Below are 57,671 nucleotides of genomic sequence, written 5' to 3'. Positions count from 1 at the left end.
GTATTCCTGTGTCAGGATAACGCAGCCGCAGACATTCTACGATCTGATCCGGATCCTCCACTTTCGCAAGACCTGCTCCTTCCACTTCATTGACCACAAGCCATGACACCTTTTCAAGGGGATACTTGCGAATTTCATCACGATAGGGCGCCGCATTAAAAACTACTCTCAGCCCCTTCGCTGCAGCATTTTCTATGATATACGGAATATGATTGATTTCATTTTGCAAAACAACAATGTCACCCGGCTCAAAATCAGATAATATCTGATCGATAAAATCCATTGTAAATTGCTTATTTGTTCCGCCGAACAAGAGAATACAGTTCTGCCCCTTTTGATCTACTTGTATAATGGCATGTCCGGTTGGACCTTCTCCAACGTGTACAAAGGAAGTATTGACATTTTTACTCTTTAATTTATCGATTAAAAACTTCCCTTCCTCACCAATCAATCCCGCATGGAAGGTTTCAACACCTGACTGTGCCAGGGCAATGGACTGATTTAAACCTTTCCCGCCGGAACCCACAACCAGTTCAATAGATTCATCTGTTTCTCCCGGCCGGATAAAGTGATCTACTTTATAAGTGTAATCGATGTTACATGAGCCAATACATACAGCCTTCATATTAATCCTCCGTTCTTGCCAGTTCCCTCAAATTTGGGCGTGGGCACAAATTTATTGTGTGAATATATTCACCTTTCCTACAATTAAATTCTGAGGGATCTACAAAAGCAGATCCCTCGTCAGACAAACTATTATAAATGATTCTGATTATTTTGTCGAGCCTGTCTGAATAAATGTCTCTTTAACACCTTCATTACTTCTTACAAGACCGGGGCCCACGGTGTCAACACGCTGCTTCGTATTGACTCTTTTTGCTTTGAAAGCCCAGTCGAATTCATCCGGCTGTTCAGGAAGCAGAATGCTGCCGAAATGGTTTACCTCCAGCTGCTCTTTCTTATCCAGCCACTTTCCGGTGCGCGGATCAAAATAAGAAATTTCATAAATGTCATAAGGACGGAGTCCGCGCAGTCTGACTCTCGGACAATCCTTTTCCATATATCCGAATACAAGTTCTCTCTCCTTCGTTGCCGCGGCATATGCCCAGCCGCGCCAGCCAGTAGGCGCACCCGCCTTGCTGGGGAAAAGGAGATCGGGATCAGGAATCAGCTCCTGATAGCGTTTGCCTTCGGAAAGAATAAAGTCACGATAGTACCGGGTCTGATAGCTCGCAGGGAAGGTCATAACATCCCAGATTTTCCACGGTGTCTCCTCAGGTTCCACATTGGCGCTCCAACCAGCCTCAAATCCTGCCAGATTACCGCCGAAGCCGCCGGAAAGAAGACTGCCATACAAAGAAGAACGGAAATTCATATGATCTTCAGGGCTCTCCACATTGCCGAAAATATTCTCTACCAGTTCGCCCAGATTATTCGTCATAATGGCCACATGTCCTGAATAGTAAGGTTCTCCATTGATCGCCGGAACGGGATGTTCATCATTGAAGATATCTTCCATAAGCCAATAGTGCTCATGATCACGGAAGTTACCTGTCTGATCCATTGTTTTCCAGTGCTGCTCACCAAAGCTGCCGTAAGCCGTCTTAGTAGATCCAGGGGCATTCGTGCCCATCAACGTACCGAATGGAGGAGCGCCATACATATCAATCATAAGATCAATCGGTTCATTAAACTCACGCGCATCAATCGTCTCAGCCTTAACGTCAAAATGGATGGGACTGTAAATCGTATTATTCGCCTGATATCTTGCGCTGAGATACTGAATATAACGGGTATAAACCATCGGCCAGTCATAATAATATTTCCATGTTTTTGAGGAATCACGGCGAAGCGCCTCCATAAACACAGTAATACCGTTTTGATTCAGATAGTTGACTTTCTTATCCAGAACCTTAAAGTATTCGGGATTGATTCTGTCATAATCCGGAACCATATCTTCATAGCCCTCAATCTTGCCGGGGAAGAAGAACGGACGACCGCCTTCGTTATGCATATCACGGGCCGTGATAATCCGGTCAACATCTTTATCAAACCAGTCCTCGACTCCACAGAGTGCCCAGGCAGATCTTATACATGTGTTATGTTCATCGGGAATATTGATCCTGTAAGGCTTTCCGTCATTCGCCCATGTGGGATAAGCCACAATCGTACCGATACAGTTATATCCCTGACTGCGGCGGATACGGACCATATCCTTTAATGTCATATCCGGCCCTACAGGACGTTCCCCATCATCGTCCGTCCACGGAAACCGGTATGTAGGCAGCGGCCACCAGGTATCGCCTACCATTACATAAGGCGTGCCATCAGCATATTCCATGGCATGTCCGTTTGCCGTTGCTCTGATAATACCGCGGCGGCAGGGATTTTCTTCTTTCTCCTCCTCTGTCCACTCCAGGGCAAAATATCCGCCGGATATTCCGGATAGCCCCACATCCGGAACAGATGCACCGGTAGTATAAGTCCATGTACCGGGCGCCGTAGCAGTCACACGAATGCGCCATGTGTCATCTCCATCCCAGAAACCGAAAACCCGCTTATCAAAGCCGGGGCCTTTTAACTTGGCCCAGACGGTAACATCTGTATAAGGATTGTCGTATTTATTTTGGGCATGCAGTACAATTTCATGCACGTCCCACATATGAATAGTCGCTTGCTTCATTTTGCCTCCATTTCTGCGAGGTGAACTTTGTTCACATTTGCTTTATTTGCGCATAACAATTTTCAAACTGTTTTTTCAAATATGATTCATTCTTTCGAATCAGCAGGAATATGATATCTCTCAAGGAAACCAAGTCCCATATGATAATTCTTGCCGGTACCGTCCTCATTTAATGCTCTGTCAATCGGAAGATCGGTATTCAGCTTCTTAAGTTTCCATGCCCAGTCCAGATCATCCGGGAAACTGCCAAAAGCAATTTCTCCGAAATCGGAACACTTAAGTTCTTTCTTTTCCTCCAGCCACTTTCCTGTGCGGGGATTAAACCAACTTAACTCGTAAGTATCATAAGGCCGCAGACCACGCACCTTCACTTTGTAAGCGCCCTTCTCCGAGTATCCCATCACGAGGTCACGCTTCTTAGTAGCCGAACACATAGACCACCCTCTCCAACCGGAAGACGGTCCGTTATAGTTGGGTGTTACCAGATTCTGATCTGGTATCAGATCCTGATATCTCTTACCCTCAGAGAACAGGAAATCGCGGACATACTGCACCATATAGGAAGCCGGAAAGGTCATGGTGTCCCAGATCTTATAAGGTTCTTCTTCCGGTTCTACATTACCGCTCCATCCTGCCTCAAAACCGGCAAGCAATCCTCCGTATGCACCCGAAAGTACACTGCCAAAATAGCAGGACCGGCAGTTCAGATGGTCTTCCTCGCTCTCTACATTACCAAACACCAACGTCTTAAATTTTCCGTCATCATCACGGAGAACACTTGTATGTCCGGAATAATAAGGTTCACCATTAATAGCGGGAACAGGATTATCATCATGAAACATATCTGTCAGAAGCCAGTAATATTGATGATCCCGCCAGTTGCCCGTTTGATCAAAGGTCTTCCAATGCTGTTCTTCAGGACCGCCATAAGCAATCTTCGAAGATCCTGGAGAGTTTGTCCCAAGTAAGGTTCCAAAGGGAGGCGCACCGTAGAGGTCAATCATGAGATTAATCGGCTCATTGAACTCCCGACTGTCAATTGTACAGTGTTTACCGTCAAAGTGTATGGGACTGTAGAAAGTATTGTTTGCTTGATAGCGGGCGCTGAGATATTGGATATAGCGAGTATAAACCATCGGCCAGTCGTAATAATATTTCCAGGTCTTGGAGGAATCCCTTCGCAGAGCTTCCAAAAATACTGTGATTCCATGTTCATTAAGCCAGTTTACTTTTTTGTCCAGAACTTTGAAATACTCAGGATTTATTCTGTCATAGTCAGGTACAACATCCTCATATCCCTTAATCTTGCCTGGGAAAAGGAACGGCCGGCCACCCTCATTATGCATATCGCGTGCACTTGCATCTAACTTGGTATACCATTCCTCCACGCTGCACATAGCCCACGCGCCCCGGACAAAGGTTCCATAGGCATCGTCTATTTTGATCGTGGCAGGTTTTCCATCGTTGGCCCACGTAGGATACGCTACTATCGTACCTACACAGTTATACCCCTGTTTCAGACGGTGGCGCGCCATATCCTTCATGGACATTTCCGGGCCAATCGGGCGTTCTTCTTCATCCTCCACCCAGGGAAATCTGTATGTTGCCAATGGCCACCATGTATCGCCTACCATAAAATATGGTGTACCATCTGCGTATTCCATGGCATGACCATTTGCCGTTGCTCTGATGATGCCCCGGCGGCAGGGATTTTCCTGTTTTTCCTCCTCTTTCCATTCGATAGCAAAATATCCGCCGGATATACCTGTAAGGCCTTCATCCTGTACAGACGCACCAGTAATATAAGTCCATGTCCCGGGGACTGTAGCAGTCACACGGATGCGCCATACATTATCTCCATCCCAGAAACCAAAAACTCTCTTGTCAAAGCCGGGACCTTTCAGATCGGCCCAGACAGTAACATCCGTATAAGGATTGTCATAAGTATTTTGGGAATACAGCACGATTTCGTGCACATCCCACATATGGATAACAGATTCTTTCATTAATACAATTACTCTCTTTCATAATTTATTCTTTTTTTCTCTCATCCCGCTCAGACTCACTGGCCTCAGCATCTTCCCCTATATAGGTCCATACAATATCGCTGCTCATAGGATAATCTTTGCCGGCATCACTGTTAAGACGGTATTTATCATTAAGACGAACGGCCTTAAAAGCCCAGTCAAGCTCATCAGGGCGCTCCGGTAACGGAATGCTGCCGTAATAATTAACCTCCAGCTCCATGATCTCGCCCCACCTTCCTGTACGGGGATTGAACCATTGGAATGCGAAGAGATCGCCCGGCCACAAGCCGCGGACACGTGCAGGCAGAGAGTCTTTTTCCAAATATCCCATGACCAGATCACGTTTACTGGTAGCGGAGCAATAAGCCCAGCCCCGCCAGCCGTGTTCTCTTCCGCTAAAGTTTGGCGTGATTAACTGTGCTTCGGGAACAAGCTCCTGATATCGTTTCCCTTCTGAAAGCAGGAAATCACGGGTAAACTTTGCCTGATAGGAAGAAGGAAATGTCATAGTATCCCAGAGCTTAAAAGGAACTTCCTCAGGCTCTACATTGCCGCTCCATCCTGCTTCGAAACCGGCCAGGTTACCGCCATACCCTCCGGAGAGGATGCTTCCGTAGAGAGAAGATCGGAAGTTCATATGATCCTCTTCACTATTCACATCGCCTAATACACGCTCATAGACTTTACCATTCACATCAAGGAAGGAAGTGACATGTCCGGGATAATAGGGCTCCCCATTGATAGCGGGAACGGGATTTTCATTATGAAAAATATCCGTTAACAGCCAATATTGCTCGTGATCCCGACGGTTTCCAATCTGATCCATGGTTTTCCAATGCTGTTCATCAGGACCCCCGAATGCAAATTGTGTGGAACCGGGCGCATTGGTGCCAAGCAGGGTGCCAAAAGGCGGAGCACCATAAAGATCGATCATCAGATTGATCGGCTCATTAAATTCATGAGAATCAATACTTTTTAATTTAGCGTCATAGTGAATAGGGCTAAAAATGGTATTATTGGCCTGATACCTTGCACTTAAATATTGAATATAGCGTGTGTATACCATCGGCCAGTCATAATAATATTTCCAGGTTTTGGAAGAATCCCGGCGCAAAGCTTCCATAAATACGGTGATGCCGTGGTCATTCAGCCACTGTACTTTCTTGTCCAGAACCTTAAAGTATTCCGGATTGATGCGGTCATAATCGGGAACCACGTCCTCGTAACCTTTGATCTTGCCGGGGAAGAAGAAAGGGCGTCCGCCTTCATTGTGCATATCGCGGGCCGAAATTACCCTGTCGTCTTCCTTATTCTCCATCCGTTTAAACATATATTTGACCCCGGCTGCTACCCAGGCGCCACGAATACAGGTCTCATGTTCATCATCCATAATGATAGTCGAAGGTTTCCCGTCTTTCGCCCAGGTGGGAAAAGCAACGATCGTACCTACCGTATTGTAACCCTGGCTAATGCGCTGACGCGCCATATCTTTCATGGACATTCCCGGACCAATAGGCCGCTCCTTCTCATCATCTACCCACGGATAGCGGTAAGAGGCAAGCCCCCACCAGGTATCGCCCACCATGACATAGGGGGTGCCGTCAGCATACTCCATAGCATGTCCATTTTGGGTTGCCCGTACAATACCGCGGCGGCATGCATTGGCTTCCTTTTCCTCCTCAGTCCATTCGATAGCAAAATATCCGCCGGATATGCCTGCAAGGCCTTCATCCTGTACAGGCGCACCGGTAATATAAGTCCATGTCCCGGGAGATGTCGCTGTGACACGGATGCGCCAGATATCCCCGCCATCCCAGAATCCGTACACGCGTTTGTCAAAGCCGGGGCCTTTCAGATCAGCCCAGACAGTAACATCCGTATAAGGATTATCATATGTATTCTCTGCATGCAGGACAATCTCATGAACATCCCACACGTGAATAACTGATTCTTTCATTATTTTTCTCCTTTTTTACTCTTCTTTAGAATTTTGCTTCCAGATGTTCCAGCTTTTCAAGTCTGCGGACAAATTCCTCATCACCCAGAAACTTAGCTTCCAGAAAGGAATCAATCACTTCTTTCGCCGTATAATAGCCAATCACCTCGCCGCCGAGTCCAATCACCTGCACATCATCATGTTCAACACACTGGTGCGCGCAATAAACGTCATGGCAGAGTGCTGCCCGAATACCCTTTATCTTATTGCAGGCGATTACGGCTCCACAGCCTGTACTGCAGAACATAATCCCCCTCTCTGCTTTACCACTTAAGATTGCCCCACAAATCTGCTGCGCTATGTCGGGAAAATCCACCATATCGGTAGAATAACAGCCAAAATCCGTAACTTCATGATGCTCCTGCAAATACGGAAGCATCTTCATTTTCATTGCATAACCACAGTGGTCTGATCCAATTGCCAGTTTCATTTTAATAACCATACCCTTTCCGTAACCTGCAAACTTCTATACATGCTTTGTATGTATTGCGCAGGTACAACATCTGCAAAACGAATACGCTCGTTTGTGAAAAACTTTCAGAGATTTATTTCTGTTTTTACATTATTTTTTCTATTTTTTAATTGTTTAATTGCTAAATAAGGTACATACGCAGTAATGATTCGGCGCAATTTCTTTAAGCGGTATCTCACCGGCCCGACACTTTTCAGAAGCATACGGACATCTGGGTGAGAATCTACATCCCGGTTTAGGCTCAATAGGACTGGAAACCTCACCGGCGAGCAATTCACGATTCTTGCCGCGGCTCGAAAGGTCTGGCTGAGGGATTGCTGCCAGCAATGCCTTTGTATACGGATGCGATGGATGTGCAAAGAGCTCATTCTTCTCTGCCAACTCCACAACCTGACCCATATACATAACCATGATGTTATGGCTGATGTGCTTTACTACAAATAAGTTATGCGTGATGAACATGTATGCCAGCTTCTTTTCCTCCTGAAGATCCATCAAAAGATTCAGTATCTGTGCCTGAATGGATACATCCAGCGCGGAAACCGGTTCATCACAGACAATAAACTTGGGATCCAGTGCAAGCGCTCTCGCCAGTCCTACACGCTGTCTGCGTCCACCATCCAGCTCATGAGGGTATTGGTTGTAGTACCGGGGTGGAAGCCCAACGGTATCCATAAGGGATAAAACCAGCTCATGCAGATCTTTTTTAGACATTCTCTCTCCCATGGTCTCAATAGGATCAGCAATAATATCTCCAAGGGACAATCTTGGGTTCAAAGAAGAATACGGATCCTGAAATATCATCTGTATATCATGATAGATATTCCTTTTGGCAGATCCCTTTAACCCAAGAATCTCTTTACCTTCCAGATATACCTCGCCGGAAGTTGCCTCTTCCAACCTTGTGATAACCCGACCTAATGTGGTCTTGCCGCAGCCGCTTTCACCAACAACTCCGATCGTTTTCCCTTCCTCGATCGTGAGGTTAACAGACTCTACCGCATGCAGCAGACCACGAGGCGTTTTAAAATATTTGGTAAGATTTTTCGTTTTAATCACAGGTTTACTCATATGCTATCCCCCTCTCCCCAACTTTCATACCGGAAACATTTGATCTTGTGCGTGCCGTTTTGATATGCCTTGGGATTTTCACGCCCACATCGATCTGTGACATAAGGACACCGATCGTGGAATTTACAACCCTTTGGCAGGTCGGTTGGGTCCACCATATAACCGGCAATCGGAGTAAGCCGCTTTTCATTAGAATCTAGTTTGGGGATACAGTTGAAAAGACCGGTCGTATAGGGATGATTCTCGATTCGTTGATAAATATCTTCAACGGTTCCAGTCTCAACGATTTCTCCGGCATACATAACCGACACATTATCGCAAAGCTCAGCCACGATACCCAAATCGTGCGTTATCATAATAAGCGCTGTACCAAGTTCCCGCTTCAGCTGCTTCATAAGCTGCAGTATCTGTGCCTGAATCGTAACATCCAGCGCGGTAGTGGGTTCATCGGCAATCAGCAGATCCGGCTGACATACCAGGGCAATGGCGATGCCGATACGCTGCTTCATACCACCGGAAAACTGAAAAGGATATTCATGTTTCCGTTCTGCCGGAATACCCACAAGCTTCAGGATATCATCCACCTTCTGCGCCCGCTGTTCTTTTGTCAGTTCTTTAAAATGGAGCAACAGCATCTCATCAATCTGATTACCTACGGTGATAATTGGGTTTAAACTGGTCATGGGATCCTGAAAAATCATGGATACCTGTTTGCCACGCATGGCCTGTAATTCTTTTTTACTCATATTAAGGACATTTTTTCCATCATATACGATGTCCCCCTCCGTAATCTCACCTACTTGTTCCGGCAGAATATTTAATATACCTAAAGCCGTAGTCGTTTTACCGGCGCCAGTCTCGCCCACAAGTCCCATAGCCTCACCTCTATGAACTATCAGGTCAACTCCATTCACCGCATGTACAACTGCTTCATCGGTGTTGTACTGTACATATAAATTTTTGATATTTAATAATTCTTTCATAAGCAGTACCTCACTTCTTCATTCTTGGATCCAGCGCATCCCTAAGACCGTCACCCATAAAGTTAACGAAAATAACGCTGAGCGCTATCGCAGTACCAGGGATAATACCCAGGTATGGATAGAATCTTATGACATCCTTGACCTCAGAAAGGATCGTCCCCCATTCAGGTGTCGGTGACGCGATACCAATACCCAAAAACCCCATACCTGCAATACCAAGAATGGTCGAGCCCAACATAATCGTAGCGGATATAACCACAGGCCCAATACAGTTAGGCAAGATGTGCTTAACAAGTATTTTGGTTGTGGATGCCCCATAAATATGGGCTGCATCTACGTACTCTGCTGACCTTGTAGTCATAATTGCTGACCGGACTGTACGCGCAAGTGCCGGAAAGCTTGACAGTGCCAGAGCCAGCCACAGGCTGGTGATGCCCTGTCCAAATACCACAATCAATGTCATCGCCATTAACAGGTTGGGAACAGACATAAACACGTCCATGAGTCTCATGATCACGATATCCACCATTCCGCCAAAATAACCGGCTATACTGCCGAAAATAAGTCCCAAAACAAGGGCGCCCATCATAACGATAAAGCCCGAGGATAAGCTGTAGACACCTCCCCTGAGCACTCTGGCGAACAAATCACGGCCAAACTGATCCGTACCGAAAGGGTATTGTACGCTTGGAGGCTGATTGGTAATCAGCAGATCCTGTGTTACAACCCGATCCCAGCTGATATAGAGCGGAGAGGTAAAGCAGATCAGTATCATAATTACAATACCCACAAGCCCGATTACCGCCAGCTTGTTTTTACGGAATCGAAGCCATATCAGTCCCATTTGAGACATGCTCTTTCTTCCGCCGGTGGAACTTCCTTTTTTATCATTCTTTTTCTTTGTCATAATCTCATCCACCTCCTCTTAACGGTACTGCAGTTTGACACGGGGGTCTATCACTGCATAGAGCAGATCCACTACCAGATTCACAACGCACACAAGCAGCGAAATAAATATAATAGGACTCATAACCTGAGGAATATCATTGCTTCGTACCGCATTGACCAGCATGGAACCTACTCCAGGTATGGCGAAGATCGTTTCTACTGTGACGGCTCCTGCTACAATATTGCCTACATTATTACCGATATTGGTGATAACCGGCATCAAACCGTTTCGCAGCGCATGGTAGAATACCACCCTTCTCTTGGAGCAACCCTTGGCGTAAGCAGTACGAACATAATCCTGACCGATGACATCCAGCATACTGGAACGCGTCAGACGAACCTGCCCGGCGATACGGCTCGCTGCCAGCATGATAGACGGCAGTATAAAATGTTTCAGCGAGCCCGCACCGGTTACCGGCAGCCACCGCAACTGTAGGCAAAACACAATTTGACAAATCAGGGACAGAAAAAAGTTCGGCAGACTTATAAGCAGCATTGCAAGGATCATTGTCGTCCTGTCACCTATAGAATTCTGATTTACCGCTGCAAAAACGCCTGCTACTATTCCTACTACCGTAGTCAGCAATAGCGCCAGTGCTGTAAGCAGCAGCGTATTGGGAAGCCTCTCCATAAACTCTTTATATACGCTTGTCTGCATAACCCAGGATACTCCCATATCACCCTTGGTGATCAGGTTCCACATATATGTTCCGTATCTAACCAGCAATGGTCGATCCAGTCCAAGTTCATGATTTATCTCATCGATCTGTTCCTGTGTGGCCGTAGTTCCCAGCCGCATGAAAGCCGGATTCGCAGGCGACAGTGACAAAATAGTGTAAACCATAAGCGTCAGGAGGAAAAAGGTGGGAATAAGAAGCAGTAAGCGTTTTAAAATATATTTGACCACGAAATATCTCCTTTCTTTTCTTTTTTGAAGAACCGACCTGATTCCCCAAACCAGATCGGTTCTTTTCTGATATCAGCTCATCTCATGTGAGCCTATCATATTTGATATATAACACCATTTAATTCCATTTCCACTCGGCAATCCTTACATTGGTGCCGGGAATGGCATCAATGTTTGTAACATCACCATTGAAGCAGAAGGTATTACAATCCTGGTAAAGAGGCAGCATCAATGCTTCTTCATTCATGATATTGATCATCTGGCGGAAAATATCCGTGCGGGCTTCCTCATCCATCTCAGTGAGAGAGGCCAGAGCCAGTCTACCCATTTCTTCTTTCCCCTCAAACTTGGAATTTTCAAAAGATACGGTTCCAGGAGTATAATACTGATAAATCAAGTTACAGTCATAAAGAGACGGTAACGTTGTATAAAGTGAAATATCAAAGTCACCTTCACCAGTTAATGTAGAATAGGTGGAACCATCTATAGCCTTCATTTCAGCGTTGATTCCTATATCCTGAAGATTTCCCTGAATAATCTTGCAGACACCTTCTTCCTTAGAACCTGCTACAACAAGGATCGACAGAACGTCTGTGCTCTCATAGGTAGAGTTTGCCAGGAATTCCTTTGCAGCCTCCACGTCATAAGGTTGAGCCGGAGTATACGTACCGTCCTCAGGGCGACAATGAATTCCCGGGGCAATCATACAGCCCACAGCCTTCGTGTAACCTCTGTTATAGACATTATTAATCGCATCTGGATCCACAGCAGCGGCAATTGCCTTTCTAAGATTCTGATCGGTATCCAGCTTGGAATTACTGCCCCAACGCATATACAGAACTGCATAAGCCGTCTCATAATCAACCGTAAAGCCATCTATGTCCTCAATTCTCTTGCAATTCTCAATGGAAACATTCTGGAGAACATCAACCTCTCCGGTTTCAAGCGACAAGAGCTGAGAATTTGCATCCGGAAGAATTCTTAAGGATACCTTTTTGATATCGGGTTCTCCTTGCCAGTAAAGCTCATTCGCTTCCATATCAACGTAGCTGCCTGTTGCACGATCTGCAAACTTATAAGGACCGGTTCCAATGGGATGATCCAGATATCCATCCCAGCCAACTTCTTCCTGATAGCTTTTATCCAGTATTACCATGTGGTAAGAAGCGAAGAAGTTCTCTGCAGCTGCAAAGGGTGTATCCATATAAACCGTAATATGCGTATCATCTACCACTTCAGCATGCCCAAAACCAGGAATATTCGCATCCGTAACTACGGGATTCTCAGGAATCAGATTCAGAGACCATGCCACGTCTTCTGCAGTCATCTTATCTCCATTATGGAAATAAACATCATCACGAAGTGTGAAATACCACTCACTACCATCATCATTATGACTCCACTCGGTAGCGATCCAGGGGCTGAGGGTATTTGTTACAGTGTCATACCAGATCAGGGGATCATACAGTGCAAATACAATCAGACCGTCTCTATTTGCTACTGCGACATTGTTGGACATCGGAACGATATTGGAAATTTCGGAAGAAATACCAATATTTAATGTTCTGTCCGCATTTGCGCTGCTGGATTCTGAACTGCCGGCTCCAGAAGCATCTGATCCGGAATCATCGGTCTTAGAACCGCCATTTTCAGAACTTGCAGTACCGGAACTGCCAGAATCATTATTGCTGCCGCCGCATCCTGTGAGACACGCTGCAAGCATTGTTACTGTAAGAAACAGTGCTAAGAATTTTTTCATTTACTTTCTTCTCCTTTTCTAACTTGATTGCTTTTATTGTTACCGGCTAGAAATGTAATCGTTTTCATCTCGGTAGTTATCATATTACGATTATGGGTGGATTTTGTCAATATATTGTTTCATTTTCAATACAATAGACAAATTTTATTTTTATTTTTTGTGCAATATAGCCATTGCATTTTATGGTCTGAAATGTAACAATAATGTAATCGTTTACTTTATTATATAGTTTTCGGTTGGAAAATAACTTTTATTTACCACAAGAAATCCCCCATATGCCTTATTAAATTTAAATGGTAAAGAATGTAGTATATTACTGTTATTTGTCATTTTTTACCATTAGTACATTGACCTTTTCAAAATTGAATCGTATTATAATTATGAAAATATGCAGGTTTCGGATTTTTAGCATATTTATGCGGATTCTGAACCCTCTGACTTCTTCTCAATTATAATTCTCCATATTTTAAGTCATATATATAGAAGGTAGGTGCATTACATTGGAAGCAACTATTAAAGATGTTGCAAGACAGGCCGGCGTCTCTACCGCTACCGTCTCCAGAGTCATAAATAATACCGGAGGAGTACGCTCCGATACCGTCAAGCGTGTCATGGACGCCGTTAAATATGTCAATTATGTGCCCAATATCATGGCGCGAAATTTAAAAACTGAATCCAGCACTATCATCGGTTTTGTAATTTCTAATATTTCCAATACACATTTCACGAAGATGGCCAACAAGATCGAATCCATTCTAAGGGAACAAGGGTTAAATCTTATTGTCTGTAACACAGCTGATGATCCTAATCTGGAGCTGGATCATTTACAGAGGATGATTGCCATGCACGCAGATGGCATCATACTAAATACGACCTGTAAAAATAATGATTGGATCTGTGAACTCAGCCATAAAATTCCCATGGTTTTGGTAGACCGTAACATTACTGATCCCGTTTTTCTTGGTGATTTCGTTGGTTCTAACGGCTATGGCGGTGTAATGGATCTTACGAAACATCTGATCGAAAAAGGCCACCGGGATATTGCGATTATCACCTCTGATCTAAGTACAAGTACGGGCCGCGAACGTCTCAACGGATTCTCTGCCGCAATGCGGACTATTGGTATCGTAGTGGATGATTATTATATTTACAGATATGACTCTCAGCATTTCAGTGAGGAAGATGGTGTGGCTGGCTGCCAATATTTGATGGGTTTAGAAAAGCGGCCTACGGCTATTGTTGTGATCAACAATGAAATGACCATCGGTGTTTATAAATATTTGCACAACAACGATATATCTGTTCCGGACGATATCTCTGTTGTTTCTTATGGCAATATTAACAACAGCGATCTGTTTCGTGTAGAGCCTACTTTTGCAACACTTAACCCTAACTTTATCGGTGAAAAGGCCGCCAATCTGCTGCTTTCCCGAATAGAGGCGCCTGGCAGAGGCAATCGCGAGATCATATTCGAACCTCTGCTTGTTGTCAATGAAAGTACAAAAACCCTTTAATAAATATTAGCAAATTGCTGTATCATTTCGTAACAATTCAGCCCAGGACTTTGCATTTACCGTAAAGTCCGTAAGAAAGCATATATTCTGCCACGGGTGAATCCAGCCCTTCGCCGAAGGCGGACTTTTAGCGGCTGAATAGTTGCATAATTTCTATAATATCTATGATTTGTCTTGACTTTTCTCTTAAAAAGTGGTATTGATAGAATGTAATCGTTTTCATTTCATACTATTCTACGAAACAACTTAATTATTGTAAAGGAGAATACTATGAAAGAGTCAATTATCCATATGTGGGATGTGCATGAAATCGTCCTGCATGCAAAAAACACTTATGACAATCCCTATACCGATGTCACAGTCTGGGCTGAACTGAAAGGTCCTGGTTTTGATAAGCGTGTATATGGATTCTGGGATGGTGAAGACACCTGGCGTATCCGCGTAACAGCCACGGCTCCCGGTGCATGGACCTATACCACCGGTTCCTCTGTTCCTGATGCAGGTCTAGCCGGTATATCTGGCGGATGCTTCGCATTAGAGTGGACGGAAGATGAAAAGAACGCCAATGTTTGTCGCCGCGGTATCATAAGAGCGACCGAAAATGGACATGCCATGGAATACGCGGACGGCACCCCCTACATCATGGTAGGAGATACTTGGTGGGCACTCGCTTCTTATCGCTATCCCTGGGTAGAAGATGAAGAAGAACGCCCTGTTGGTCCTGATATGTCTGTAAAGGATATGGCACGTCATCGTATCAGCCAGGGCTATAATACTGTAGGTACAATTGTCGCTTTCCCTACTTGGGCGAATGATGGAAAACCTGCAACCATCTGGTTAAATGACGAACACAATACCTATGTCCGCGGCGCTTGGGCGAGCTGCAGCGTGGAAGATTGGATTAACAATGGTGACGCTCCCTGCCGTGACATGCATAATGAGGGTGGACGTCCTTTCTTCTTCCCTGGTAAGATCAAAGGATATGAAGATGTAGTTCCTGACTATGACCGTATCAATCCTGAATATTTCAAAGTTCTAGACAAGAAGGTACAATGGCTGAATGACCACGGTATTACCGTATTTATGGAAGCTTTACGCCGTGATTCTTCGAAGACCTGGAAATATTATTATAATTGGCCAATGGTTTATACCCGCTATATTCAGTACCTGTTTGCCCGTTATCAGGCAAGCAACATTCTATTCAGCCCGATTCATTTTGACGGTAAGCTTCAGACAATAGACAGTCGCGAGTTCAATGAACCCATTAATCTGATGGTTGATCTTTATGGCCAGCCACCTTTCGGCACCCTGTTCGGCACCAATGCCCCCGGCTCCACTAAGACGGCCTATGGCGGTCCTGAGGAACAGCATTGGAAAACCTTTGACCAGACAGGTAACTGGCGCGATCACCAATACCACTGGCTTTTGACAGATATTTTCAATGATGAAAATCCTGTTCCTGCCATCAATGGCGAGCCTTATTATTCCGGGCATATCTCCATACTTAGAAACGGCGATGGCCAGAATACCGACCGCACATTGCTCTTTGGTAATGTGGAAAGCGTTGAAGATCATCTGAATTGCCGTTCTTCTTATTGGGGCAGTGTATTAAATGGAGCTTTCGCAGGACTTTTGGCTGGTTTTGAAGCAGGATGGAGCGGCAATGTTGAACCCGAAGAAACGCCTTGGAAGATCTGGGACACTATGACCTTCCCGGCTTCCTACATGGTACAGTATGTTCGTGATTTCCTCTTATCCGAGGGTAAACGTTATCAGGAACTGATTCCCGATGACGAACTGGTTTCCCCCAACTTCCAGGGACCTGCCTCCGGTTGGCGTGGATGGATTTCCTGTGCGGCAACTAAAAAGCGCGATCTTATTATGGGCTATTCGGAGAAAGATTCACCCAGAGTTCATGTGCGCGGCCTGCGGCCTTATGACACATATGAGCTGAGCTGGTATGATCCGGCTGTCGGGAAATGGCTGGAGGAGAAAAAAGAAATTGAATCCGATGCATTCGGTGAAGTTTACTGTGGGGATTATCCCAGCAAATTTGACTGGGCATGGAAACTCAAGAAACTGAACACTGACCTTCCAATCGACAAGAATCTCGATCAGATTGCAGCCGGCAATGACAAGAACGAGAAAAATGTTCAGGGTGGTCTCAGCCAGTTAAAACATGTCTATATCCAGACGGACTCTATGGATTAATACAAATTAGAAAATCATAATTTCAAAGGTGTTCACGGGAAGAAAGGATTTATTGCAGTCTGTCTGCACAAGATTTTGAACAAATAGTAATATGGCGGTAAGGAGAGTCATTCTTCATGCCGCCATAATTTTCAAACATTGCTTGAGCATCGTCAATGGTAAACGTTCGTAGTATGAGTCTTTTTATCTTTTCTTTCTGAAGCGGGCGGATGCACTCGCAATTCAGCAGTTCGTATATTTATGTGCATTTTCCCTATTCCTTTCTGAATGTATCAAGTGTGTGATGAGATTGTGTAACCTTGCCGGTCATTTGGCTGCAAGGTTCTTCATTAGTTGTTCTTATCCACAAGATCCTGCATCTGCTCACAGTAGCTGTCCAAATCCAGTTCATCCAGCATATATTTTTGAAACAGCTCGCCCACTGTTTCCAGATAATCCATGGAATTCGATGGAATAGGCCGAACCTGCACATCCACAGTTTGTAAAAACTCCTGTAGCTCCTTATATCCATTTATACTTAAATCTTCCTCAAGCAAATCTTTTCTGGCCGGAATCCGATCTGTCATTTCTGCATAAAGCTTGTTTCCATCTTTACTGACAGCATAGCTTATAAATCGTTTTGCTGCTTCTTTGTTTTTAGATGCCTTATTCAGTGCATATTGCCAAGTTCCAATATAGGTGACTTGATTGCCCCCTAAATCCGGTAAAGGTGTCATATGAATCTTATCTTCGCCATACACTCCTGCATTAACATAGGTTTTTACACCGCCATTATACATACAAACCATCCCATATTTTCCATCAATAAATTTTTGGAGCATCTGGTCATACTGATCTATCATTTGTTCTTTTGGCGTATAGCCCTGGTCAATGCATTCCTTAAAAAACTGAACCGCCTCCCTTGTTTTTTCGTCCTTCCAGTCATAGTAGTTTCCTCCAAAAAGATTAATAAATTCTCCTAGTTCATTATATACATAGGTTTTCTCCCAGGCGCCTCCATATGCGTAACGCCCCTCTCCCCAGTCATAAGTAATAAACCGGTAAAAATCTTCTTTGGTTTCTATTCCCGTAAGCCCGGCTTCCTGAAGCCATTCCTCATTAATCCAAAGAGCCAGTACATCCAGCATGTATGGAGCCGAATAAATCTGCTCCCCCACCATAACGGTTTTTTCTAAATAATCCGGTTCAAAAACCTGGGCTGTCTCTGCATTCATAACATCATTTTGCAGCGGTTCTAAGTACCCTTCATATTTAAAAGCATTGATCATTTCATCATTCACTGTAAAAATATCTACTGAAGCATCTCCGGCTGCTAAAAGGGAGGATACCTTGCCATGACGGGAATCGGCATTCGCGGGATAGGATAGCACATTTATCTTCATTTGAAGCTCTCTTTCAACCTCATCAACATATGCCAGAAAATTTTGATCCTCGGCATCTACGTGCATAATTGTAATTTCATCCTCCCACTGTTCTTCCCCGGAACTATCGATTTCCTGAAATTTACCTCCGCTCTCGCCACAACCGCCAAGACCTGTTAACATGACCGCAATACACACCCCTAGTATAATACAACGCACCTTTTTCTGAATATCAGCATTCTTTTTCATAATTTATACCCTCGCATATCGCAAGCTCTGCTTACAATACTGCCACCAATAAAGAGTTTGGAGGTTTACTTCCAAACTTACACCCCCTGCATATCGCAAGCTATGCTTGCGATACTGCGTTAATAGATAGTTTGGAGGTTTACTTCCAAACTTTACTATCTTCCAATACTGATCATGCGAATCGTCAAACTATCATTTTCAAATATGCTCTATCGGGGCCATCTGTCCTCCTTTTTCATAAGCGGTGCAAAGGGATTGTGAGGCTCTGCCTGATACCAATACGCCACAGATGACACATCATCCTGCCTCTCATAATTTCCTTTATGACAGGCACCAATCTGCTGGATCGTCACTCTTAAATCTTCCTCAAAAAGCACCGGATCCATAATATGCCAGCGGTAAAATCCTCTCTGGGGAAGGGTATCGTCATTGTGATAGAAATTGTGCACACTTCTGTCATGATGGGAATAATAAGGATATCCCATAAAGGGGGTACAGTATGTATTTTCTACCGTCCTGCCGTCACACTGGCTCGCAAAGCTCCAGGCGCCTCCAAAGTAATCCTCTGTCCCTGTTCCGCAGATGGTAGGATACTTATCATCCCCATCCAGGTAAAATTTGATTTCTCCTTCTCCCCACCAGTAACGTCCAAGAGCAGTTAACGCCATATAAGTTCCTACATAATGGCCTTTTCCTTTCACGCCGCTTAGAATAGTATAATCCTTTTGCTTTTCTGTCATACGCTCCCGTCTCCACTGCGCGTGAAAATATTCTATATCCTTTGGCAGCGCATCCGTCAAAACATAGTCAACTTGATAGGCAACCACAGGAATTTCTTCTTTATGCTGGTTTTCCAGTGTAATTTTGGCTTTCTTCTTAAAGGGCATTGGGAAATAGCAATGCATACTCCGTGCAGGATTTACCACCACCGGTATAGAATTTACTCTGCTCTCTCTCCCAAAACCACAACAGAAAAAATCGCCTAGAGGGGTTTCCACCGATGGCGTATCCTCACCATCCCAATACATGCGGAGCACTAAATCCTGCAGCACATAATCGTCCTTTTTTGTGCGGTCGATTACTGTCATCAAAATATGATTAATTATCCCACCGCCTTCAATTTCAGCCAGTGTTACCACACTTCCTGCCGCCATATTTAAAATAAAAGGAGCGCCTTTTCTGGAAGGGCCAAGCTTGCTTACCGCCATACCGGCTTTTCCCTTTTCTCCGCGAGGGTTTTCCCAGCTGATAGCTCTGCTTTTTCCATGTTTTATCAAAGGCAGCGTCCCTAAGCCGCCCAAAAAACTCCTGTACATATGTCTCTCCCTCCCCCGGATCCATCACCGCTTTAGCGTGGCCATCTGTCCTCTTTCTTCATAAGCGGCGCAAAGAGGTTATGAGGCTCTATCTGATACCAATATGCCACAGATGCCACGTCATCCTGACGCTCAAAGTTTCCCTTATGGCAGGTACCAATCTGCTGAATGGTCACTCTTAAATCCTCCTCAAAAAGCACCGGATCCATAATATGCCAGCGGTAAAATCCTCTCTGGGGAAGGGTATCGTCATTGTGATAGAAATTGTGCACACTGGTATCATGATGAGAATAATAAGGATATCCCATAAAAGGGGTACAGTATGTATTTTCTACCGTCCTGCCGTCACACTGGCTTGCAAAACTCCAGGCGCCTCCAAAGTAGTCCTCTGTCCCTGTTCCACAGATAGTAGGGTACTTATCATCCCCATCCAGGTAGAATTTGATTTCTCCTTCTCCCCACCAGTAACGCTCAAGAGCGGTTAACGCCATATAAGTTCCTACATAATGGCCTTTTCCCTTTACCTGATCCAAAATCGTGTAGTCCTTTTGCTTCTGTGTCATAAGCTCCCGCTTCCATTGTGCATGAAAATATCCGATATCCTCCGGCAGCTCATCGGTCAAAAGGTAATCCACCTGATAGAAAAACGCAGGCACCTCCACCTCATGCTGATTTTCCAGCGTGATTTTAGCTTTCTTTTGAAAGGGCATGGGGAAATAACAGTTCATGCCACGGGTGGGATTTACCACAATCGGCATCGAATTTACAATACAGCCTCTCCCAAAACCGCAGCAGAAAAAGTCTCCCAGAGGGGTTTCCACCGATGGCGTATCCTCACCATCCCAATACATGCGAAGCACTAAATCCCGCAGCACATAATAATCCTTTTCCGTGCGGTCTGTTACTGTCACCCAAATATGCTGGATAATTCCGGATCCTTCTATCTCCGCCAAAGTTGTCACACTTCCCGGCGCCAGTCCCCGGATACAGGGGGATCCTTTTCTGGAAGGACCAAGCTTGCTTTCGGCCATGCCGCCCTTTCCTTTTTCCCCATAGGGATTTTCACAATTGATAGATCTGCTTTTCCCGTGTTTTGCCAAGGGTAACGACCCTAAGCCTCCTATAAAACTCTGATACATAAAAATCCTCCCTTCTGTTTCATAAGCTCCCGGAATCCCTTTGTGTCCGGCTTTAAAAGGATTACCGCCTTCAAAAATTTGATAAATCATTTATACAGTTTCCCTAGCGTGCAGCTTTACGCTTTCACACCGCCGGCCATAATACCATCCATAATCTGCTTTTCAAATATTGCCACAAATATAATAATCGGCAGTAAAATAATCCAGCCCATGGCACTTACCAGATCCCACGGAACACCATACATATTATCGCGCAGAGGAAGCTGTACAATCGCAACACTCAGCACCTGAATTCCGTTAGAATAATATAAAGGTGTGAAAAAGTTATTTAAGCAATTAATAAAGTTAATGATACACACTGTTGCAATGGCCGGTTTCATAAGCGGCAGTACCACCAGAAATAATCTTTGCACAAAATTTGCCCCGTCAATGGAAGCTGCCTCCTCCAGAGAAACCGGAATCTCTCCTACAAAATTCCTTAAAATAAGCACCGTAAAAGGGATAATAGAGCTGATATAAAGAATAATCAATCCCGGATAAGTATCAAACAGCTTCACCTTCTGCATGAATTCATACAAAGGCCTCGCTGTAACCACTTCAGGAATCAACATGGTTGCAACAATGAATCCAAATGCCAGACTGACCGCCTTCGATCTAAATCTTGCAAATGCATAAGCTCCCATCACGCAAATAGCTGTCCCTACAATTAATGTAACACCTATAATCAAAACTGTGTTACCAATTTTAGATATAAGTCCCACATTTTCAATCAAAAAAGCATAGCTGTCCAGTGTCGGATGATCCGGAATATAGTCAATCGGCATTTTAAAAAGTTCCCCTGGCGGCGTAATAGATGAAATAAAAATCCAGTAAACCGGGAACAAGATAACAAACGCAACCAATGCAAACAAAACCCATCTTCCAATTCCAATCATCCATCTGTACATCTTATATTTTACATCACTATTTTTCTTCATTCTAATCCTCCATGCTTCCAATCGCCACAAATTCGGATGCCAATTATCTCATTTCCCAAGTATTCTCCAGGCAATGTATGAAAAAATTAATCCTCAAATTTACTCATAAACCGCATATTGAACCAAGAAAAAAAAGCCATCACAAGGAAAAGAAGCACTGCCAGCGCAGCAGCATAGCCAACATTCAGATTCGTAAACGCCTCCATTGTAATTCGGTACGCAATCAGGGAGGTATCTTCTCCAGGTCCTCCGGATGTCATAGAATAAACCAAATCAAAGCCTGTCAGACGCCAAAGAGTAAACGGAATGCATAATGTAAGTACATTTCTCATAATCAGCGGTAGTGTTATGTAGATAAAAGACTTGAAGCTATTTGCTCCGTCCACCTTAGCCGCTTCATATATATCACTGGATATAAACTGAAGTCCGGATAAAACCAAAATTGCAAAGAAAGGAAGGTCCTTCCATAAATCCAGCGAAATAACTGCGGCTCTTGCAGTTCCGGTATTGATCAGCCAGTTCAACTGGAAGTCCGGAACAAACCGGCGGACAAAATCATTAATAAGTCCATAATCATTATTAAATGCCCATTTCCCGGCCATACCAATTACAACAGCAGGCATTGCCCAAGGAATCAACACGATGGTACGCAAAAAACGCCGTCCTTTAAACTTCATATTTAAAATTAATGCCAGTCCGACTCCCAGAATGATATGAAAAAACATGGAAACCACCACGAAAATTCCAGTAAACTTTAGTGTAGTGATTACCTTCTGGTCTTTAAATACGTTAACATAATTAGATAAACCGGCATATTCATTGATTCCACTTAAAATCCTTATGTCGTAAAAACTGTTAAACACTGTTTTTAAAATAGGATAGATTGTGGTAAATCCTCTTAGGAGCAACACCGGCAGTATCAATACCCATGCAATCCATTGGAGCGACTTTTTACTGATCATGCAATCCTCCTCCTTTATTTATGTGCAGACTCTCAGAATCTCTTTGTTTCTGAAAGCCATTCTCTAAGGCAGGCGAATGCGGGGACAAACGTATATACCCTGCCCGCCGCATTGCCTGTTTCTCTCTCCCAGCCGTCTCCCGTTACGGCCACCGGCTGCAGAATGTTTATTTCAATTCTTATTTGTTATAAGTTTCCACATATTCCTGTGCCTTAGCGCAGAAGTCATCTACTGTTATTTCATCCTTCATATAAGACTGAAAGATTGTACCCATAGCAGAAATAAATTCCATGGTCTGCGGTAACATTGGACGTCCTTTTACGACACATTCATTTGCATATCTGGAATACATTTCTTTCGCAGGATCCGTATCAGGAACCACCTTTTCTGCCACGTCCTTCCTTGCCGGATATCTGTCAAATGCTTCGTAGTTTGCCTTCATTCCTTCTTCGCTTGCCATATACTGCAGGAATTTAATTGCCGCATCTTTGTTTTCAGAAGCTGTATTTAATACATAGCTCCATGAGTCCGTGAAGATATATTTCTGGTCGGAGAACTGGGGCACCATTGCCATATGTATTTTGTCCGCTCCAAGCATACCCGCCTTATCATAATCTGTTCCAAGGCCCCACATGAACAGGCTGCCATATTTTCCATCGTTGAATTTGGGATTCATCTGCTCATATTTATCAGCAATCTGGTCAATGGGTGTATAGCCATTTTGTACCATTTCATGGAAAAATTCCATTGCTTCCTTGTTTGCAGGATTGGTCCAGTCAAGGTAATCGCCGCCAAACATATTTACGAACTGTGCAATTTCATTAAACACATAGGTCTTTTCCCAGGAGCCGCCGTAGCCGTATCTGCCATCCCCGGAAGCTGCTTCCAGATATTTCACGAAATCTTCTTTTGTATCAATGGAAGTGATTCCCACCTCATCCATGATTTCCTGATTCACCCAAAATGCCAGATATCCTGAATATCCGGGAACACCAATAATCTGTCCGTCCCTGTCTGTGATCATATCAGCCACATAACCCTGGGGGAATTCACCACGGATATCCTCTGTCATAACAGTGTCGTTCAGCCCTTCCAGCCAGCCGGAATTTTTAAAGGATGCGCTCATTTCATCATTGATTTCCAGAATATCTACACTGGAATCACCTGTGGAAAGGATGGTTGTGATCTTCTGCTGTCTTGTGTCAGAATCAGTAGGCGCTGCAATCACATTAATCTTAAGTCCGGTAGCGCCCTCTACGTTAGCCAGCCAGTCATTAAAGTCTTCGTCTGTAGAGTTGATGGTATACAAGGTTAAATCATATTCTCCATCCTTGCTTCCTGTATCTGCTGAAGCAGTTTCACCCTCTGTTTCAGTTGATACTGCATCATCTGCTGCCGCATCGCCACCTGCTTCCTCTGTGCTGTCGCTATCTGTCGAAGTTGTGCCGCTTCCTGAATTACTGTTTGAATTTCCGCAGCCTGCCAGAACAGAGCACATAAGAGCTGCTGTTAACAAAACGCTTACAAGTTTCTTTTTCATTGTTCTTCCTCCTTTTCTCCGGACGGATAAACCGCCTTTTTGTTTACAAATCAAGGTTATCAAAAAGGAGGTCCCATAAAAATACAATTTCTTTTGATTCATTTATATTATTTTTTTATCGGTTGAATTTGAATTAGTCCCTTCTTATAATAATAAAAGATACTTTAATTGTTGAAAATAAGTTTAATTATATATAGGAGTGTGATAATGAAAAAAATAATTCGCCAATTCCACAGACTCTTTTCCCGTTTCCAGCTAAAGCTGCTGGCAGCATTTTTATTATGCACCCTTATCCCTCTTGGCGTAATCAGCTTCGTTTCCTACTCCGTTTCCCGCTCCATTGCCTGGGATAAAACGATGGATGCCTCCATCCTTGCAGGGGACCAGCTTCACGTACAGCTCTCTGCCAGAATCAGGCAGGCGGAAAATGTAGCGGATGCTTTACAATATAATATGTATACATTGGGAAGCGCCAATGAGCAGCAGCTTTCTACCTATCTGAATACGATTACATTGCTTCGCAATGATATCTCCCTGTATTTATCCACTTTTGATTTTTATCAAATCTGTGTGTTTTTAAAAGATGGACAATTTGGAAGCAATGAGGGATTATACTTTTATCCTTTAAGCCAATTGGAATCTTTATTGAATGTATCTCCTGAGGATCTGCAAACCTTGGGTGCCTCCTCCCTGTGGCTGTACAGACCTCAAATCAAAACTCCTTTTTTGTTATCCGAAGATAAAAAAACTGACTCTGTCATCTGCTGCCGCGCACTGTTTAATCAGGGCAGCGGCCAGCTTGATTACGCCTATTTTATACTGATGGACACGGCAGAATTTTCCAATATGCTTGTAAATTCCTTTGCGAACACGGATACCTATGGATATCTGGCCATGCCAGACGGAACCATTATCGCTGCCTCCGACCCGGAATTGTATCATAAACAGCTTTCCCATGATTTTATGCAAAAGTTAGACCAGTGTCAGACTCCTTACTTTTTTTATGAGGATTCCTACATCCATGTGTCTGTGCTGGACAATGGCTGGTATCAGGTTACAGATATACCCAAAAGCTATATTACAGGCAGCACGATGGTCCTGCTCCGTGCCATTTTGCTTGCGCTCCTTATTGCCTTATCCGCAACGGTTCTGGTTATCCTGCTGATTTCCCGAAATCTTTCTGTGCGCATTCATACCTTATCAGGCGCCATGGAGTCCTTTCGTTTAAATCCTAACCTTCCTTCTTATAAGCCTTTAACCATCCCTAAGCCTGATGACCCATCTTTATATGATGAAATTGACATGCTTGGGCTGACCTTTGAACAGATGCAGGCCGCTATTCAGAATAATTTAAAATCCATTCTGGAATTATCCCTTAAGGAGGAACGGTTAAAGTACCAGCTTCTGCAATCTCAAATAAATCCTCATTTTTTGTACAATATTTTAGGCTCCATCAAAACCTGCCAGTCCCTGGGCAAGTTAGATGTGGCGGATCAGATGATTACGGATCTGACGCGTTTTTATCGTCTGACATTACACAAATCCAATGAATTAATTCTTCTTCGGGACGAGCTTGAAATTGCCACCCTTTATCTGAATATGGAAAAGCTTTGTCACAATAATAACCTGGAATGGGAAATTGATTTGGAAAGCGGAATAGAGAATTTCCTGATTTGCAGATTTACCTTACAGCCCTTTTTAGAAAATTGTATTCTTCATGGTATTTCCGCTCAAACGCCTAATATCCTGATAAGGCTTTCAGCTGTCTACGGAGATGATACTGTCATTATAAAAATAAAAGATAACGGCGCCGGCATTTCTCTCCAAAAGCTGGCAGAGCTGCGCCAGAGCCTTAAGAGCCAGACGGTGAATTATGAAAAACATTTTGGCGTCTGTAATGTAAATGCCCGTATTTCCAGTGAACATTACGGCAGCGGGCATATTGAAATCGATAGTGTTCCTTATGAGGGTACCTGCATCACCATAGAATTTTCTCAAATGGAAGGAGTAGAATCAGAATGAAAAAAATTATGCTGGTGGATGACAATGCATTATCTGTGGAGGGAATCAACAAAAATATTGACTGGGAAGCTCTTGATGCACAGGTTATTCATATTAAATATAACGGCCTTTCCGCTCTTGAAGCATTAAAGGAAGATTTCGTGGACATTATTATCTCCGATATTGAGATGCCTGATCTGGACGGAATTTCTATGAGCAAGCTGGCAATCTCCCGCAATCCTTTTGTAAAAATTCTGTTGATTTCCGCTTATGATAAATTTGAATATGCTAAAAATGCTATCCGTATTGGCGTATATGATTATATCGAAAAGCCCATTGATTATTCTTATTTGACCGAAAAAATTAACAGTGCCTGCACTCTGATTGATCAAGAGCAGAAAAATATGAAGCTGTTAGAACTCAGTCGGCCTGCCATGATTGAGAAATTTTTTCTTGACCTGTTAAATTATCCCAGCAAGGAGGCCGCTTACCATTTGGCCTCACATATGCAATACCTGAATCTTGATTTACAATATCGGTTCTTTAATGTAACTGTTTTTAATATAGAAAATGCTTCCGAACTAAAAAATGAAATAGGCGTAGCCCAATACGAAATGCTTTTATACCAAGTTCACGATTCCATCAAAGATTTTTGTCAGATATTTGACAGCTTTTATCTCATTAAGCGCTTTGACTTTCTGGAACTTATTCTTGGACAAAACAGCTCCAATGCAAGCCATTTTTTGCAGACGATTCACAAAATCGCTTCAGACCTTATTGCAAAATATCAGGATTCCGGCATTTCCTTAAACATTGGAATTGGAAACATTGTATCTGATTTATGGAATGTTCATTTATCCTATGAAAGCGCAAAACATGCTCTGGAATACCGCTTTTTCTTTCCTCAGAAAAATATATTTGATACCAGGGAGGCCTTCGGCAAAAACCTTTCTCTCGAGCCCTTTTCCGATGCCAAAGAGGAGGAGCTGATTCGCTTAATCTGCCAGAAAGACTATCAGGCCATGGAGCTTTGGATTAAGGAGTTTTCTGCAGATCTTTTAGACAAATATCAGACAAAGGATTTTGTCTTTGTCCGCACCTACAACCTGCTTGGAAGGCTGCTCAAATTTTTATATGAATTGGATATCGAAACAAAGGATCTGGAGGAAAAAATAGTCCAGACCTATTCCCGGCTGTATTCCTTTAATACCAATGAAGAATTTTTCTCCTGGTTGTCGGAGATCTGCAATCTTGCATGTCAAAAACTGGATATTTCTCTGAAAACCTACCACAATCAGCTGTGTGAGCAAGTGCTTGGCTATATACGGGAAAATTATCAAAACAATGAGCTTTGCCTTCATGATATTGCACGGTTTGCCAATGTGAGTCCGGCGTATTTAAGCGCACTTTTTAAGAAGAATATGGAGGTTAGTATCAGCGATACCATTACCTCCACCCGGATTGAAGCGGCCTGTCAGTATTTAGAGAATTCTGCTCTTTCCCTTCGGGAGATTAGTGAAAAATGCGGGTATGCAAATCAGTATTATTTTTCTACTAGTTTTAAGAAAAGCAAGGGGATTTCTCCTTCGGCTTATCGGGAGAGAGTGGAATGAGAAAGGATAGTACTGAATGGAGGCCGCGCAGAGAGGGCCGATATGTCAACATCGCCGCGCTCTCGCTCCGTGAAGAACGCAGCAGGTAACCTGTTTTATATAATATTAATCTTTTCATTCATTGAAAAAGAATATATCTCGTGATAAAATTTTAACAAATAGTTTTATAATTTTAAATAATTGAAAAATTAGCATAGCTGTCTATCATATCTGATGCAAATTTGATTTGAGGAGCGGAGGAATTAAGAAGAATGAAAGCGGTTTGTAAATCACGATTTATGTTGGTTGTTTTAATGGTGTTGCCGGTTGTTATGCTGTCAGGATGTGAGATGCGCTCGAATGGGGCATCTGTTTCGTTTCGAAAGGAAACGGCGGCGGAAAAGGATAGTTCTGAGGCTTCTGATAGCGGTATGGAGGCTGAAGCGGAAAGTCCTTATACCTATCTTGCTAAAAAGGAAATTGAGGATATTAATGATCGGGGCTCTGTATATGAAATCTATATGCCCAAAGATGTCGATATCATTGACGGCTATGCTTCCCTTAGTCAGCATGGAATTTCTTACTCTGCTGATGTTTATGGCTATGGGGAAGCAGAGGAACGCTATGCATCCTTTGAGGACCATCTTACGCTAAAGCAAAAGTATGCTCATGAAGCGGATTCAGATTATATAGATGTGGCAGACACTGGTATTATTGAAAATGGCGAGGACAGGTATTTTATTTTTATGGGCAAAGGTGTGGATTACGATGGTGCCTCCTTTGAATTAAGGGAACTTTATTATCTGGAAATGCAGCCCTCAGGAGCCGGCATTCTCTGGATAGTTACTGTATATGATGATTATGCTGACGAGGACACGGAGCCTCTTATTGATGAATTGGCTGCCTGCCATAGCATTAATCTGGATTTAATCAAGCCAGGCAGCACCTGGGAGGTTTCCGAAGACCAAGATACGTATCAGGCAGGGGAAGGGGATAAAGTCCTCGAAGATTTGGAAGGTTATCAGTATATGGGCCTCACCTCCATATCAGATTATTACCGGGAAGCGGAATGTAATCTGATGCTCCCGAAAGCACGGATTGCAGATATAGACCGGACAAATGCTTATTCTTTTCTGCATGGAGTTTTGGTCAGTGCAGACGTTGAGGAGATTTATTCCGGCAGCGCTCTGGTCACAGAGATGAAAAGCACTGCAGATATAAAATATGAAACCGCGCTGCATAATACGTCCACCATACGAAATGTCCAAAGAAGCGCCATGATGCCGGTTCCCGGATTTGAAAATGCATTGCAAATGGCAATTTCCTATGAGAAAAAAGGATATCAGTCAGATGAATATCTGCCTAGAGTGGAGGCTCTATGCTATATTCCAATTGACGATACGTTTTATCTTGCCCTTGAGATTTTTCTTTCCTATGAACAGAAAGATGCCGCTACCGATGCGGTTATCCGGGAATTGGAAACCGCCTATGGCATTGACCTGTTTAAATATTGCAATGAGCAGTACCAGACGGATGCCTTAGATCCGGGAAACGCTGCTTTGGAGCAGAGGGGTGCCAATACAGGAGCGAAAACCGATACGGCCGGGGAAGCGGCTCCTCTTACCATGGCTATGCTTATGGGTGGTGAGGGAGACATAATGCAGGAGCCTTCCCTTCCTGATACGGTCTTGTGGTTTAATGCCACCTACGCGCCTCTTACCTACAGCAATGGATTTAACTGGCATCTGGTGGGCGGCCTTAAAATCACTGAGGAACATCAGGAATTGATCGATTGGGGACTTCGCAATAGCTGGAGCATAACCGACAGAGAATCGGCACTGGAGGTTGTGGAACGTTTGAAAGAAAAAGGCCACAGGCAGACCTGTCAGGAATGTATGGACCAGTTAAAGGAGATGGGGCTTTTAGATTTGGATGAGAAAGAGTTTAGAAAGAAATTTCTGCAATCACAATTATCCAATGATTACCGCTATGTGATAGCTTACAATATGTATCAGGAAGGCCATGATGCAAACTACATGGCTGCCTGGGATCTTTGCAGGGTAAACCAGCTGTACGCTGATTTTTATATTTGCGGTTACATGACCTACGAGGAAGCCATGGATGGCTCATTGGAAAATTCTCTCGTACTTCAGCAGCTCTATTCCTCCTGGGAGGAAATGGTAGATGGGTATATGCTGGGTTTCCAGTTCTGGAGCAGAGATTCTGCTTCTAAGGACGATTCCTCTACCAGGGAGCGCTATCGTTATTATGAAATGTTGAAGGAGTCTGATGACAGTCCTTATGAACTTGACTGGAACATGGAGCTTAAAAAGAGCTGGTAGCCTCTACTTCGGAAGATGTTCCACCTGTTCCGCCTGTTCAAACTCTGTCAGGAATTTATCATGCAGTTTTTCCTCAGCCTTTTTCCGTGCTGACACTGCATCCTCAAACCGCTCATACCTGCCCAGATAATAACGCTGTCCTTTAAAGCAGATGGATGCACGCCACCGCTGCCGGGAGGACAGCCAATCTACGCCGGGGACGCCGCTTGTATTGTTCTTCCGCACTGTCTTAGCCCGCAGTATCTCTACGCATGTGCCATCAATATAATTCAACCGTGTCCCTATACCGTGGGCATTCATGCAGCCACAGCTCATCACATGCCCATTGCGCAGATGATAGGTTTTTACAATGGTTTCCTTTCCACATTCACACCTGCAAACCCATGCCGTTCTGCTCCCAATATTTTCTGCCGGATGCAAAACCGTCAATTTACCATACTTCTGTCCTGTTAAATCCAGCTTTTTTGTTGAGTGTCCCATATTTTTGTCCCTCTTTATCGTGATAGTCGGTTACAATTTGTAACAATTCGTAACAGTTCAGCCAGACTAATTCGCCATCTTTATCACTATTGACAGACTCAACATTCTGTCTACAGGTAGTTTTGATAGGACCTATCATACATACCAAAAATAAAAACGAATAAAGCTTTACACGAAGAAAAAAGTACAAAAAGCAAACAAGATCACAATATAAATTTTGCGACCTTGCTTTCTTACGCTCTCAATTCATAAAATCATATTGTAAACCATAAATCATCTGTGCTATAATAAGCGCATATAATGTAGTTATATCACTTAACTGTTGACAGAATGTTGATTCCGTCTACATCACCAGTTTTAGCATTTCCAAATGCCTGGCATGTTCTGTTCCTGTTGTCATCAGATAAATCCGTGTAGTATTAATGGAACTGTGCCCGAGCACATCTGCAAGCTGTACAATATCTTTGCATACCCTATAAAATAAGGTTGCAAATAGATGACGCAGGTTATGAGGAAATACTTTAGAAGGTTCTACTCCGGTCTTTTTACAAAGTTCTTTCATCTCCCGCCATATCTGTTGCCTTGACAAACCTTTTCCATTTTGTGTAAGGAATATCTCACCGCAGGTAATTCTCTCCATTTCCGCATATTTGATTAATTTCTTACACAGCTTTTCCGGAATTAAAATTACCCGTATTTTACCTTTCAAATCTATTTCCGCCCGTCCCTTTCTGGCCGCTTCAACCGTGATATAGGCAACCTCACTGACCCGGATTCCTGTGGCGCAGATAGTCTCTATCAAAAGTGCCAGCCTCTCTTTTCCTTCCCTTCGGGCCCTTCCCAATAATCTTTTATATTCATCCTGGGTCAGCTCTCTTGACGGTTCACGAAACATCTGTCGCTGAATCCGCAGAAATTTTACGCTACACTCCTTCATCCCTGCAAACTGAAAAAGGCCGTTTAGCGCAGAGAGTTTAGCATTAATTGTAGCAGGCGCAAGTCCTTTCGTTTGCAAATATTCCTTCCACTCCAGCACCACTGCTTTTTCCACTGGCCTTCCTCCAAGCCAGGAGGTAAAAAAGCGTATATCCCGCATATATTTTTCAATAGTTGTTTGTTTGTGTTCTTCTTCTCTCAAGTATCCTTCATATGCTGTCAACATTTCTTCTGTTCGTTCATAACCCATCCTTTTCATCTCCATTCCTGCCAGCAATCCATAAATTGGAACGCAAGCACATATTTGTCTAACACAACATAGCATATTTATTTTATCCCCTATTTGACAATAGAATTCACAAATATAATGACCTCTATTTATAGCCTATCAGAAACCTTTTAACGAAATAAGATGCAAAATGCGAAAATAACAGTTCAGCCTTTTGCGAAACTGTTACCTATAAAAACGATATATGCATAATAATATTTGACACACGAAACAATAAGTAGTAGTATTAATATATATTATATATAGTTTCTAAAACTACTTAACAGGTTTTATATAAAGGAGGAATTTTTATGCAGATCACAATACGGGAGCCTGGAAGTGCTATAACACATTTTATTGGGATGATGATGGCGGTTTTGGCCGCTATGCCGCTTCTCATAAAAGCCGCTCTTTTTTCCGGCGGCAGGTCAGTGCTTACTCTAAGCATATTTTGCATGAGCATGATTTTACTGTACGGCGCCAGTACAACATACCATTCACTGAATATCAGCGGAAAGGCGCTTTGCGTTTTCCGCAAGCTGGATCATATGATGATTTTTGTACTTATTGCCGGCTCTTATACGCCTGTATGTCTAAATGTTTTAGGCGGAAGGCTGGGCTACACCTTACTTGCAGTTGTATGGGCAATCGCGCTGCTTGGCATGACCTTAAAGGCCTGCTGGATTACCTGCCCTAAATGGTTTTCTTCTGTCATATATATTGCCATGGGATGGGTCTGTGTTGCCGTGTTCAGGCCTTTGTGGAATATGCTCCCCCACGCCGCTTTTGGCTGGCTCCTAGCAGGGGGAATTATTTACACCATTGGCGGTGTCATTTACGCCTTAAAGCTTCCGGTTTTTAATGAAAGGTACAAATTTTTTGGTTCACATGAAATTTTCCATCTTTTTGTAATGGGAGGAAGTATCTGCCATTTTATCTTCATGTTTCTTTATGTGGCATAAGGAAACGCTCCATCAATGGGGAGGGACATTTTTACACAATGTCCTTCCATCATGATCCGGAAATCTCCTTTATGTGCCGCTACAATCTGTTTTACGATTCTCAGGCCCATAATGTGAGGTTTCTTTTCGTTCCATCTATCCCCGTCTTCCCCAAAAAGTTCCTGCACAACCACTTCCGGTATTCCGCATCCATCATCTGAAACTTCAATCACACATTTGCCCGACTCTATTCCTCCTCTTATCCATATCCTGCATCCATCCGGATTATGCCGGGTGCTGTTGCTTAGCAAATTTCTTACCGCTCTTTTCATCAATTCTTCGTCTCCCTTTAAAGTCACCCCTTCCAGCTCAAACTCTATGAAAGGCACTACTTCGAATTGCCCGCCTAATCCTTCGTTCATAAATTCTGCCGCCAGCGTGCGCAGCAGCACTGCCGGGTAAAAGGGAGTTACCCTAAGAGGCTGCATATGATATTCCAGCTTAGAAGTAAGATTTAAGTCCTCTATCAGCTGCCTGATTTTAATACTTTGATTTCTTATGACGGCGGCCTTTGCGCGCTCCTTTTGTCCAAGCTTTTCATTTTGCATCAGCTCATCCGCATACCCCATTATAACGGAAAGCGGTGTCCGTATATCATGGGAAACACCGGCAATCCATTCCGTCCTTGCCATATCTCGCTTCTGAATCGTCTGTCTTTGCTCTTTTAAAATATCGGAAGTGCGGTTAAGCTTAACTGCTAATTCCCATGCGACTCCTTTTTCCGTAAGATAAATCTGCTGGTTACAGGATAGCGCTTCAATTGCCTCTGACAAAGGGCAAAGGGACTTATAATACCGATATCCCAAAAACCCTACCATACATAAGATAATCAACAAATTAGCGCCCACAAGAACACGAATATATTGCCCGATATGGCTCATAAATCCCATTGGCAATTCTAAAGTAAATTTCCAAAGGCTGTTCTTTTTTCCTCCTGCTGCCAAAAGTCCTTCCTTGGTCTGCCACACCTTTACAGGATAATCATTCAGATACCATCTGGTAAAACCGGCAATCTCCCCGGCGGTATAATGGTCCTTAAAATTCTCCGGCAGATTCCATTCAAAAATCACATCTCCTGTGTCATTTAAGAGCATAAGAAATGCATACTGACTTTCCTCCAAAAAATCCTTTCCCTGCTGTGTAAGAAACAATTCACCTTCTGAATCCTTTTCCACTAAAAGTTCTGCCATACTTCGAAAACTTGTTGCAAATCCGGATTCATAGTTTACCACCCGGTCTAGCATAATCCAGCACATAACGCTTAAATTCACCATACCCAGCAGTACTAAAATTATCCATGTGGAACCAATGTATCTACCATAAATTTTTAACAGGCTTTTCATCCTAATTCTCCTCCTGTCAGCAACCCGCAAATTGTATGTGTGCGAAAAACACTATACACAAGCAAAGCGTACAACTTCTTTCCAAAGCGTAACCTCTGCTGTGCGCAGCTAGAAGTTCTTCTCACCCTGCGCCCCTTTTATCAATTTGTAACCAAGCCCCCGTACCGTCAAAAGATACTTAGGGCGAGATGGATTTTCCTCTATTTTTTCCCGCAGCCGCCTGATATGCACCATGATGGTATTTTCATAACCAAAATAATTATCCTCCCACACCGCCTGACAAAGCTGGTCAAGGGTTACAATATATCCTCTGTTCTCTGAAAGCTTACGCAGGATTAACAGCTCCTTCGCCGTCAAAGGAATTTCTTTTCCTCCTTCTGCACTTTCCTTATATCCTCCTGGCTTCCATATAGCAGTCCCACTCTTAAAATCCACACTGCACGCTCCCAAATCCAGCTGCTCCTTTTGGCCGCTCTCCCTGCTTCCAAAAAGATAGGTTCTTTTCAAGATGGCACTGATGCGCAGGGTAAGCTCCTTTGGCAAAAATGGCTTAACCATGTAATCATCAGCGCCAAGTCCCAGCCCCAACAGCCGGTCACTATCTTCATCCCTTGCTGACAAAAACAAGACCGGCACACCAGAGACTGTCCTGATTTTTTGCATAAGAGAAAATCCGTCTCCATCCGGAAGATTGACATCTAAAATAATCAAATCCGGTTCCCTGTATTCAAAATATGCCTCCGCTTCCTTTACACATGTTGCAGTATCTATATTCAAAAAACCCTCTCTATGCAAAATTCCCACTACCATCTCCCGCAATTCCCGGTTATCATCCACCAAAAGCAATGTACTCTCAAAAATATGTTTCATAAGGCGCTCATCTCCTTTCTCGAACTTCCAATGATACACTTTATTTTAATACAAACTTATTTTTCTGTAACCTCATCATCCAAAAAATTAAGGTAATTGTAAGGTAGCTTTCATTTTCATGTAAGGCTGCTTTTATATCCTTAATGTTGTAATAATTCAGCAAGTTGCAGAAAGGTAAGGTTATTTTATGAACAAAAACAGTTTTGTTATTCAAACTACAAATCTCACGAAAGCATATGGAAAATCCGGTCAAACCAAGGATGTAGTAAACAAAGTAAACCTTGCTGTCCCGCAGGGGTGCATTTATGGGTTCCTAGGCCCCAATGGCGCCGGAAAAAGCACTACTATGAAAATGCTCCTGGGACTGATCAAGCCCACCGGCGGAGAAATTTCTATTTTAGGAACTCCCTTTGTTTCCCAGGGTAAGACCGCCTTAAATGAAAAAAGCCGTCTTACTATTTTAAAGCAGACCGGATCTCTGATTGAATCCCCCTCCTATTACGGCCATTTGACAGGCAGGGAAAATCTGGAAATCATCTGCACTTTAAAAAATGTACCAACCAAAGAAATCAGCCAGGTTCTCTCCATTGTGCGTATGGAAAACCAGCAGGATAAGAAAGTGGGACATTACTCTCTTGGCATGAAGCAGCGCCTTGGCCTTGCCAGTGCTTTGTTAGGCCATCCAAAGCTCCTTTTATTAGATGAGCCCACCAACGGTTTAGACCCTGCTGGCATTCAGGAAATGCGTGAGCTTATCCGATCTTTGCCGGAAAATTATCATATGACTATCATGGTGTCCAGTCATCTTTTAAGTGAAATTGACCAGATGGCTGATTATGTGGGCATTATCAACAAAGGACAGCTCATTTTCCAGGACAGTCTTCTCCGGCTCCATACCCACAGCAAGAAGCAGCTTCGGCTGCGCACCGGCAACAATAACCGGGCTTTATGTGTGCTAAATGAAAATAAAATAAACTGTACGATGGATAAGGATTTCCTTTTGTTCCCGGAAACCTCTGACGATGAGACCGCCCGTCTTATTTCTGCCTTAGTGCAGGAAGGAATTAGCGTCTTGAGAATTGAAGAATACCAAAAATCTCTGGAAGATATCTTCCTTAGTTTAACAGGAAAGCAGGTGAGTTTATAATGCGTTTATTCTTTACAGAAATAAAAAAAATAAGGCACCGTTATATATGGCTGGTCTACGGAGCTGTTTTCATGGTGATTTCCCTATGGATCGGCTGGAGTATGAGCAGAATGGATTCCTATGAGATTACCGGTCAGGAATACTTTTACCTTCTCATAAGCCTTTCCCTTATGAACAGCATTTTTTTGCCCATTACGCTTGCCTGCGCCGCAAGCAGGCTCTGCGACATCGAGCTGAAAGGCAATACCTTTAAGCTCCTTTGTACCATGCAGCCAAGACACAGCATTTATCACATAAAGCTGTTTTTAAACAGCCTGTATCTGCTGGCCTTTTCCCTGGCTGAGACGACACTCATCCCTTTACTTGGCCATTACTTTAAGGTCAGCCAGCCACTGCCCACATTGCACATTTACATTTTCTTTTTTACTACCTATGTGGTGAGCCTGGTGTTATATATTTTGCAGCAGTCTTTATCCCTTGTTTCAGGAAACCAACTGTTCCCTTTATTTTTAGGGGTCGGCGGAACCTTTATAGGCATTTTTTCCGCCTTCTTCCCCAGCCAGGCTTTCTTCTTCCGTCTGCTGCCCTGGGATTATTATTTGATAGGATGTCCCATCAATATGTATTACGAGTCGGCCACCCGTGAGGTTACTTATTATGAAATTCCCTTTCCTAAAGTTGCATTCTTGGGATTTCTCCTTTTTGGGATTTTCATCTATTTTTTCGGCAAAAACATTTTTATGAAAAAGGAGGTTTAAATCATGCTTCTTGCCTGTATGAAAAGCGAACAATTAAAAATGAGGCGTTCCAATATCTGGATTGCCTTTCTGATACTTCCCATCATTCCGGCAATCATGGGAACCAAAAACTATCTGAACAATCTGGCGATATTAAGTTCCGAATGGTCCTCCTTGTGGACCCAGGAAACCTTATTTTATTCTAACTTTTTCTTTGCACCCTTGATTGCCGTATGCTGCAGTTACTTATGGCGGATGGAAAACCAAAACAAAAACCGGCATATGCTTTTCACTTCGCCGGTTCCTGTAAGGGATATTTTCCTGGGAAAATTTGTGTCTATCATAAAAATCACCATAGCCGTTCAGTTATGGATTTATCTGCTTTACATTGTGAGTGGTAAGCTGGTGCATTTACCTGGTTTCCCGTCCATGCAGACCTTTTATTATACCTTAAGAGGCATTCTTGGAGGAATGGTCATTGCAGCTTTGCAGCTGGCCTTTTCCATGGTAATCAGAAGCTTTGCCGTACCAATCGTCATTGCCATTATAGGAAGTATCACAGGGCTTGTAGCCTCCAATTCCTGCTATGGAGCTTATTTTCCTTATTCTTTGATGATGCTTGGGATGAATGCCAATAAAACGGAGGATATGCTCTCAGGAAACGGTGCAGTGTTCTTCATCAGCAGTTTATTTTACCTGACTCTTATTTGTTTGATTGCAATCCTTATCCTGAAAAGACAGGATGTGAATGCCTGAATTACCAATATTCATCTTCGTATGGATTCGGACTTGAAAGCACAGGCCGATTCTTTGTTTGGGGAACTGGGCATGAACTTATCTACGGCATTCAATATCTTTGTTCGCCAATCACTACGCGAGGGCAGGATTCCCTTTGATATTTCTCTGAATCAACCCAATAGAAAAACGATTACTGCTATGTTAGAAGCGGAAAGGATTGCAAAAGACCCCTCCGTAAAAGGTTATACCAACCTGAATGAACTATTTGCTGACCTAAAAAAATGAAATCTTCCTAACTGGCTGCTGATCTATCGTATCGAAGATGATGTCCTGATACTGACTTTAACCCGTACCGGAACACACAGCGACTTATTTGACAAGTAAAAGAACTGGTTCCTAAATCAAAATATGGCATTGCCTGATACACTTTGGCCGGAGCCACTTTTAAACTGGCTCCGGCCTTCTTATTTAAATAATCTGACTCGCAAAGCATGGCAACGTTTGTTAACATAAGCTCAGTTCGCAAAACGTGCCGGCCATTGTTTGTTAATCCTCATATCCATTCGGATTACTGCTTTGCCATTTCCAGGAATCTGCGCACATTTCTTTGATACCGTTCTGCGCTACCCATCCAAGCTCCTGCTTAGCTTTAGAAGCATCGGAATAGCATTCTGCAATATCGCCCGGCCGTCTGTCCTTAATCACATAAGGAATCTTAACGCCTGTGGCTTCCTCAAAATTCTTTACGATATCCAAAACGCTGTAGCCTACTCCGGTTCCCAGATTGTAAATGCATAAGCCCGCTTTTTCTTCAATTTTCTTAAGCGCCTTTACATGCCCTGCTGCCAGGTCAACCACATGAATATAATCCCTGACGCCGGTTCCGTCCGGGGTATCGTAGTCGTTTCCAAACACACCCAGCTCTTTCAATTTCCCTACTGCAACCTGTGTAATGTAAGGCATCAGGTTGTTTGGAATGCCATTTGGATTTTCGCCAATGGTACCGCTCTTATGCGCTCCAATGGGATTGAAGTAACGCAGCAGAATCACGTTCCATTCCGGATCCGCCTTCTGCATATCCGTAAGAATCTGCTCCAACATAGATTTGGTCCATCCGTAGGGGTTGGTGCATTGTCCCTTAGGACACTCCTCGGTAATCGGAATCATGGCAGGATCCCCGTAAACAGTTGCTGACGATGAAAAAATAATGTTTTTGACCCCATGTTTTCTCATAACATCCACCAGCGTCAATGTACCGGAGATATTATTCTCATAATATTCCCACGGCTTTGCCACTGATTCGCCTACGGCTTTCAGCCCTGCAAAGTGAATGCAGGAATCAATCTTTTCTTTATCAAATATAGCGTTCAGCGCCTGCCTGTCAAGAATATCCGCTTTATAAAAGGTAACCGGTTTACCTGTAATTTTTTCTACCCGCTGCAAACTTTTTTCACTGGAATTACTCAAGTTATCCACCACTACCACATCATAGCCTGCGTTTTGCAGTTCTACCACCGTATGGCTGCCGATATATCCGGCGCCCCCTGTAACCAGAATTGCCATTTTGTTACCTCCTTTTTAACCCTTACATGTTTTATTGACTTGTACTTCGTTACCTTATACTTTATTTTACCCATTACCCACTATGATAAGCAAGATGATAATGTTACTCAAACCTGTCAAAATGTTAATAGGGTAGTTTTTAAATCCGGAAGGTCTAAAGTGATATACCATTCTTTTTACAAAGCTCTCTTGCACTCTCCACAGAGTCAATGCCGGTAGCGTTTTTAATTGGCGCAAATTCTTTTTCCCTCACAACCTCAAAAGGCAGACAGCCATCTAATTCGTGAATCATATCAAGCACAAGCTGTTCAAATTTATATCCGTTAGGGGCCTGCGGCTTCACCCGCTCTCCTGCCTCGTTCAGATATGGAATTTTCTTTTCCACTATATGGAGGGGCAGCTTTCTCTCGCGAATCTTTTCAAGGTCATCTATCCGAAACAGATAATTTAAAATCACTCCAAAGTAATAAGCCGGGTCTCCATTTTCGTCTTTTGCGTTCATAAGCTCATCTGTCAGCTCGTAGTACTCCACAATGGAAGGTCTTCCGTCCTCCAGACATATAACGCCAATCTTTTCATCCGGCGCACACTTGCGTACCACCTTAGCTCCTGACGCATAATTTCCTGAAAGCACAGCTCCCACAAAACAAGGGTCCGCTATCCTTTGCAGCACATTATCCACCGCAAACACATTGAGCCATTCCACGCCATCTTCCATGGCCTTGCGGGCAGCGCCCCATTGATACATGGAAGAATACCAGCCTCCATTTCCATTAGGAGAAGTAGAAATTTTCCACTTTTCTTCCAGATATACCTTTCCCTGATGATCACAGGCCGGTGCCATCTCCTGCATAAAGAAGGTAACATACGCACTGTTATATCCAAAATAATCATGCTCTTTCAGGAAACGGACTGTGGCTTCATGATTCTTATCACTGGTCATTACATAAAGAGGAACCCATGCGTCCGCTTCTTTCACCACGTCCATTAAATTTTCAATCAGCCGCTGGAAAATAAAAACCTCTTTGGTCAGCCCAATGTTATACACGCCTTTAGGTTCATCTGAACCCAACCGAGTACCCATGCCACCGGCAAGAAGCACTGCCCCAACCTTTCCCTTTTTTATTGCATCAAGCCCTAAAGCCCTGAAATCTTCTTCCTTTTCTTCAATCTGCGTCAGCTGCATAGCTGCAAGAGGCTTGATATCGCCCCTCTCGTTTTCCCGCTTTCCCTGCTGAAGCGATGATAAAACCGTAAAATCCGTTGCCTCAATCTGCGCAAGTAAGAGCGCCTTCTGCTCATCGTCCAGTTCCTCATAATACCGCATTGCATGCTCCTGCCCGGCAGCAGATAGCTTTTCAAGTGCCTGTGCGTAATCCATAATAAAACCTCCATCTATTTTAGTATACCCATTATAGTTTTTTTCGCGTTATTATGCAACCATCTTCACTTTCATCAATACTGACAGTTACGTTTCACATGTTAGCCAATAAACAGCTTTAAAAAACAAAAATTATCTTCAAGAATCCGATAGGATTCTTCTCTCCGGTTGATTTATGAAAATGCAGGTGCACTTTCCATCTCCGGATTAAAAAATATGTTAAGATGACGTTAAGATAACGTTAAACTATCGTTAAAGAACCTTCGATTTTCTTTGTTTCCACCCTTCTTTAAGTTAAGATGTACAGCAAGCCGGCAGAAGTCAAAAATATACTTAAAGGATTTGGAGGTACGATATCATATGAATATTATTATTTTACTTATTGCCATTATAGGCGGAGCTGCAGGTCTTCTTTCCACCATATGTTTAACCCTGTCACTTCCTGCAATCATTATATGGAAGATTTACCGCAAAATTCGCTCAGGCATCCCAATAACCAAATAATCTATCTTCGCATATCATAATTAAAAAATGTAATGGAATTCTTTATGGAAATATATGTAGTAAAAAAAGGGGATACCGTAGATTCCATAGCCGACAGCTATGGCATCTCGGTCCCCTCCATTATATTTAACAACCAGCTTATTTATCCCTATCCACTGGCAATCGGCCAGGCTCTGCTTCTTTCCACAGAAGGCGCCAACGCTCCCACCTACCCTGCTTTCGTCAATGGTTATGCTTATCCTTTCATTGAACAGAATACCCTTGATGAAACATTGCCCTTCCTTAGCTCTTTATCTGTTTTTTCCTACGGATTTACCACCGATGGCGAACTGATACCTCCCGCTCTTAATGACGCTTTTATGATCCGCTCCGCTCTTTCCGCTGGCGTACGTCCTATTCTTACTTTAACCCCTTTTGGAGCGGATGGAAATTTTAATAATTTCCTCATCACCTCCGTAATCAACAGCAATGAAGCTAAAAACAATCTGTTATCCGCCCTTCTTGCCACCTTGCAGGAAAAAGGGTTTCAGGGGGTTGATATAGATTTTGAATATATTCTGCCACAAGACCGTATTGCCTTTGCAGACTTTGTAGCAGATGTCAGAAATTTTCTTTCTCCCTACGGCTATCATGTTTCGGTAGCGCTTGCACCCAAAACCTCTGATAATCAGGCCGGGCTTCTCTATGAAGGGAAGGATTACAGTCTCCTTGGCCAGGCTGCTGACAGCGCACTGCTTATGACTTATGAGTGGGGCTATACATATGGCCCGCCCATGGCTGTTGCCCCCATCAACCAGGTGCGTCAGGTAGTGGATTATGCCGTCACCCGCATCGCTCCTTCCAAAATTGACCTTGGCATTCCCAATTACGGCTATGACTGGACCCTTCCCTACATCCGCGGCAATTCCAAAGCCAAAACCATCAGCAATTTAGAAGCCGTCCAGCTGGCCATAGATGCAGGCGTTCCCATTCAATTTGACGAAACCGCCATGTCACCCTTCTTTCAATATGAAAAAGATGGCCAGCTGCATGAAGTATGGTTTGAAGATGTACGAAGTTACAAAGAAAAATTTTCTCTTCTGCCTCTCTACTCTCTGCGGGGTATGGGCTATTGGCAGATTATGCGTTTTTTCCGCCCCAACTGGCTTTTGCTGGAAAGTACATTTGTCATTCAATAATGTATATGCCAAAAACAGCATGACATTATTCTTAATATCCGGTCCCGCTATCCGTATTTTCCATCATCTTTACCAACCTGCTTGTTCCCAGTCTATCCGCCCCAAGGCGTATAAATTCTTCCGCATCATCGAAGGAAGAAATGCCTCCTGCCGCTTTCACCTTTACATGTTCTCCAACATGCTCACGCATAAGCTTCACATCCGCAAAAGTCGCCCCTGCCGTGGAAAAGCCTGTGGAAGTTTTAATATACTCGGCGCCTGCCCTTGTGACAATCTCGCACATCTTAATCTTTTCTTCTTCCGTAAGCAGACATGTCTCGATAATAACCTTTAATATCTTTCCGTCACATGCCTCGTGCATCTGACGGATTTCATTTTCAATTTCCTGATATTTCTTATCCTTCAGGTGTCCAATGTTGATTACCATATCAATTTCCTGGGCGCCATTCGCAATGGCATCCTTTGTTTCAAACACTTTCACCGCCGTTGTACTGTACCCATTGGGGAAACCAATCACCGTGCAAATCGGCAGCCTGCCATTTACATATTCTGCCGCCTGCTTTACATAAGAGGCCGGAATGCATGCACTAGCCGCCTCATATTTAATTCCACCGTCAAGAATCTTACGGATTTCATCCCATGTAGCTGTCTGTGTCAGCAGCGTATGGTCAACTTTCTTTAAAATATCCTTTTTTTCCATCATTTTCCCTTTTTTCCATAGAGATTACTTTTATTGTTAGCCATTTACACCAGTTTATCAAGTATAGAACTTCCGATGGTTCCCTCCGGCATCTTAACCCCGAAGTTTTCTGCAATAGTTGCCCCTACTACTGCAAAGGTCTGCGCATCTTCCAGTTTACCGTTTCCCTGAAAAGAGGGCGAATATGCAAGGAAAGGAACTTTTTCTCTTGTATGGTCTGTACCGGTATGCGTTGGGTCATTCCCATGGTCGGCTGTAAGAATCAGCAGATCGTCCTCCTTCAGAAGGGGCAGCAGCTCTCCCAGTCTTTCATCAAACTTTTCCAGCTCACGGGCATAGCCTTCCACATTCCGGCGATGTCCCCACAACGCATCAAAATCTACAAGATTCACATAACAGAATCCTTGGAAATCCTTCTTTGCAATCTCAATTGTCTGCTCCATGCCATGTACGGAGCTTTTCGATTTATTAGACTGGGTAATTCCTTCCCCATCAAAAATATCAAAAATCTTTCCCACAGATATTACATCCAGCCCTGCGTCTTTTAAGGCATTAAGCGCTGTTCTTCCATAAGGCTTCAGGGCATAATCATGGCGGTTGCTTGTTCTTTTAAATTCGCCTTTTTTCTTTCCCACATAAGGCCTTGCAATGACACGTCCAACCTTCCACTCATCCTTCATGGTGATTTCCCGGGCTATCTCACAACAGCGGTATAATTCTTCCAGTCCAAAAGTCTCCTCATTCCCGCAAATCTGCAGCACAGAATCCGCAGATGTGTAGACAATCATGTGACCGGTAGCAATTTCTTCCTCCGCAAGTTCTTCCAAAATTTCCGTACCGCTGGCGCTTTTATTTCCGATAATAGTACGCCCGGTTCTTGCAGAGAGCTCCTCTATCAGTTCCTTGGGAAATCCCGTTTCCGTAAACGTCTGGAAAGGCTTCGTGATGTGTAATCCCATCATCTCCCAATGCCCTGTCATGGTATCCTTTCCAGTACTCGCCTCATTCATTTTCATATAATATCCCATCGGAGTCCCTACCGGCTCTACCTGACGCAGCGGATGCAGGTTTGCCATGCCCAGCTTTTGCAGATTCGGAATCTTAAACTCGTCAACCTTTTGAGATATATGTCCCAGTGTATCTGTTCCCGCATCCCCGTAGGCAGCTGCATCGTCCAATGCGCCAACACCCAAAGAATCAATCACAATTGTAAAAATCCTATTAAATTTCTTTTCCCTCATTTTTATAACCATGCTCCTTTCTCAATGTGCGAATTTGTGCGCTCAAGCACAAATTTGCGGTTGAAAGAATGCAATTCTTTCAACCTTCCCTCCATTCCGAAGCGTTTTTTGAAGGTTTTCATTCTTCCATCCATGCCGCTTTAAGCGGCATGGACAACTTTCGAAGAATTTAAAATAATGTGATAATGCCAACAATCATTGCACTTAATATACTTACAAACACACCCCCAAGCATAGCTTTGAATACCAGGCGCGAAAGAGTGCTTTTCTTTTCCGGACACAGCACTGCAATACCGGAAACACAGATACCCAGACTGGAAAGATTTGCAAAACCACAAAGGGAGATGGAGCAAACCATTCCTGTCCTTGTATCTAAGGAGCCCAAAGCAGCACCCAATTCCTGGAATGCAACGAATTCATTGACAATCAATTTGTTACCCAACAAAGAACCTTCCATCAAAATTTCATTTACATCTAATCCCATAAGAAATCCAAATGGTGCAAAGACATATGAGAAAATCTGTTCCAGACTGATGCCTGCCATGCCCAGTATCATATTAACCACCGCAACAATACCGATAATTCCCACCAGCGATGCGGCAATTGAAATAACCATCTGCATACCTGTACCGGCACCTTCTGCAATTGCATCAATTACATTAGCATTATTCCCTTTGTTGTCCAGCTTTACATCCGTAATTGACTTTGCAGTTTCCATCTGCGGCAGCAGCATTTTCGCTGTCAGAATACTGCCCACAGGAACCATTGCACTTGCAATCAGCAGGTAGTCCATCGGGATTCCCAAAGCATGGTATCCTCCTAAAATGGATACCGACATGCTTCCCATCCCTGATACTAATATTACCAGAATTTCACTGTCAGTTAAAGATTTTATGTATTTACTTACCAAAATAGGACTATCGGTCTGGCCCAAAAACATATTGGCAACAGCCACAAAGCTTTCCACCTCTGTTGTTCCCATTAATTTCCCTACGCCCTTGCCAATCCATTTTACAATAAACCCCAAAACACCCACATAATACAAAAGACTTACCAAAGCAGAAACAAAAATAATATTGCCCAGCGTCTGCACAATAAATATGTTTCCTATTGACATGCTATCCGCGAGAGTGCCGAAAACGAAAGATAACCCCTGCTGCCCACAATTAATAACCGCCGTAACTCCATCAGATAGAATGGAAACAATCATTTTTCCAATTGGAATCTTAACTAACAGGATTGCAATGATAAACTGCACAATAATTGCTTTTCCCACCGCTTTCCATTGAATATTTTTTCGATCCCATGATAACAAGTAAATGAGCCCGATGACTACAAGGATACCCAGTAAATTCAATATAAATTTCATTTCGCCGGCCTCCCCCAAATCATTTCTCTTTATCCGACTTAATTAATTTGCGGATAGCTTCAACGGCCACTTTAATTGCAGACTCCGTATCATGTACAATCGGATTTTCCATGCCGGCGGCATTTCTTTCCTGATTTCCCACAACTAAGAAGTCAGAGCCGCAGCGAACCCTTAAATGACTTGCCACAATAAAGAGCGCTGCCGATTCCATCTCTGATGCTTTGCATCCCATACGCTTCCAGGCTTCCCACTTATTCAGCAGCTCATAACTTACCGGCATTCTCTCCGGTTCGTGCTGGCCGTAAAATGCATCCTTACACTGCACAACGCCCACATGGTATGTAAACCCTAAGTCCTTGCTTGCCTGTACAAGGGCGTTTGTTATATCTAAGTCCGCCACCGCCGGATACTCAATCGGCGCATATTCCCGGCTTGTTCCTTCCATTCGGATAGCGCCTGTTGCCACTACGATATCTCCGCCTTTTACGTCCAAATCAATTCCGCCGCATGTGCCTACGCGTATAAATGTGTCCGCTCCGCAAAGCGCCAGCTCCTCCATTGCGATAGACGCGGACGGTCCTCCGATACCTGTGGATGTTACGCTGACCTTTTCCCCATCTAAGTACCCTGTGTAAGTAACATACTCCCTGCTGTCTGCAATCAGTTTTGCATCATCAAAATGCGCCGCTATTTTAGGGCACCTTTTGGGATCGCCCGGTAAAATTACATAACGTCCAACATCCCCCGGTCTGATTTGTAAATGATACTGTAACCCTGCTTCACCTGAATAATTTTGCATGTTTTTTCCTCCTTAATTAATTTATTTTTATACATGTCTTTTATAAATAGTATTATACATTTATACATGTATATTTTCAACCCGTACTATTATACAAATTATATATAATTTTTTTATGCACATTACACAATTACATATTTCCTTACATGTATAAATGAATATATGAATCATCCAAGGGTTTTTATTGACTTATTACCTGTTTAGTTTTATGATAAAAGTAACAAGACAAGAGTATATTTGAGGTGGCATATGGTAAATTCAGAAAAAGAAAAAACGAAAAAGCTTAAACATATAAAAGTATACGATCAGCTATATGACCTCATACAAAACGGAACCTACCCTGCCGGTTCCCAGCTTCCCTCCGAAGCCACACTTTCAACGCAAATGAACGTAAGCCGTATGACATTGCGGAAGGCATTAACATTACTGCAGGAGGACGGACTGACCAAAAATGTCCCTGGGGTAGGCCACTTTGTTTATAGCCAATCCGAAGGCGATTCTGAAGTTTCAAAAATAGACAGGATTTTCCACCCTGTCTATTCATATTGTACAAAAGAATTGGATTCTGTGGAAATGAAATTCCGCATCGAGCCTCCCACAAAATCAATTTCAGATACCTTAAAGCAATACACTCCGGCCGTTGTGATTGTGGATCGGTGGTACAAACACGGCCAGACCCCCCTTGCTTATTCCCTCAGCTTTCTTCCAATTGAGCTGATTGGCGAAAAGCAAATCGATTTAAACGATGCGGACCAGCTCCTTCATTATCTTGAATCTCATTGCTATGAACACGCAGGCGCCTGCAAACGCGTCTGTTCCCACTCCACCGCCGGTAACTTCACTGCCCTTATCTATGCATTATCAGAGGATAATTCTTTTTTGCTCGTTCAGGAAACCATATATGACAACGACCAAAATATCATGGTTTCCACCAAGCATTACATTCCCTCTGACCTGTTTAAAATCGAAATCAATCTTTAAATCAGAGCCGTCAAACGCTTCCTCATGGAAGCTTACTTCCAAACTTTCCAACATACCGCCTTGCGGCAAAGATATTGTGTGAAGAATGACCCTCAGACCATTCTTTTCACACTTTTATCCTACAGAACATCCCTTGTCTCCAATTTATAAAGTGAAAGAAAAACAGACACTGCTGAAAGCATTAATAAAGTTATATAAAAAGGTATATTGCCTGCCAGCGTATAAACGCCAATATTTCCCTGGGTTAAGCATACTATGATCATGCCGGCAATAATCGTTGCCTTTGACGATTTCATCATCAGCCCAACCATCAAAGCAGTAAAACTTATGCTAATCATGACCGCCGAATCTACAAGTACTTCAACGTAAAACATACTATCCCCTAATCTGATGCCTTCCGCTGAAATGAATGTATATTTTTTGACCGCTACCAGCACGCAGTAAATTAAAACTTTAGATAAAGTCAATGCAATAAAATTAAAAATCCACACAGACAACATCTGCGATAATACAATTTTCTTCCGGTTAATCGGATAAGAAAACATTAGGTTGATTGTTTTATTCTTATATGTACCAACGATAAACGAAGCCAGCATGACGCAAGTCAAAATAATAAACGACATATTTGTAAACAACTCAACTCCTGACTTCAACATACTATTCCCATAGTCAAACCTTGTTTCAGCCGCTTCAAGTTCCCCTGCAATTGTTAAAAGAAGCAGTAAAAGAATTATTACCATGGCCAAAGCTTTCCACATATATTTCATAATATTATTTTTCTTCCATTCAAGTCTGATTAATTTTAACATGTTAACCCTCCATTCTTGCCAATGCCCTCAAATTTGGGCGAAAGCACAAATTTGTTGTGTGAAAATTTACTTTTCACACTAACCCTCCATTCTTGTAATCTTCAAAAAATAATCCTCAAGGCTTTCCGCCTTTTTCCCAATTCCGCCGATTTCCACCCCATTTTCTGTCAATGCTTTTGAGATATCATTTGCGGTAATCCGGCCGTCATAGATCCGGATATGATACATGTCTGTTATTTTAAAATTTTCCAGATTAAGCTTGTCCGCTAACACATATGCCGCCCTCTTTGTATCCGGCACATTAAGCTCTATATATGCTGTATTCATCTCAGTTATTTCTTTCATGGATATTTCTTTTATCATATTTCCATGGTCGATAATGCCGATTGTGTCGGCAATGCTTTCCACCTCGGAGAGAATATGGCTTGATATCATAATACTAATCCCGTATTCCGTACAAAGCATTTTGAATAAATCCCGAAGTTTTTTCATTCCCACAGGGTCAAGCCCGTTTGTTGGTTCATCAAGCACCAAAAGCTCCGGTTTACACATAATTACTCTGGCAATCCCCAGCCTTTGTTTCATTCCCAGCGAATACTTTTTGACAGGTTTGTCCGCCGCCTCACTAAGCTCCAGCATTTCAAGAGCCGTCTCTACGCTTTTGGGATGATAATACCCCATATACTCACAGTGAAGCAGCAAATTATCCTTTCCGTTTAAATGCTCATAAAATGTAGGGAACTCAATGATACTTCCCATCCTTTTTAAGACCTCATACGAAGCAGGCATGAGCCTTTCCCCGAAAAGCTCAATCATGCCTTCCGTTGGTTTCCAGAGATTTGTAATCATTTTCATTACCGTAGTTTTGCCTGCCCCATTAGGTCCCAAAAATCCGTAAATTTCACCCTTCCTCAAATGAATATTTACATCTTTTACCAGGTCCTTACCGTCAATAGTTTTTGTCATGTGACTTGTCTGTAAGATGTATGACATTTTAATCCTCCTCGTTCCTGTCCATACCTACAAATTACGCATATACATAACCTGCACAAAGTTTATGCGGGCATCATGCAATTTGTCCTATGGACAAAATCTTTTTTAGCTTTTTCGAGAATATGTTTTTCTCTATAAACTCATTGTAGCAGTTAAGGTTTTCAAAACTCTTGACCAATTCTTACAAATTTCTTTCGCAGTCAATTTCCATACATAAGCTGTAACTGCCATCGGCTCAGTCCCGGAATCCCGACATCTCTCCTACTGCCCTAAAATACCCTTAAAATACCCCATAAAATTCCCCCCCATAATACCCTTTACCAGCTCTGTGTCCATCCCTCTCTGCAAAAGGGCAGCGCTCACCAAAGGTACCTGGCTGTGGTCAAGCAGGCAGTCGTCTCTGTCCGTATAACATTTTCCCTGCAAAGCAGCACTGGCGCGACTATAAGAATCACACAAGTCAAACCCATATCCAACATGCTTCGCTCCTACCTTTTCCACTTCGTATTCTATATGACGGCAGAGCATTTCAAGATGATTGCCGGAGAGGGAGCCCACAATATATTTGCATCCGTTCATCCCCATTATACCGCCCTGTGAGGCCAGCACTTTCATCTGCTCATCTGTCAGATTCCGGTAATTGTGATAAACCTGTCTGCTTCCGGAATGAGTCGCTATAAAGCTGCGTTCCGCTATCTGATAAACCTGTGCAAATCCTTCATCATTTAAATGACTGACATCAAGGAACATAGACAATTCCTCCAGCCTTTTTATGGCCCTTACCCCGGCTTGTGAAAGACTCCCTGTTATCTGCCTATCCTCCGAAGCCTTACAACAGCCAACAGCAAGCTTATTAGGCCTGCTCCAGGTAAGGGAAGCTCCCCTTACTCCCAGATCATACAGGACATTCAACCTGTCAATATCCTCTCCTATGCAATCCAGCCCTTCCATATAAATCAGTATGCCAATTTTATTTTCCTGTAAAAGCCTGTCAACATCGCTCCTCTTTTGAACCAGTATCACTTCATCAAGCTCGCTGATATCCTTCTTTAAAACTGCAATCTGGCTCAGTGCATTTTCCCATCCCCAGTCCAGATTTCCTGACTCCACATAAACCGATGATACCACCAGCTTCATTCCTGCCTGCTTAAAGTGCGGCAGATAATACTTTTTCACTACCTCCTGCTCTCCAGTCTGATGCCTTAGCAAAACCTCTCCTGCCAAATCCAGATGGGCGTCCACAACCGGGTTCTTTTGATGCAGTTCCATTGCCTGTTGTAAATATTCTTCTTTAATCTTTATATCCATTTTTATAACCATGCTCCTTTCTCAACGTGCGAATTTGTGCGCTCAAACACAAATTTGCAGTTGAAAGAATGCGATTCTTTCAACCTTATACCCCCGCATACCGCAAGCACAGCTTACGCTGTAGCGCTAATTCACATAAAAAGGTGCACTGGAAATCCCAACGCACCTTATTGTTATCTTTTATTTAATTATATGCAGCCGTCAGCTATTTTCTCCTGATATGATATTATTTTTCCAATTCCACACCCTTGAGCATTTCCCGTATATCCTCCACGCTAAGCCACTGGGTATTGTTACCGGAACTATATGAAAATCCTTCCTCCACCTTACGGCCGCTTAGGTTAATTTTTTGTTTCTCATTCCAAACAACCTGTGGATATACAATATAATGCTTATCATACTCATAAGTTGTGGGGGAATCCTCCACTGTCACCATAATCTCGTGAAGCTTTTCTCCGGGACGGATACCGATTTCCGGCATTTTACAGCCAGGCAGCATTGCCTCTGCTAAATCCGTCACTTTAAAGGACGGTATCTTGCTGATAAAGGTCTCCCCGCCTGTCGCTTCCTCCAATGCCTTGATCACAAGCTCAACGCCCTGCGTCAGACTAATCCAAAAACGGGTCATGCGATAGTCCGTAATCGGAAGCTCACTGCCGCCATTTTTAATAATGTTATGGAATACAGGAATAATAGATCCGCGGCTTCCTGCCACATTACCATAACGCACAATAGAAAAATTAATATCCTTACTGCCCGCATATGCATTGGCCGCAATAAATAACTTGTCCGACACCAGCTTCGTTCCGCCATAAAGGTTGACCGGATTGACCGCTTTATCAGTTGACAAAGCAACTACCTTCTTTACACCAAAGTCCAGCGCCGCGTCAATTACATTCTGAGCGCCATGAATATTCGTCTTAATCGCCTCATTGGGATTATACTCACAGGCAGGAACCTGCTTTAGAGCTGCCGCATGTACAACAAAATCCACTCCCTCGAAGGCTCTTTGCAGCCTTTCCTTATCCCGCACATCACCAATAAAAAATCTAATCCTGTCCACATACTCCTTTAATTCATTCTGCATAAGAAACTGCTTAAATTCATCTCTTGAGTATATAATAATCTTTTTAGGATTATAGTGAGTAAGTACATATTTTGTAAAACATTTCCCAAAGGAACCGGTTCCCCCGGTAATAAGAATCGTCTTGTTATCCAATAGCATGAAAAGTCCTCCAATGATTTTAATTTTAACTGTACCAATCATCATACCACGAATCTGTCTTAACGGCAATTTTTTTCGGTTCTGCATTACTTTTCTTTCGATAGCGCCACTGCCACAATCCCACACAAAATTCCTCCTACGGCAAACGTAATCCAGGACATACTAAAATCTATGGTAAAATTCAGCAAAAGATAAGCAATAGCAGCCACCATCATAATACACGCGCACAACTTTCCTATTAGTGCATCCCGCTTTTTCTTCTCAACCGATGGATTGGCCTCCACGTTATACCCTTTAATATTATACTTTGCCCTATCCAGCGTGCCGTAAACAAGAATTGTGACTCCTGCTGCAATCATCAGCATGAAAAAACTTCCCAGGAGTTCATCTCCTCTCTCTGCCAATGCCGCATCCGGTATATTTTCCAGCCTTGCATCAACCACCATACTGAAAAGAAAGGCTGTCAAAATAGTACCGATTCCCGTTGCCATTCTCACTGTAAAACTTCTGTAAGCATGCTCCTTTTCCTCCTCCGTATAAAAATCCTCAATCACCGGATGCTTTTGGCAAAATCTCTCTTTCTGTAAGCCCATCACTACAAAAATCATCACGGCAGCAATCAGAAAAGTAAAAAAGACAGCGCCAGAGAGCATTTCATCCATTCCAATTCCACTGAGCATGAGCATAACGCTAATTCCTAAAAGAATCAGCCCAACGCCGCCTGCAACCAATTTATTAAACTTACTTTGAAATTTATCATACCCGTGTACATCCTGGGCAAAAATACTGCTGATATCTCCCCTCATCAGCGTATCCAGATTACAGTGGAACATACCGCAAATCTGTAACAGCTTTTCCATCTCCGGATAGCTTTGGCCGGACTCCCATTTTGACACGGATTGCCTGGAAACCTCAAGCCGTTCCGCAAGCTGTTCCTGGGTGATGTCTCTTTGCTTTCTCAAATATTGTAAATTTTCCGCAAGGTTCATTTTACCTGAATTTGATTTATCTAAGCCTGTCATGTCCCCCTTCATTTTTTCACAATCCTCTTTCTCCTGACTTTTTTGGAAAAGGGTTGTCTCTTCAAAATCCTGTTTGCCAAAATTCCTTACTTCCTCAAAATTTTTCATGTTATGTTATCCTCCATTCTTGCCATCGTCCATAAATTTGGTTCCGGCCGTTTATAGCTTTTACCTTACGGTTGCATAGAGGTAACTACCACCAATTTGATGTTGCATTTTACTTTTTTCATGTAAATTTTAAGTTGCAAAGCCTATTTTATAAGGATTTCGGCTGCTTTTCTAAGACGCGCCATTGAAACACCTGAAAAATATAAAAGTCATCATATGCAATTAATTTATTTCTCTTTACTTCTCTTTGGAATAAACCTCGTACAAAGTCCACATCCCCTTGTCCGCCACGGCCTCATAATCACTCAGTTTTTTGTTTACCTGCAGCAGCCCTTCAAGGCATCTTTCCTTATCCTCATAGTCTGCCACATAAACCAGCAATCTATCACTTTGGACAATTATTCCATCCGTAATTGCCTCCTGATTCCCCTGGCTGGCCAAATACACCTTTTCATATTCCATCAATTCATCTGAAAGCCGCCAAATATTATCCGGCGAAGCATCATTATAAAATACCACCACCGGCTCCTCGCTGTGGGATTTCACATAAGTCATTATGTCCTTTTCCTCCTCGTAAAGAAAAAAGACCCGTCCGTTTTTAAGCCCTAATCCGGCTGTCAAAAGAATTACCACCACAAACGCCCCAAACATAATTCTTGCATCCGGAGCCCTTTTTACCACTTCCACAGTTTGGCCAATCAGCTCCCACATTACATACAGCAACAGGAACAATAAAATTCCATAAACAGGCAGCTGATATCGGTTAGAAGTTTCTCCAAGAATCAAAGCAGTTTTCGATACTGTAAAAAAATATCCGCCGCAGGCAAAAATCTGCAGTCCTGTAGAAACATTTAAAACACTGCCTTTCCTTCCTTCTTTTTTACGCGCATATCCTATCCCCAGCCCCAAAAGGCAAATTGCCAACAGCCACCAGCTCAAAGTGCCATTCATCACAAAATCATCAAATAAATCATAAAAAAATCTCAGCCTCTCCCATGTATTAGAGATATTGCTAAATTCACTTACCGCCTCTGTTCCTCTATACCCCCGGAAAATATGCGATAGGCTGGCCGGATAATAGGCAACCGCGCCAACAAAGCCTATTGCGCAAGCCACAACATAGCCTGCTAATTCCCTGAATTTTTTATTTTTTAACAGCCAAATACAAAAGCCTGCTCCCAAAAAGAAATGAAAAATAATATAATAATACTGCGTCAGAAAGCCCAAAAACACCGTAACCGACAAAGGCAGCAAAAAGCTGCGTATTCTGAAATCCTCCCTTTTCACCGCACATAAGTGCAAATCAAGGCACAGAAGAAGAAACAAAGTCAGCCACTGATACATCCGAATAAACATAACACCTGAAATCACCGCTCCGCTAAGTCCCCACATAAGACAGGTCAAAAATGCAATGATCCTTCCTTTTCGCTCCTCCTCCAGCCTTTCCCCGAAAGAATCAAATTTCTTCTGCGTCACAGTCAAATAAGCCCCATAGCCCAACAGCATATAGGAGATCACAAAGGCAATCAGGTTTACCCCAATCCCCAGCCATTTACTGAACACTCCCGGAAACAGAGAACAGGCCGTATGGAAAACATAATAATAAAAGGGCGGATGCACGTCCCAGGACTGCATTTGCTTTACCACGTCATATCGGAACCGCTCTCCAGGCAGTACCACAAAGTCATTCCGCATCTCCTCTCTTGCCATCCACTGCCTGTCATTGACAAAAAGCCCTGCTGTCTTATTCGTAGCGTAATAGGTATAAAATTCATCTTCATGAAATCCTGCCTTTTTATTTCCATAAAAAAACAACACACCAAGCTGGACCATCAGCAGTGCTGCCATAACACCAATAAAAATTCCTTTCTTTTTCATCACTTTTTCCCTTTTAATATTCTGTGGACTTTTCTCACAAATTTGGGCGCTATGCCAAGAAGCAGCAGATATTTTTTATTCTTTTTCGTGAGGTAAGGAGATTTCATGGCATCTCCACTGTGATTTTTCAGGTATTGCTTCACCTGCACATAAAACACATTCTCCTTCTTCATCTGGGAAATCGGAATATGTAACATATAGTCCAGCCTCTGGAACAAGCCAAACCGCAAGGCCTCCTGCAAAAGCGCCGGGTATTCTTTTTCCACAATTTCGTAAACTCTATCCGCATTTTTTACAATATCCGTAAACACCTGCGGAAATTCTTCCCTGTCATGGGTTCTTGTATTACTTCCATAGCGATAAAAAACATGATAATCCTGCTCAGGCAGAATCGCTATAGCTGGTACCTTCGGCAAAAGCCTTACCAGCAGATTAAAGTCCTCATTCAGTTCCCCTTCTGGAAAACGTTCTTCCTTTAACAGGGATGCATGCACCAGCTTTGTACACATAGAGCAATCCCCTCTGTGCAAAAGCAGCTCCCGCATAAACCGCTCTCCTTCCCAAAGCTCCGCCTCCTTAGGCGGCTCACACACATTGGGCATCCGGTTTCCCTGCTCATCAATCTCGTCCCTTGAGGCCTGCACCATCAAAAGGCCTTCTGAAAGCGCCACGCCCAAAAGCCGCTCATACATCTGTGGCTCTATGTAATCATCGCTGTCCACAAATCCAATATAATCTCCTCTTGCCTTTTCAATCCCCACATTTCGCGCCCGGGAAGTACCGCCGTTTTCTTTGTGAAAAACTTTTATCCTTCTATCCTCCAACGCCATCTTCTCAGCCAGCGCGCCACTGTTGTCCGTGGAGCCATCGTCTACCAAAATGATTTCCAGATTCGGATAAGTCTGTTTCTGAATAGAACTTACACATCTGGGAAGTAAATCTACTATATTATAAACCGGCACAATCACGCTAATCAGCGCCGGCCATCTGCTTTCTTCCACTTAACCCTGCCCCCTTTCGATTTTCATCCTAATCCCTCATTCTTGCCAACACCACGCGAATTTGGCCGCAAAATTCCGCCTCGGGACTACTTAAATCCGGATGAAAAATGCCTGTCCTCTTATGATTATCTATCTTCTAACATATATGCATACATTTTATTCGGCCGAACCACAGGCGCCACACTTAACGGCCCATCCCCTGCCGGCTCTACCCTGCCTTCTTTCAGCCCCTCCAGCATACGAAGCAGCTCCTTTGCCCCATGATCTGCATTCCACAGATTTACAATCGTCTCATAAGCCTTCCGCCCCATTTGCCTTCTTTCCTCAGGATGTTCCAGCAAATAGCAAACGGCCTCTTTCATTTTCTCATAGCTTCCATCAGGATATGCCAATCCATTTTCCCTATGCCGTATCAAATAAGGAATTGCTCCCGCCTGTACATTTCCAACCACAGCGCAACCGCTGTTCATGGCCTCATTTACCACTGCGCCCCAACCCTCTAAATGATTGCTGGTAAAAATAAAAATATGGCATTTTTCCATCATATTCCGCACCTCCTCCGGTGCCTTAAAACCGTAAAAGGTAAGCGTCTCCTCCACGCCATACTCCTTTGCAAGCGCCTTTAGCGCTCCTTCCATCTGGCCGCTTCCTAGCATGTGTACATGAAAATCGTATCTTCCCTTCAAATCTCCCGCAAGCTTAACCATAAATTCCGGATGCTTTAATGGAATAAACCGGCCGGCCCATAGAATATCCACCCTTCCATCTTTCTTTTTTAAATTCTCAAATTCCTTATCATCATAAGTCCTGGTTTCCGGAAAATAGCCCCACTTAAACATTTTCCCTGGATAAGCATGAATCAAATGAAAATCGGAAGGTACATAGGCCCCTGCGCATAAAAGATACGCCAAAGCCTTCCGGTATCTGGTATGCTCCTTATATTTATGCACCAGCCCTCTGGGAGAAACAGCCCTCCACTGTCCTTCCCGGTAAAGTCGCTCGCTGACCCGTATCGTCAACTTTCCTGCCCGCAGTCTCTCCTGCACCAGCTCCTCATGACCACTCCAGCCTGCCAAAAGCACATCACTTTCCATAACCAATCTATGGCACAATTCTTCCTCCTCATAAAGAAAGTGCACATAAGGCAGCCGCTCCCCCTCTGTATTCCATCCCATGGCAAGCCGCTCCTGTTCCATGGGCTCACACTGGATAAAACCATAGCCCTCCCCTAAAAAACCATAACAGGCATTAGAAAAAGGAATCTGGTGGTGATTGATATAGTTGGATATAAAAGTAACGGTCATACTCTCTCTCCTATTTCCCTGTATATTTCAAGAAGCCGCAAATAATTTCGCTCTCCATCATGAATCACCCTTGCCTGCTTCCTTGCTCCCTCACAAAGCCTCTCCGCCAGGCAAAGCCCGTCCTCCCCCACACTTTCATCCCACACAGCTTCTATTTTATCAGCTAATTCCTTCACGTCTCCCGCCGTAAACAATAATCCGCTTACCCCATCTGTTATCATATCCGGTATTCCGCCCACTCTGGACGCAACCGTAGGCACCCCTAAAAGCTGAGCCTCTCCCACCGTATTAGGAGAATTCTCCAACACAGACGCACAGACAAACACACTGCTTTTTAAAAACTGCCGCTTCATCTCCTCCCCATTCAGTTTTCCTGTCATAATTACTTTATCTTCCAGCCCCAACTTGCTTATTAATGTAAGCAAATATTTACCGTAAGCGCAAAGTTTTATTTTTTCCTTTAAAGTACTGTGTCCTATGATACTATTCCCTGCCACATACAGCTTTAAATCCGGATATTTCTCCAAAAGCAGCGCCACAGCCTCAAGCACAAAATGCATTCCCTTTAAAGGATAGTCCCCCTGCCCCAAAAGAATGCTATGTCGCTTACCGCCGCTCCACTTTCCTGTATAAAATTCCCTGCGCATCGTCTCATTCATAGCATAATATTGGGCATCAGGATTGATTTTCGCAGTACCTTCCCTATCAAATCCGGTTCTCCCTGTAATATTTCCACA

The 57,671-nt window shown here is 43.3% G+C and carries 48 protein-coding genes and 1 pseudogene (2 of these 49 cut by a window edge); 14 read left to right on the top strand and 35 right to left on the bottom strand.

The genetic code is table 11. The features are described from left to right. From D5281_RS09345 to D5281_RS09300, 10 genes are all read right to left on the bottom strand, one after another. Positions 1 to 625: the 5' portion of a ribokinase gene (locus tag D5281_RS09345; RefSeq protein ID WP_160559890.1), read on the bottom strand. The gene continues 287 nt to the left of window position 1, outside the view; the window shows 625 of its 912 coding nt (coding positions 1-625); its start codon is at positions 623 to 625; the stop codon falls past the left edge of the window. A gap of 147 nt (positions 626 to 772) precedes the next feature. Continuing rightward, on the bottom strand, positions 773 to 2,683 hold the full coding sequence (locus D5281_RS09340; protein WP_160559889.1) for an apiosidase-like domain-containing protein: 1,911 nt from the start codon (positions 2,681 to 2,683) through the stop codon (positions 773 to 775). A gap of 86 nt (positions 2,684 to 2,769) precedes the next feature. Further along, positions 2,770 to 4,689 (bottom strand): apiosidase-like domain-containing protein, encoded by a 1,920-nt coding sequence (locus D5281_RS09335; RefSeq protein WP_160559888.1) that lies wholly within the window; start codon positions 4,687 to 4,689, stop codon positions 2,770 to 2,772. Positions 4,690 to 4,714: 25 nt separating this feature from the next. Next, positions 4,715 to 6,667, bottom strand: a complete 1,953-nt coding sequence (locus tag D5281_RS09330; RefSeq protein WP_160559887.1) for an apiosidase-like domain-containing protein — start codon at positions 6,665 to 6,667, stop codon at positions 4,715 to 4,717. Between the two features lie 25 nt (positions 6,668 to 6,692). Next, positions 6,693 to 7,148 (bottom strand): RpiB/LacA/LacB family sugar-phosphate isomerase, encoded by a 456-nt coding sequence (locus tag D5281_RS09325; protein ID WP_277935265.1) that lies wholly within the window; start codon positions 7,146 to 7,148, stop codon positions 6,693 to 6,695. A gap of 144 nt (positions 7,149 to 7,292) precedes the next feature. After that, on the bottom strand, positions 7,293 to 8,249 hold the full coding sequence (locus D5281_RS09320; RefSeq protein WP_160559886.1) for an ABC transporter ATP-binding protein: 957 nt from the start codon (positions 8,247 to 8,249) through the stop codon (positions 7,293 to 7,295). Beyond that, entirely contained in the window at positions 8,246 to 9,232 is a 987-nt protein-coding gene (locus D5281_RS09315) for an ABC transporter ATP-binding protein (RefSeq protein ID WP_160559885.1), read from the bottom strand. The genes D5281_RS09320 and D5281_RS09315 overlap by 4 nt, the downstream gene beginning before the upstream one ends. A 10-nt stretch (positions 9,233 to 9,242) precedes the next feature. Then, complete coding sequence (locus tag D5281_RS09310) at positions 9,243 to 10,139, bottom strand: ABC transporter permease (RefSeq protein ID WP_277935264.1); 897 nt, start codon at positions 10,137 to 10,139, stop codon at positions 9,243 to 9,245. 18 nt (positions 10,140 to 10,157) lie between these two features. Further along, positions 10,158 to 11,087 carry an ABC transporter permease gene (locus D5281_RS09305; RefSeq protein WP_330584909.1) on the bottom strand — a complete coding sequence of 310 codons (930 nt, stop codon included), beginning with the start codon at positions 11,085 to 11,087 and terminating at the stop codon, positions 10,158 to 10,160. 118 nt (positions 11,088 to 11,205) lie between these two features. Continuing rightward, entirely contained in the window at positions 11,206 to 12,846 is a 1,641-nt protein-coding gene (locus D5281_RS09300) for an ABC transporter substrate-binding protein (protein WP_160559884.1), read from the bottom strand. Between the two features lie 500 nt (positions 12,847 to 13,346). Here D5281_RS09300 and D5281_RS09295 point away from each other — a divergent pair, with 500 nt between their 5' ends. Continuing rightward, positions 13,347 to 14,360, top strand: a complete 1,014-nt coding sequence (locus tag D5281_RS09295) for a LacI family DNA-binding transcriptional regulator (protein WP_160559883.1) — start codon at positions 13,347 to 13,349, stop codon at positions 14,358 to 14,360. Between the two features lie 270 nt (positions 14,361 to 14,630). Then, complete coding sequence (locus D5281_RS09290) at positions 14,631 to 16,571, top strand: apiosidase-like domain-containing protein (RefSeq protein WP_160559882.1); 1,941 nt, start codon at positions 14,631 to 14,633, stop codon at positions 16,569 to 16,571. A gap of 329 nt (positions 16,572 to 16,900) precedes the next feature. On the opposite strand, the gene D5281_RS09285 is transcribed toward D5281_RS09290, so the two are convergent. The 6 genes from D5281_RS09285 to D5281_RS09260 all read right to left on the bottom strand — a co-directional run bounded on the left by D5281_RS09285 (position 16,901) and on the right by D5281_RS09260 (position 24,115). Next, on the bottom strand, positions 16,901 to 18,181 hold the full coding sequence (locus D5281_RS09285; RefSeq protein WP_160559881.1) for an ABC transporter substrate-binding protein: 1,281 nt from the start codon (positions 18,179 to 18,181) through the stop codon (positions 16,901 to 16,903). A gap of 209 nt (positions 18,182 to 18,390) precedes the next feature. Continuing rightward, positions 18,391 to 19,497, bottom strand: coding sequence for a glycoside hydrolase family 172 protein (locus tag D5281_RS09280; RefSeq protein ID WP_160559880.1), 1,107 nt, complete (start codon positions 19,495 to 19,497; stop codon positions 18,391 to 18,393). A 32-nt stretch (positions 19,498 to 19,529) separates the two neighbouring features. Then, positions 19,530 to 20,636, bottom strand: coding sequence for a glycoside hydrolase family 172 protein (locus D5281_RS09275; RefSeq protein WP_160559904.1), 1,107 nt, complete (start codon positions 20,634 to 20,636; stop codon positions 19,530 to 19,532). 116 nt (positions 20,637 to 20,752) lie between these two features. Beyond that, the gene (locus D5281_RS09270) at positions 20,753 to 21,613 is read right to left on the bottom strand and encodes a carbohydrate ABC transporter permease (RefSeq protein ID WP_160559879.1); all 861 of its coding nucleotides are present in this window, start codon (positions 21,611 to 21,613) and stop codon (positions 20,753 to 20,755) included. Between the two features lie 86 nt (positions 21,614 to 21,699). Continuing rightward, positions 21,700 to 22,575, bottom strand: coding sequence for a carbohydrate ABC transporter permease (locus D5281_RS09265; protein ID WP_160559878.1), 876 nt, complete (start codon positions 22,573 to 22,575; stop codon positions 21,700 to 21,702). A 178-nt stretch (positions 22,576 to 22,753) separates the two neighbouring features. Then, on the bottom strand, positions 22,754 to 24,115 hold the full coding sequence (locus D5281_RS09260) for a sugar ABC transporter substrate-binding protein (protein WP_277935263.1): 1,362 nt from the start codon (positions 24,113 to 24,115) through the stop codon (positions 22,754 to 22,756). A 207-nt stretch (positions 24,116 to 24,322) separates the two neighbouring features. Between D5281_RS09260 and D5281_RS09255 the strand changes: the two genes are divergently transcribed. The 3 genes from D5281_RS09255 (at position 24,323) to D5281_RS09245 (ending at position 30,050) form a co-directional block, all read left to right on the top strand. Then, positions 24,323 to 26,137: a sensor histidine kinase gene (locus D5281_RS09255; protein ID WP_160559877.1), complete on the top strand. Its 1,815-nt coding sequence runs from the start codon at positions 24,323 to 24,325 to the stop codon at positions 26,135 to 26,137. Continuing rightward, positions 26,134 to 27,729: a response regulator gene (locus D5281_RS09250; RefSeq protein WP_160559876.1), complete on the top strand. Its 1,596-nt coding sequence runs from the start codon at positions 26,134 to 26,136 to the stop codon at positions 27,727 to 27,729. The genes D5281_RS09255 and D5281_RS09250 overlap by 4 nt, the downstream gene beginning before the upstream one ends. Positions 27,730 to 27,980: 251 nt before the next feature. Beyond that, the gene (locus D5281_RS09245) at positions 27,981 to 30,050 is read left to right on the top strand and encodes a DUF1266 domain-containing protein (RefSeq protein ID WP_160559875.1); all 2,070 of its coding nucleotides are present in this window, start codon (positions 27,981 to 27,983) and stop codon (positions 30,048 to 30,050) included. Positions 30,051 to 30,053: 3 nt separating this feature from the next. On the opposite strand, the gene D5281_RS09240 is transcribed toward D5281_RS09245, so the two are convergent. Both D5281_RS09240 and D5281_RS09235 read right to left on the bottom strand, forming a co-directional pair. Further along, positions 30,054 to 30,530, bottom strand: a complete 477-nt coding sequence (locus tag D5281_RS09240) for an HNH endonuclease (RefSeq protein ID WP_160559874.1) — start codon at positions 30,528 to 30,530, stop codon at positions 30,054 to 30,056. A gap of 343 nt (positions 30,531 to 30,873) precedes the next feature. Next, positions 30,874 to 31,716: a tyrosine-type recombinase/integrase gene (locus tag D5281_RS09235; RefSeq protein ID WP_160559873.1), complete on the bottom strand. Its 843-nt coding sequence runs from the start codon at positions 31,714 to 31,716 to the stop codon at positions 30,874 to 30,876. A gap of 329 nt (positions 31,717 to 32,045) precedes the next feature. Between D5281_RS09235 and trhA the strand changes: the two genes are divergently transcribed. Then, on the top strand, positions 32,046 to 32,696 hold the full coding sequence (trhA, locus tag D5281_RS09230; protein ID WP_160559872.1) for a PAQR family membrane homeostasis protein TrhA: 651 nt from the start codon (positions 32,046 to 32,048) through the stop codon (positions 32,694 to 32,696). On the opposite strand, the gene D5281_RS09225 is transcribed toward trhA, so the two are convergent. Next, positions 32,684 to 34,078 (bottom strand): sensor histidine kinase, encoded by a 1,395-nt coding sequence (locus D5281_RS09225; RefSeq protein ID WP_160559871.1) that lies wholly within the window; start codon positions 34,076 to 34,078, stop codon positions 32,684 to 32,686. The two genes, trhA and D5281_RS09225, sit on opposite strands and share 13 nt — an antisense overlap. Positions 34,079 to 34,186: 108 nt before the next feature. Beyond that, complete coding sequence (locus D5281_RS09220) at positions 34,187 to 34,948, bottom strand: response regulator transcription factor (protein WP_160559870.1); 762 nt, start codon at positions 34,946 to 34,948, stop codon at positions 34,187 to 34,189. A gap of 187 nt (positions 34,949 to 35,135) precedes the next feature. On the opposite strand from D5281_RS09220, the gene D5281_RS09215 reads away from it, so the two are divergent. The 5 genes and pseudogenes from D5281_RS09215 to D5281_RS25545 all read left to right on the top strand — a co-directional run. Next, positions 35,136 to 36,095 carry an ATP-binding cassette domain-containing protein gene (locus D5281_RS09215; RefSeq protein WP_160559869.1) on the top strand — a complete coding sequence of 320 codons (960 nt, stop codon included), beginning with the start codon at positions 35,136 to 35,138 and terminating at the stop codon, positions 36,093 to 36,095. Next, entirely contained in the window at positions 36,095 to 36,853 is a 759-nt protein-coding gene (locus D5281_RS09210; RefSeq protein ID WP_160559868.1) for an ABC transporter permease, read from the top strand. Before D5281_RS09215 ends, D5281_RS09210 begins: the two co-directional genes overlap by 1 nt. A gap of 3 nt (positions 36,854 to 36,856) precedes the next feature. Further along, positions 36,857 to 37,588, top strand: a complete 732-nt coding sequence (locus D5281_RS09205) for an ABC transporter permease (protein ID WP_160559867.1) — start codon at positions 36,857 to 36,859, stop codon at positions 37,586 to 37,588. Continuing rightward, a complete protein-coding gene (locus tag D5281_RS09200) occupies positions 37,589 to 37,855 on the top strand; it encodes a type II toxin-antitoxin system RelB/DinJ family antitoxin (RefSeq protein WP_330584910.1) in 267 nt (88 codons plus the stop codon). A gap of 3 nt (positions 37,856 to 37,858) precedes the next feature. Then, positions 37,859 to 37,954 (top strand): annotated as a pseudogene (locus D5281_RS25545) (type II toxin-antitoxin system mRNA interferase toxin, RelE/StbE family); the annotation flags it as partial. Positions 37,955 to 38,116: 162 nt separating this feature from the next. Here D5281_RS25545 and galE read toward each other — a convergent pair. Both galE and D5281_RS09190 read right to left on the bottom strand, forming a co-directional pair. Further along, a complete protein-coding gene (galE, locus tag D5281_RS09195) occupies positions 38,117 to 39,133 on the bottom strand; it encodes a UDP-glucose 4-epimerase GalE (protein ID WP_160559866.1) in 1,017 nt (338 codons plus the stop codon). A 154-nt stretch (positions 39,134 to 39,287) separates the two neighbouring features. Further along, positions 39,288 to 40,514 carry a UTP--glucose-1-phosphate uridylyltransferase gene (locus D5281_RS09190; protein WP_160559865.1) on the bottom strand — a complete coding sequence of 409 codons (1,227 nt, stop codon included), beginning with the start codon at positions 40,512 to 40,514 and terminating at the stop codon, positions 39,288 to 39,290. A 360-nt stretch (positions 40,515 to 40,874) separates the two neighbouring features. Between D5281_RS09190 and D5281_RS25540 the strand changes: the two genes are divergently transcribed. Beyond that, positions 40,875 to 41,018, top strand: a complete 144-nt coding sequence (locus tag D5281_RS25540) for a hypothetical protein (RefSeq protein WP_277935262.1) — start codon at positions 40,875 to 40,877, stop codon at positions 41,016 to 41,018. A 44-nt stretch (positions 41,019 to 41,062) separates the two neighbouring features. Then, on the top strand, positions 41,063 to 42,196 hold the full coding sequence (locus D5281_RS09185; protein ID WP_160559864.1) for a glycosyl hydrolase family 18 protein: 1,134 nt from the start codon (positions 41,063 to 41,065) through the stop codon (positions 42,194 to 42,196). A 31-nt stretch (positions 42,197 to 42,227) separates the two neighbouring features. Here the strand turns inward: D5281_RS09185 and deoC are convergent, their stop codons facing one another. The 4 genes from deoC to udp form a co-directional block, all read right to left on the bottom strand. Next, entirely contained in the window at positions 42,228 to 42,896 is a 669-nt protein-coding gene (deoC, locus tag D5281_RS09180) for a deoxyribose-phosphate aldolase (protein WP_160559902.1), read from the bottom strand. 44 nt (positions 42,897 to 42,940) lie between these two features. Next, positions 42,941 to 44,137 (bottom strand): phosphopentomutase, encoded by a 1,197-nt coding sequence (locus D5281_RS09175; RefSeq protein ID WP_160559863.1) that lies wholly within the window; start codon positions 44,135 to 44,137, stop codon positions 42,941 to 42,943. A 169-nt stretch (positions 44,138 to 44,306) separates the two neighbouring features. After that, positions 44,307 to 45,506: a NupC/NupG family nucleoside CNT transporter gene (locus tag D5281_RS09170; RefSeq protein ID WP_160559862.1), complete on the bottom strand. Its 1,200-nt coding sequence runs from the start codon at positions 45,504 to 45,506 to the stop codon at positions 44,307 to 44,309. Positions 45,507 to 45,525: 19 nt separating this feature from the next. Then, the gene (gene udp / locus D5281_RS09165; protein ID WP_160559861.1) at positions 45,526 to 46,305 is read right to left on the bottom strand and encodes a uridine phosphorylase; all 780 of its coding nucleotides are present in this window, start codon (positions 46,303 to 46,305) and stop codon (positions 45,526 to 45,528) included. Positions 46,306 to 46,554: 249 nt separating this feature from the next. Here udp and D5281_RS09160 point away from each other — a divergent pair, with 249 nt between their 5' ends. After that, positions 46,555 to 47,286, top strand: coding sequence for a GntR family transcriptional regulator (locus tag D5281_RS09160; protein ID WP_160559860.1), 732 nt, complete (start codon positions 46,555 to 46,557; stop codon positions 47,284 to 47,286). A 119-nt stretch (positions 47,287 to 47,405) separates the two neighbouring features. Here the strand turns inward: D5281_RS09160 and D5281_RS09155 are convergent, their stop codons facing one another. The 9 genes from D5281_RS09155 to D5281_RS09115 all read right to left on the bottom strand — a co-directional run. After that, complete coding sequence (locus D5281_RS09155; RefSeq protein WP_160559859.1) at positions 47,406 to 48,095, bottom strand: ABC transporter permease; 690 nt, start codon at positions 48,093 to 48,095, stop codon at positions 47,406 to 47,408. 78 nt (positions 48,096 to 48,173) lie between these two features. Continuing rightward, the gene (locus D5281_RS09150) at positions 48,174 to 49,088 is read right to left on the bottom strand and encodes an ATP-binding cassette domain-containing protein (RefSeq protein WP_160559858.1); all 915 of its coding nucleotides are present in this window, start codon (positions 49,086 to 49,088) and stop codon (positions 48,174 to 48,176) included. A gap of 261 nt (positions 49,089 to 49,349) precedes the next feature. Beyond that, on the bottom strand, positions 49,350 to 50,396 hold the full coding sequence (locus D5281_RS09145) for a dipeptidase (protein WP_160559857.1): 1,047 nt from the start codon (positions 50,394 to 50,396) through the stop codon (positions 49,350 to 49,352). 226 nt (positions 50,397 to 50,622) lie between these two features. Further along, positions 50,623 to 51,621 carry a UDP-N-acetylglucosamine 4,6-dehydratase (inverting) gene (pseB, locus tag D5281_RS09140; RefSeq protein ID WP_160559901.1) on the bottom strand — a complete coding sequence of 333 codons (999 nt, stop codon included), beginning with the start codon at positions 51,619 to 51,621 and terminating at the stop codon, positions 50,623 to 50,625. Between the two features lie 86 nt (positions 51,622 to 51,707). Then, on the bottom strand, positions 51,708 to 52,751 hold the full coding sequence (locus D5281_RS09135) for a helix-turn-helix domain-containing protein (RefSeq protein ID WP_160559856.1): 1,044 nt from the start codon (positions 52,749 to 52,751) through the stop codon (positions 51,708 to 51,710). Positions 52,752 to 52,988: 237 nt separating this feature from the next. Next, positions 52,989 to 54,629 carry a hypothetical protein gene (locus D5281_RS09130; protein WP_160559855.1) on the bottom strand — a complete coding sequence of 547 codons (1,641 nt, stop codon included), beginning with the start codon at positions 54,627 to 54,629 and terminating at the stop codon, positions 52,989 to 52,991. Further along, the gene (locus D5281_RS09125) at positions 54,629 to 55,630 is read right to left on the bottom strand and encodes a glycosyltransferase family 2 protein (protein ID WP_330584903.1); all 1,002 of its coding nucleotides are present in this window, start codon (positions 55,628 to 55,630) and stop codon (positions 54,629 to 54,631) included. The genes D5281_RS09130 and D5281_RS09125 overlap by 1 nt, the downstream gene beginning before the upstream one ends. 125 nt (positions 55,631 to 55,755) lie before the next feature. Continuing rightward, the gene (locus D5281_RS09120; protein ID WP_160559854.1) at positions 55,756 to 56,934 is read right to left on the bottom strand and encodes a glycosyltransferase family 4 protein; all 1,179 of its coding nucleotides are present in this window, start codon (positions 56,932 to 56,934) and stop codon (positions 55,756 to 55,758) included. Continuing rightward, positions 56,931 to 57,671 carry the 3' portion of a glycosyltransferase family 4 protein gene (locus tag D5281_RS09115; protein ID WP_160559853.1) on the bottom strand. Its footprint extends 558 nt past the window's final position, so only the last 741 of its 1,299 coding nucleotides appear in the window; its start codon lies off the right edge, out of view — the gene reads right to left on this strand; it ends in the stop codon at positions 56,931 to 56,933. The genes D5281_RS09120 and D5281_RS09115 overlap by 4 nt, the downstream gene beginning before the upstream one ends.

The sequence above is a fragment of the Parablautia muri genome, from assembly GCF_009917485.1.
GTDB classification, from domain to species: domain Bacteria; phylum Bacillota; class Clostridia; order Lachnospirales; family Lachnospiraceae; genus Suilimivivens; species Suilimivivens muri.
Note: the sequence above shows the minus strand (reverse complement) of the source record. Positions and strands in the feature narration are given on the sequence as shown.

Bases quoted from the DNA above. Each gene is read 5' to 3' on its own strand.
- D5281_RS09220 (WP_160559870.1), bottom strand. From the start codon at position 34,948: ATGAAACATATTTTTGAGAGTACATTGCTTTTGGTGGATGATAACCGG.
- D5281_RS09210 (WP_160559868.1), top strand. From the start codon at position 36,095: ATGCGTTTATTCTTTACAGAAATAAAAAAAATAAGGCACCGTTATATA.
- D5281_RS09225 (WP_160559871.1), bottom strand. From the start codon at position 34,078: ATGAAAAGCCTGTTAAAAATTTATGGTAGATACATTGGTTCCACATGG.
- D5281_RS09300 (WP_160559884.1), bottom strand. From the start codon at position 12,846: ATGAAAAAATTCTTAGCACTGTTTCTTACAGTAACAATGCTTGCAGCG.
- D5281_RS09135 (WP_160559856.1), bottom strand. From the start codon at position 52,751: ATGAAAAATTTTGAGGAAGTAAGGAATTTTGGCAAACAGGATTTTGAA.
- D5281_RS09335 (WP_160559888.1), bottom strand. From the start codon at position 4,689: ATGAAAGAATCTGTTATCCATATGTGGGATGTGCACGAAATCGTGCTG.
- D5281_RS09255 (WP_160559877.1), top strand. From the start codon at position 24,323: ATGAAAAAAATAATTCGCCAATTCCACAGACTCTTTTCCCGTTTCCAG.
- D5281_RS09235 (WP_160559873.1), bottom strand. From the start codon at position 31,716: ATGGGTTATGAACGAACAGAAGAAATGTTGACAGCATATGAAGGATAC.
- D5281_RS09175 (WP_160559863.1), bottom strand. From the start codon at position 44,137: ATGAGGGAAAAGAAATTTAATAGGATTTTTACAATTGTGATTGATTCT.
- D5281_RS09325 (WP_277935265.1), bottom strand. From the start codon at position 7,148: ATGGTTATTAAAATGAAACTGGCAATTGGATCAGACCACTGTGGTTAT.
- D5281_RS09155 (WP_160559859.1), bottom strand. From the start codon at position 48,095: ATGTTAAAATTAATCAGACTTGAATGGAAGAAAAATAATATTATGAAA.
- D5281_RS25540 (WP_277935262.1), top strand. From the start codon at position 40,875: ATGAATATTATTATTTTACTTATTGCCATTATAGGCGGAGCTGCAGGT.
- udp (WP_160559861.1), bottom strand. From the start codon at position 46,305: ATGCAAAATTATTCAGGTGAAGCAGGGTTACAGTATCATTTACAAATC.
- trhA (WP_160559872.1), top strand. From the start codon at position 32,046: ATGCAGATCACAATACGGGAGCCTGGAAGTGCTATAACACATTTTATT.
- D5281_RS09310 (WP_277935264.1), bottom strand. From the start codon at position 10,139: ATGACAAAGAAAAAGAATGATAAAAAAGGAAGTTCCACCGGCGGAAGA.
- deoC (WP_160559902.1), bottom strand. From the start codon at position 42,896: ATGGAAAAAAAGGATATTTTAAAGAAAGTTGACCATACGCTGCTGACA.
- D5281_RS09320 (WP_160559886.1), bottom strand. From the start codon at position 8,249: ATGAGTAAACCTGTGATTAAAACGAAAAATCTTACCAAATATTTTAAA.
- D5281_RS09130 (WP_160559855.1), bottom strand. From the start codon at position 54,629: ATGAAAAAGAAAGGAATTTTTATTGGTGTTATGGCAGCACTGCTGATG.
- D5281_RS09215 (WP_160559869.1), top strand. From the start codon at position 35,136: ATGAACAAAAACAGTTTTGTTATTCAAACTACAAATCTCACGAAAGCA.
- D5281_RS09240 (WP_160559874.1), bottom strand. From the start codon at position 30,530: ATGGGACACTCAACAAAAAAGCTGGATTTAACAGGACAGAAGTATGGT.
- D5281_RS09275 (WP_160559904.1), bottom strand. From the start codon at position 20,636: ATGTATCAGAGTTTTATAGGAGGCTTAGGGTCGTTACCCTTGGCAAAA.
- D5281_RS09245 (WP_160559875.1), top strand. From the start codon at position 27,981: ATGAAAGCGGTTTGTAAATCACGATTTATGTTGGTTGTTTTAATGGTG.
- D5281_RS09145 (WP_160559857.1), bottom strand. From the start codon at position 50,396: ATGGATATAAAGATTAAAGAAGAATATTTACAACAGGCAATGGAACTG.
- pseB (WP_160559901.1), bottom strand. From the start codon at position 51,621: ATGCTATTGGATAACAAGACGATTCTTATTACCGGGGGAACCGGTTCC.
- D5281_RS09170 (WP_160559862.1), bottom strand. From the start codon at position 45,506: ATGAAATTTATATTGAATTTACTGGGTATCCTTGTAGTCATCGGGCTC.
- D5281_RS09120 (WP_160559854.1), bottom strand. From the start codon at position 56,934: ATGACCGTTACTTTTATATCCAACTATATCAATCACCACCAGATTCCT.
- D5281_RS09185 (WP_160559864.1), top strand. From the start codon at position 41,063: ATGGAAATATATGTAGTAAAAAAAGGGGATACCGTAGATTCCATAGCC.
- D5281_RS09340 (WP_160559889.1), bottom strand. From the start codon at position 2,683: ATGAAGCAAGCGACTATTCATATGTGGGACGTGCATGAAATTGTACTG.
- D5281_RS09260 (WP_277935263.1), bottom strand. From the start codon at position 24,115: ATGAAAAAGAAACTTGTAAGCGTTTTGTTAACAGCAGCTCTTATGTGC.
- D5281_RS09190 (WP_160559865.1), bottom strand. From the start codon at position 40,514: ATGGATTACGCACAGGCACTTGAAAAGCTATCTGCTGCCGGGCAGGAG.
- D5281_RS09285 (WP_160559881.1), bottom strand. From the start codon at position 18,181: ATGAAAAAGAATGCTGATATTCAGAAAAAGGTGCGTTGTATTATACTA.
- D5281_RS09330 (WP_160559887.1), bottom strand. From the start codon at position 6,667: ATGAAAGAATCAGTTATTCACGTGTGGGATGTTCATGAGATTGTCCTG.
- D5281_RS09150 (WP_160559858.1), bottom strand. From the start codon at position 49,088: ATGTCATACATCTTACAGACAAGTCACATGACAAAAACTATTGACGGT.
- D5281_RS09205 (WP_160559867.1), top strand. From the start codon at position 36,857: ATGCTTCTTGCCTGTATGAAAAGCGAACAATTAAAAATGAGGCGTTCC.
- D5281_RS09250 (WP_160559876.1), top strand. From the start codon at position 26,134: ATGAAAAAAATTATGCTGGTGGATGACAATGCATTATCTGTGGAGGGA.
- D5281_RS09265 (WP_160559878.1), bottom strand. From the start codon at position 22,575: ATGATCAGTAAAAAGTCGCTCCAATGGATTGCATGGGTATTGATACTG.
- D5281_RS09270 (WP_160559879.1), bottom strand. From the start codon at position 21,613: ATGAAGAAAAATAGTGATGTAAAATATAAGATGTACAGATGGATGATT.
- D5281_RS09160 (WP_160559860.1), top strand. From the start codon at position 46,555: ATGGTAAATTCAGAAAAAGAAAAAACGAAAAAGCTTAAACATATAAAA.
- D5281_RS09315 (WP_160559885.1), bottom strand. From the start codon at position 9,232: ATGAAAGAATTATTAAATATCAAAAATTTATATGTACAGTACAACACC.
- D5281_RS09280 (WP_160559880.1), bottom strand. From the start codon at position 19,497: ATGTACAGGAGTTTTTTGGGCGGCTTAGGGACGCTGCCTTTGATAAAA.
- D5281_RS09290 (WP_160559882.1), top strand. From the start codon at position 14,631: ATGAAAGAGTCAATTATCCATATGTGGGATGTGCATGAAATCGTCCTG.
- galE (WP_160559866.1), bottom strand. From the start codon at position 39,133: ATGGCAATTCTGGTTACAGGGGGCGCCGGATATATCGGCAGCCATACG.